Annotated in this window: 64 protein-coding genes (2 of these 64 only partly in view); 51 read left to right on the forward strand and 13 right to left on the reverse strand. The window is 49.3% G+C overall.

Annotated features, from left to right (window positions below; translation table 11 throughout):
- A protein-coding gene (locus B9D94_RS09420) for an O-acetyl-ADP-ribose deacetylase (protein WP_006211402.1) crosses the window boundary here: on the forward strand, positions 1–13 show its 3' end. The gene continues 563 nt to the left of window position 1, outside the view; the window shows 13 of its 576 coding nt (coding positions 564–576); its start codon lies off the left edge, out of view; it ends in the stop codon at positions 11–13.
- 45 nt (positions 14–58) lie between these two features.
- Here B9D94_RS09420 and B9D94_RS09425 read toward each other — a convergent pair whose 3' ends face one another.
- Positions 59–256, reverse strand: a complete 198-nt coding sequence (locus B9D94_RS09425; protein ID WP_006211401.1) for a hypothetical protein — start codon at positions 254–256, stop codon at positions 59–61.
- 90 nt (positions 257–346) lie between these two features.
- On the opposite strand from B9D94_RS09425, the gene rpiA reads away from it, so the two are divergent.
- The 4 genes from rpiA to B9D94_RS09445 all read left to right on the forward strand — a co-directional run bounded on the left by rpiA (position 347) and on the right by B9D94_RS09445 (position 2788).
- Positions 347–1063 carry a ribose-5-phosphate isomerase RpiA gene (gene rpiA, locus B9D94_RS09430; RefSeq protein ID WP_148246901.1) on the forward strand — a complete coding sequence of 239 codons (717 nt, stop codon included), beginning with the start codon at positions 347–349 and terminating at the stop codon, positions 1061–1063.
- A gap of 49 nt (positions 1064–1112) precedes the next feature.
- Positions 1113–1562 (forward strand): MarR family winged helix-turn-helix transcriptional regulator, encoded by a 450-nt coding sequence (locus B9D94_RS09435; RefSeq protein WP_063480046.1) that lies wholly within the window; start codon positions 1113–1115, stop codon positions 1560–1562.
- 28 nt (positions 1563–1590) lie between these two features.
- On the forward strand, positions 1591–2022 hold the full coding sequence (locus B9D94_RS09440) for a GNAT family N-acetyltransferase (RefSeq protein WP_006211398.1): 432 nt from the start codon (positions 1591–1593) through the stop codon (positions 2020–2022).
- 130 nt (positions 2023–2152) lie between these two features.
- Positions 2153–2788, forward strand: coding sequence for a GDSL-type esterase/lipase family protein (locus B9D94_RS09445; protein WP_063456013.1), 636 nt, complete (start codon positions 2153–2155; stop codon positions 2786–2788).
- Between the two features lie 80 nt (positions 2789–2868).
- Here B9D94_RS09445 and B9D94_RS09450 read toward each other — a convergent pair whose 3' ends face one another.
- On the reverse strand, positions 2869–3540 hold the full coding sequence (locus B9D94_RS09450) for a tetratricopeptide repeat protein (RefSeq protein ID WP_063480044.1): 672 nt from the start codon (positions 3538–3540) through the stop codon (positions 2869–2871).
- 177 nt (positions 3541–3717) lie between these two features.
- Here B9D94_RS09450 and B9D94_RS09455 point away from each other — a divergent pair, with 177 nt between their 5' ends.
- The 5 genes from B9D94_RS09455 (at position 3718) to B9D94_RS31760 (ending at position 5870) form a co-directional block, all read left to right on the forward strand.
- Positions 3718–3972 carry a helix-turn-helix domain-containing protein gene (locus tag B9D94_RS09455; protein WP_006211395.1) on the forward strand — a complete coding sequence of 85 codons (255 nt, stop codon included), beginning with the start codon at positions 3718–3720 and terminating at the stop codon, positions 3970–3972.
- A 212-nt stretch (positions 3973–4184) separates the two neighbouring features.
- Positions 4185–4292, forward strand: a complete 108-nt coding sequence (locus tag B9D94_RS09460) for a YjcZ family sporulation protein (protein ID WP_006211394.1) — start codon at positions 4185–4187, stop codon at positions 4290–4292.
- Positions 4293–4553: 261 nt separating this feature from the next.
- Positions 4554–5264, forward strand: coding sequence for a hypothetical protein (locus tag B9D94_RS09465; RefSeq protein ID WP_082834426.1), 711 nt, complete (start codon positions 4554–4556; stop codon positions 5262–5264).
- Positions 5212–5745, forward strand: a complete 534-nt coding sequence (locus B9D94_RS09470) for an accessory gene regulator B family protein (protein ID WP_006211392.1) — start codon at positions 5212–5214, stop codon at positions 5743–5745. The genes B9D94_RS09465 and B9D94_RS09470 overlap by 53 nt, the downstream gene beginning before the upstream one ends.
- Positions 5742–5870: a hypothetical protein gene (locus B9D94_RS31760; protein ID WP_006211391.1), complete on the forward strand. Its 129-nt coding sequence runs from the start codon at positions 5742–5744 to the stop codon at positions 5868–5870. The genes B9D94_RS09470 and B9D94_RS31760 overlap by 4 nt, the downstream gene beginning before the upstream one ends.
- A gap of 114 nt (positions 5871–5984) precedes the next feature.
- Here the strand turns inward: B9D94_RS31760 and B9D94_RS09475 are convergent, their stop codons facing one another.
- Positions 5985–7946, reverse strand: a complete 1962-nt coding sequence (locus tag B9D94_RS09475) for a stalk domain-containing protein (RefSeq protein WP_253806180.1) — start codon at positions 7944–7946, stop codon at positions 5985–5987.
- 536 nt (positions 7947–8482) lie between these two features.
- Between B9D94_RS09475 and rsmD the strand changes: the two genes are divergently transcribed.
- Positions 8483–9088: a 16S rRNA (guanine(966)-N(2))-methyltransferase RsmD gene (rsmD, locus tag B9D94_RS09480; protein WP_040680801.1), complete on the forward strand. Its 606-nt coding sequence runs from the start codon at positions 8483–8485 to the stop codon at positions 9086–9088.
- Positions 9078–9593: a pantetheine-phosphate adenylyltransferase gene (gene coaD / locus B9D94_RS09485; RefSeq protein ID WP_006211388.1), complete on the forward strand. Its 516-nt coding sequence runs from the start codon at positions 9078–9080 to the stop codon at positions 9591–9593. The genes rsmD and coaD overlap by 11 nt, the downstream gene beginning before the upstream one ends.
- Here the strand turns inward: coaD and B9D94_RS09490 are convergent.
- Positions 9571–10803 (reverse strand): nucleoside recognition domain-containing protein, encoded by a 1233-nt coding sequence (locus tag B9D94_RS09490; RefSeq protein ID WP_036642010.1) that lies wholly within the window; start codon positions 10801–10803, stop codon positions 9571–9573. The genes coaD and B9D94_RS09490 overlap by 23 nt on opposite strands.
- A 113-nt stretch (positions 10804–10916) precedes the next feature.
- Here B9D94_RS09490 and B9D94_RS09495 point away from each other — a divergent pair, with 113 nt between their 5' ends.
- Positions 10917–11957 carry a SepM family pheromone-processing serine protease gene (locus B9D94_RS09495; protein ID WP_148246903.1) on the forward strand — a complete coding sequence of 347 codons (1041 nt, stop codon included), beginning with the start codon at positions 10917–10919 and terminating at the stop codon, positions 11955–11957.
- Here B9D94_RS09495 and B9D94_RS09500 read toward each other — a convergent pair.
- Positions 11947–13182, reverse strand: coding sequence for a nucleotidyltransferase (locus tag B9D94_RS09500; RefSeq protein ID WP_148246904.1), 1236 nt, complete (start codon positions 13180–13182; stop codon positions 11947–11949). The genes B9D94_RS09495 and B9D94_RS09500 overlap by 11 nt on opposite strands.
- Positions 13183–13380: 198 nt before the next feature.
- Between B9D94_RS09500 and B9D94_RS09505 the strand changes: the two genes are divergently transcribed.
- The 12 genes from B9D94_RS09505 (at position 13381) to ftsY (ending at position 25912) form a co-directional block, all read left to right on the forward strand.
- The gene (locus tag B9D94_RS09505) at positions 13381–13890 is read left to right on the forward strand and encodes a YceD family protein (RefSeq protein WP_036642015.1); all 510 of its coding nucleotides are present in this window, start codon (positions 13381–13383) and stop codon (positions 13888–13890) included.
- Positions 13891–13943: 53 nt separating this feature from the next.
- Positions 13944–14117: a 50S ribosomal protein L32 gene (rpmF, locus tag B9D94_RS09510; protein ID WP_006211382.1), complete on the forward strand. Its 174-nt coding sequence runs from the start codon at positions 13944–13946 to the stop codon at positions 14115–14117.
- Positions 14118–14255: 138 nt separating this feature from the next.
- Positions 14256–14867, forward strand: a complete 612-nt coding sequence (fapR, locus tag B9D94_RS09515; protein WP_152826455.1) for a transcription factor FapR — start codon at positions 14256–14258, stop codon at positions 14865–14867.
- Positions 14868–14892: 25 nt separating this feature from the next.
- Positions 14893–15879 (forward strand): phosphate acyltransferase PlsX, encoded by a 987-nt coding sequence (gene plsX / locus B9D94_RS09520; protein ID WP_006211379.1) that lies wholly within the window; start codon positions 14893–14895, stop codon positions 15877–15879.
- A gap of 8 nt (positions 15880–15887) precedes the next feature.
- Positions 15888–16877, forward strand: coding sequence for a beta-ketoacyl-ACP synthase III (locus B9D94_RS09525; RefSeq protein ID WP_006211378.1), 990 nt, complete (start codon positions 15888–15890; stop codon positions 16875–16877).
- A gap of 49 nt (positions 16878–16926) precedes the next feature.
- Entirely contained in the window at positions 16927–17859 is a 933-nt protein-coding gene (fabD, locus tag B9D94_RS09530) for an ACP S-malonyltransferase (RefSeq protein WP_148246905.1), read from the forward strand.
- Between the two features lie 47 nt (positions 17860–17906).
- On the forward strand, positions 17907–18656 hold the full coding sequence (gene fabG / locus B9D94_RS09535; protein WP_036642018.1) for a 3-oxoacyl-[acyl-carrier-protein] reductase: 750 nt from the start codon (positions 17907–17909) through the stop codon (positions 18654–18656).
- A gap of 109 nt (positions 18657–18765) precedes the next feature.
- Positions 18766–18999, forward strand: coding sequence for an acyl carrier protein (gene acpP / locus B9D94_RS09540; RefSeq protein WP_006211375.1), 234 nt, complete (start codon positions 18766–18768; stop codon positions 18997–18999).
- Between the two features lie 162 nt (positions 19000–19161).
- Positions 19162–20400 (forward strand): beta-ketoacyl-ACP synthase II, encoded by a 1239-nt coding sequence (gene fabF, locus B9D94_RS09545; RefSeq protein WP_036642019.1) that lies wholly within the window; start codon positions 19162–19164, stop codon positions 20398–20400.
- A gap of 12 nt (positions 20401–20412) precedes the next feature.
- Positions 20413–21111, forward strand: a complete 699-nt coding sequence (gene rnc, locus B9D94_RS09550; protein ID WP_006211373.1) for a ribonuclease III — start codon at positions 20413–20415, stop codon at positions 21109–21111.
- A gap of 198 nt (positions 21112–21309) precedes the next feature.
- Positions 21310–24879, forward strand: coding sequence for a chromosome segregation protein SMC (smc, locus tag B9D94_RS09555; protein WP_036642020.1), 3570 nt, complete (start codon positions 21310–21312; stop codon positions 24877–24879).
- Positions 24880–24910: 31 nt separating this feature from the next.
- A complete protein-coding gene (ftsY, locus tag B9D94_RS09560) occupies positions 24911–25912 on the forward strand; it encodes a signal recognition particle-docking protein FtsY (RefSeq protein WP_006211371.1) in 1002 nt (333 codons plus the stop codon).
- Between the two features lie 90 nt (positions 25913–26002).
- On the opposite strand, the gene B9D94_RS09565 is transcribed toward ftsY, so the two are convergent.
- From B9D94_RS09565 to B9D94_RS09585, 5 genes are all read right to left on the reverse strand, one after another.
- Positions 26003–26206 (reverse strand): hypothetical protein, encoded by a 204-nt coding sequence (locus B9D94_RS09565; protein WP_006211370.1) that lies wholly within the window; start codon positions 26204–26206, stop codon positions 26003–26005.
- Between the two features lie 64 nt (positions 26207–26270).
- Complete coding sequence (locus tag B9D94_RS09570; protein WP_228030025.1) at positions 26271–26546, reverse strand: hypothetical protein; 276 nt, start codon at positions 26544–26546, stop codon at positions 26271–26273.
- Positions 26547–26610: 64 nt separating this feature from the next.
- Entirely contained in the window at positions 26611–27621 is a 1011-nt protein-coding gene (locus B9D94_RS09575) for a polysaccharide pyruvyl transferase family protein (RefSeq protein WP_148246906.1), read from the reverse strand.
- 27 nt (positions 27622–27648) lie between these two features.
- Positions 27649–28683, reverse strand: a complete 1035-nt coding sequence (locus B9D94_RS09580; RefSeq protein WP_148246907.1) for a glycosyltransferase family 2 protein — start codon at positions 28681–28683, stop codon at positions 27649–27651.
- Between the two features lie 137 nt (positions 28684–28820).
- On the reverse strand, positions 28821–29849 hold the full coding sequence (locus tag B9D94_RS09585; RefSeq protein ID WP_148246908.1) for a glycosyltransferase family protein: 1029 nt from the start codon (positions 29847–29849) through the stop codon (positions 28821–28823).
- 263 nt (positions 29850–30112) lie between these two features.
- Here B9D94_RS09585 and wecB point away from each other — a divergent pair, with 263 nt between their 5' ends.
- The 17 genes from wecB to B9D94_RS09665 all read left to right on the forward strand — a co-directional run bounded on the left by wecB (position 30113) and on the right by B9D94_RS09665 (position 44227).
- The gene (gene wecB / locus B9D94_RS09590; RefSeq protein WP_253806181.1) at positions 30113–31177 is read left to right on the forward strand and encodes a non-hydrolyzing UDP-N-acetylglucosamine 2-epimerase; all 1065 of its coding nucleotides are present in this window, start codon (positions 30113–30115) and stop codon (positions 31175–31177) included.
- A 77-nt stretch (positions 31178–31254) separates the two neighbouring features.
- Positions 31255–31902 carry a PAQR family membrane homeostasis protein TrhA gene (locus B9D94_RS09595; protein WP_036642034.1) on the forward strand — a complete coding sequence of 216 codons (648 nt, stop codon included), beginning with the start codon at positions 31255–31257 and terminating at the stop codon, positions 31900–31902.
- A 138-nt stretch (positions 31903–32040) separates the two neighbouring features.
- Positions 32041–32397, forward strand: coding sequence for a putative DNA-binding protein (locus tag B9D94_RS09600; protein WP_148246910.1), 357 nt, complete (start codon positions 32041–32043; stop codon positions 32395–32397).
- 21 nt (positions 32398–32418) lie between these two features.
- Entirely contained in the window at positions 32419–33801 is a 1383-nt protein-coding gene (gene ffh / locus B9D94_RS09605) for a signal recognition particle protein (RefSeq protein WP_006211362.1), read from the forward strand.
- A 48-nt stretch (positions 33802–33849) separates the two neighbouring features.
- On the forward strand, positions 33850–34122 hold the full coding sequence (rpsP, locus tag B9D94_RS09610) for a 30S ribosomal protein S16 (RefSeq protein WP_006211361.1): 273 nt from the start codon (positions 33850–33852) through the stop codon (positions 34120–34122).
- A gap of 21 nt (positions 34123–34143) precedes the next feature.
- Positions 34144–34374, forward strand: a complete 231-nt coding sequence (locus tag B9D94_RS09615) for a KH domain-containing protein (RefSeq protein ID WP_006211360.1) — start codon at positions 34144–34146, stop codon at positions 34372–34374.
- A 111-nt stretch (positions 34375–34485) separates the two neighbouring features.
- Positions 34486–35007 carry a ribosome maturation factor RimM gene (rimM, locus tag B9D94_RS09620; RefSeq protein ID WP_006211359.1) on the forward strand — a complete coding sequence of 174 codons (522 nt, stop codon included), beginning with the start codon at positions 34486–34488 and terminating at the stop codon, positions 35005–35007.
- Between the two features lie 3 nt (positions 35008–35010).
- The gene (trmD, locus tag B9D94_RS09625; RefSeq protein WP_148246911.1) at positions 35011–35826 is read left to right on the forward strand and encodes a tRNA (guanosine(37)-N1)-methyltransferase TrmD; all 816 of its coding nucleotides are present in this window, start codon (positions 35011–35013) and stop codon (positions 35824–35826) included.
- A gap of 183 nt (positions 35827–36009) precedes the next feature.
- Complete coding sequence (locus B9D94_RS09630; protein ID WP_148246912.1) at positions 36010–38058, forward strand: collagen-like repeat preface domain-containing protein; 2049 nt, start codon at positions 36010–36012, stop codon at positions 38056–38058.
- 101 nt (positions 38059–38159) lie between these two features.
- Positions 38160–38300, forward strand: a complete 141-nt coding sequence (locus tag B9D94_RS30940; protein ID WP_006211355.1) for a hypothetical protein — start codon at positions 38160–38162, stop codon at positions 38298–38300.
- A gap of 241 nt (positions 38301–38541) precedes the next feature.
- Positions 38542–38886 (forward strand): 50S ribosomal protein L19, encoded by a 345-nt coding sequence (gene rplS, locus B9D94_RS09635; RefSeq protein ID WP_036642425.1) that lies wholly within the window; start codon positions 38542–38544, stop codon positions 38884–38886.
- A gap of 102 nt (positions 38887–38988) precedes the next feature.
- A complete protein-coding gene (gene lepB, locus B9D94_RS09640; RefSeq protein ID WP_006211353.1) occupies positions 38989–39603 on the forward strand; it encodes a signal peptidase I in 615 nt (204 codons plus the stop codon).
- Between the two features lie 54 nt (positions 39604–39657).
- Positions 39658–40524: a ribosome biogenesis GTPase YlqF gene (ylqF, locus tag B9D94_RS09645; protein WP_006211352.1), complete on the forward strand. Its 867-nt coding sequence runs from the start codon at positions 39658–39660 to the stop codon at positions 40522–40524.
- 307 nt (positions 40525–40831) lie between these two features.
- The gene (locus B9D94_RS09650) at positions 40832–41449 is read left to right on the forward strand and encodes a ribonuclease HII (protein ID WP_006211351.1); all 618 of its coding nucleotides are present in this window, start codon (positions 40832–40834) and stop codon (positions 41447–41449) included.
- Positions 41450–41529: 80 nt separating this feature from the next.
- Positions 41530–43536, forward strand: coding sequence for a hypothetical protein (locus tag B9D94_RS09655; RefSeq protein WP_148246913.1), 2007 nt, complete (start codon positions 41530–41532; stop codon positions 43534–43536).
- The gene (locus B9D94_RS09660; protein WP_006211349.1) at positions 43533–43844 is read left to right on the forward strand and encodes an EscU/YscU/HrcU family type III secretion system export apparatus switch protein; all 312 of its coding nucleotides are present in this window, start codon (positions 43533–43535) and stop codon (positions 43842–43844) included. The genes B9D94_RS09655 and B9D94_RS09660 overlap by 4 nt, the downstream gene beginning before the upstream one ends.
- On the forward strand, positions 43844–44227 hold the full coding sequence (locus B9D94_RS09665) for a YraN family protein (protein WP_036642045.1): 384 nt from the start codon (positions 43844–43846) through the stop codon (positions 44225–44227). Before B9D94_RS09660 ends, B9D94_RS09665 begins: the two co-directional genes overlap by 1 nt.
- A gap of 99 nt (positions 44228–44326) precedes the next feature.
- Here the strand turns inward: B9D94_RS09665 and B9D94_RS09670 are convergent, their stop codons facing one another.
- The 3 genes from B9D94_RS09670 to B9D94_RS09680 are packed head-to-tail and all read right to left on the reverse strand — an operon-like array spanning position 44327 to position 46760.
- Positions 44327–44683 carry a VOC family protein gene (locus tag B9D94_RS09670; protein WP_148246914.1) on the reverse strand — a complete coding sequence of 119 codons (357 nt, stop codon included), beginning with the start codon at positions 44681–44683 and terminating at the stop codon, positions 44327–44329.
- A 17-nt stretch (positions 44684–44700) separates the two neighbouring features.
- Positions 44701–45135: a GNAT family N-acetyltransferase gene (locus B9D94_RS09675; RefSeq protein ID WP_036642047.1), complete on the reverse strand. Its 435-nt coding sequence runs from the start codon at positions 45133–45135 to the stop codon at positions 44701–44703.
- Positions 45136–45161: 26 nt separating this feature from the next.
- Positions 45162–46760, reverse strand: a complete 1599-nt coding sequence (locus B9D94_RS09680) for a YifB family Mg chelatase-like AAA ATPase (protein WP_148246915.1) — start codon at positions 46758–46760, stop codon at positions 45162–45164.
- A 444-nt stretch (positions 46761–47204) separates the two neighbouring features.
- On the opposite strand from B9D94_RS09680, the gene B9D94_RS09685 reads away from it, so the two are divergent.
- The 9 genes from B9D94_RS09685 to hslV form a co-directional block, all read left to right on the forward strand.
- Positions 47205–47543, forward strand: a complete 339-nt coding sequence (locus B9D94_RS09685; protein WP_148246916.1) for a hypothetical protein — start codon at positions 47205–47207, stop codon at positions 47541–47543.
- A complete protein-coding gene (locus B9D94_RS09690; protein WP_148246917.1) occupies positions 47530–47739 on the forward strand; it encodes a hypothetical protein in 210 nt (69 codons plus the stop codon). Before B9D94_RS09685 ends, B9D94_RS09690 begins: the two co-directional genes overlap by 14 nt.
- A 610-nt stretch (positions 47740–48349) precedes the next feature.
- Positions 48350–48856, forward strand: coding sequence for an SMI1/KNR4 family protein (locus B9D94_RS09695; protein WP_148246918.1), 507 nt, complete (start codon positions 48350–48352; stop codon positions 48854–48856).
- Positions 48857–50188: 1332 nt separating this feature from the next.
- Positions 50189–51349 (forward strand): ADP-forming succinate--CoA ligase subunit beta, encoded by a 1161-nt coding sequence (sucC, locus tag B9D94_RS09700; RefSeq protein ID WP_006211339.1) that lies wholly within the window; start codon positions 50189–50191, stop codon positions 51347–51349.
- Between the two features lie 96 nt (positions 51350–51445).
- Positions 51446–52375 (forward strand): succinate--CoA ligase subunit alpha, encoded by a 930-nt coding sequence (gene sucD / locus B9D94_RS09705; protein ID WP_148246919.1) that lies wholly within the window; start codon positions 51446–51448, stop codon positions 52373–52375.
- A 130-nt stretch (positions 52376–52505) separates the two neighbouring features.
- On the forward strand, positions 52506–53681 hold the full coding sequence (gene dprA / locus B9D94_RS09710; RefSeq protein ID WP_063480028.1) for a DNA-processing protein DprA: 1176 nt from the start codon (positions 52506–52508) through the stop codon (positions 53679–53681).
- Between the two features lie 36 nt (positions 53682–53717).
- A complete protein-coding gene (gene topA, locus B9D94_RS09715; RefSeq protein WP_148246920.1) occupies positions 53718–55817 on the forward strand; it encodes a type I DNA topoisomerase in 2100 nt (699 codons plus the stop codon).
- 21 nt (positions 55818–55838) lie between these two features.
- Positions 55839–57167: an FADH(2)-oxidizing methylenetetrahydrofolate--tRNA-(uracil(54)-C(5))-methyltransferase TrmFO gene (gene trmFO / locus B9D94_RS09720; protein ID WP_063480026.1), complete on the forward strand. Its 1329-nt coding sequence runs from the start codon at positions 55839–55841 to the stop codon at positions 57165–57167.
- Positions 57168–57194: 27 nt separating this feature from the next.
- Positions 57195–57671, forward strand: partial view of an ATP-dependent protease subunit HslV gene (gene hslV / locus B9D94_RS09725; RefSeq protein WP_006211334.1) — the 5' portion only. The gene runs 66 nt beyond the window's last position; only the first 477 of its 543 coding nucleotides appear in the window; the start codon lies at positions 57195–57197; its stop codon lies beyond the right edge, outside the window.

Genomic DNA, 57671 nt, shown 5'->3' on the forward strand with positions numbered 1-57671 from the left:
GGCGCAAATATAAAAAGCAGGGGCGCAAATTGCGCCCCTGCCGTTTGTTTGGATGTCCTTACATATGATAAGAGCCGTTTGGCTCAAACAATACCCATTCCAGCATGGTGATCATATCGTCAAGACGAGTTTCCTGATGGAGAAGGGAACTGCGCTGAGGACTGTTCTCTTCAAGAGACGTTAGTCGGGTCTGCAGCATTTTCTTTTGCATTGTAAGTTCATTGATCTTGGATTTGATTTGATTTTCTGTTCGCATGGTATAAATCCTTTCGTTTGGTATGAAATCCACCACTTTACCCAATATTATAGCATTTGATGCTGCTTATGACGAAGGAGCGGGGCCGATATGACAAATGAAAAGAATATGAAGAAAATCGCGGCAGAGCATGCAGCGAAGTATGTGCAGGATGGAATGAGGATAGGCCTCGGTACAGGGTCTACTGCTTATTACGTCATTTTAAAAATTGGAGAGATGGTCAGAGGAGGACTTAACATTCAGGCAGTGGCTACCTCTGAAGCATCCGAGAGGCTTGCTGTTGAACAGGGGATATCCCTGACACCCGTACAACATATGGATCGTCTGGATTTGACCATTGACGGAGCGGATGAACTGGATGATCGTCTGCGGTTAATTAAGGGCGGAGGCGGAGCGCTTCTTCGGGAGAAGATTACCGCCTATCAAAGTGACCGGCTCGTGATTGTCGCCGATGAGGTCAAGCAAGTAACTCAGCTAGGAGCTTTTCCACTGCCTGTTGAAATTGTACCGTTTGCTTATGAGTGGACGGTTCAGTCACTGGCCCGGCTTGGGTGTTCGGTGCAGATACGCCGCAACCTGTCCGAAGGGTTTTATGTCACGGATAATGGGAACTATATTGCGGATTGCAAATTCCAGCTCATTACCCACCCCGAGGAATTGAGTATGCGCCTTGGCTCCATTCCGGGCGTAGTGGAACACGGGCTGTTTATCGGTATGGCGGATCAAGCAATTATTGGCTGTCAGGATGGAACCGTTCGGATATTGCATTCCGGCAGCTCTGAGGCGAAGAATATATTTGACAGTTGATCCGGCGTTCATTAACCTTAATTACATGATATCTTTCGGAGGGTGAAGTATGTCGGATATTCAAGAACAAGAGGACTACCCATTATATTTGCTGGTGGTGCTGGCTAGAGCTTATAACGCAGTCATGACGCATTCAAATCGGAGCATCAACAGTCACGGACTGAATTCCACGGAATTTGGTGTGCTGGATGTGTTATACCACAAGGGGCCGCAGCCGCTGCAGAAAATCGGTGAGAAGGTACTGATTTCCAGCGGTAACATTACATACGTGGTGGACAAGCTCCAGAAGAAAAACCTGCTCGTCCGCCGGGCTTCTGCTGAGGATCGCCGCGTTATTTACGCTGAGTTAACCGCGGAGGGGAAAGAATTCTTTGAAGCCATCTTCCCGGTTCATCAGGAGCTGATGGTGAAGGTGCTCAGTGGTTTGTCGGAAGACGAGAGAGCGCAGGCGGCCGTTTTGCTGCGGAAGCTGGGTATCAGTGCTGAGAAGATGTTATAGTCCTAGTTAAAACAGATTGGAGATCAGTATGCTTAAAGATATAACTACGCAGGCTATGCAGCAAGAAGTGAAGGAATTGCTGGAATACTCGGTCTTTCCGGATCCAGAGGCGGTGGAACGCGCGGCCTCATCTTATCAGACCGGTGAAAGCCGGCTATTCGGATATGAAGAAGACGGGCTTCTAGTGGGAGTCATCGGTTTTGACGTTGAGCAGGACGAGCTTACGATAAGACATATCGCGGTTCTTCCCGAGAATCGGGGTAAGGGGTACGGACGGGGCATGATTCTGGAACTGCTGCTTGAGCTTCAGCCCAAACCGGATCGTGTCATTGCGGAGACGGACGAAGAGACCGTGGACTTTTACCGCAATATCGGATTTGAGGTTTACAGCCAAGGGGAGAAATATCCGGGTGTAGAGAGATTCCGTTGCATTTATGAGGTCGAGGAATCAGAAGAATAAGCTGTTATTGACATAGAAAGCATGTTCATCGTTGTGAAGTGGAATTAAAATTGCCCATTCGAGACAATATACCGTTTCCCGTTCAAGGCATGATTCATATAATGTCGTAACGAGCGGGCAGGGGGTGAACATGTTGGTGTACCATTATACCGCTGTCGGCGATTCCTTGACCTTCGGGTTTGGGGCCATGCCAGGCAGCGGTTTTGTTCCGTTATACCGCCGGATGGCGGAGGAGAAGCTTCGCCAGTTCGTAGCCCACGAAAATCTGGGAGTCAACGGATTAACCTCGGATGAGTTATACGATCGGGTGGTTCAGTCTCCGGCTTATCGTTATCATCTGCAGCAGGCCCAGATTATAACGATATCCATCGGGGGCAATGATCTGATACGTGCCGTGAAGTCCACCGGGGGGCGTCCGAGCCGGGAAGTGCTGGATGCTGCATTGTATCGCTGTCAGAATCATGTAGCAAACATCGTCGGACATATCCGGAAAATAAAGTCACCTGTTAGCAAGCCGTATTATATTCGTGCTATCGGTTTGTATAATCCTTATCCGGTCTGGACAGAAGCTACGGAATACGTAGTTCGGTTCAATCGGCATTTGTTGGGGTTAAGTGATGGCTATTTTCGTATTGCTGATGTGTACTCGCAATTCTCAGGCAGAGAGAAGGAACTGCTGTCGGTGGATGGCATTCATCCAAACAGCCGAGGGTACCGAGTCATTGCAGAACAGCTAAACCGGCTTGGGTACAAGCCTCTGGGTTGAAAAATGTTTCATCAGACAAAAAGGGCGTCCATTGGTCATTTGACCAGTGAGGACGCCTTTGTTGTACGTTCCTGTATGTTCTACAATAATTTCCGGAAAAAACTCCGTACAGCCCATTTGCGTTCCTGCCGTTTTTTATATTTAGGCAGTGATCGATAAACGTCCAGCGATTCCTGATAAGATTTCTTGGCATCCTCGGTCCTTCCGAGCGATTGATACATATAACCAAGTAAATAGTAGGCCTCGCTTGAGGAGGAGTGAATGGAGTGGAACTGCTCCAAATATTGCAGCGCTTTCTCGCGGTCAGTATCTCGGAACGTATCAGCGAGGCGCAGATAAGGCCGGCCATATTTGACCCTTGGGTTGATCTCCAGTGCATGAAGAATATCAGCCTCGCCTTGAGCGATGCTGCCGGTATGTAAGCGAGCGCTGCCCAGATCGTCCCAGAACTCGGCGGAATCCTCCGAGCTTGATTGAATGGATTCGAGAAGCTGCAATGCTTCCCCATGCTTGCGCCGCTCCAGAAGCAACCTGGCAAGCTCATGCCGGGATGAGACATCGCTTGGGCTGACTGCAATCTGTCTGCGCAGCTTGGAGATATTTCTTGCACGTTTGATCGGCTTCGTAAAGCTTGGGAATATACCGACAAAACGGCGATCCAGCACATAGACAATGAGAAGCAGAACCAGGATGGCTGTAAACGGATTGCCGAAAATGTAAAACAGAAATCCAAACAGTATTAATTTAATCAAACAGATCCCTCGATTTCTATAGAATGTATAGCACAAATTATACCATATCATGAATTTTTTTAGGATGAAATGTCTTCGGTTCTATAGACCTTGATGGCATGCGCATGTCGGAATAGGTCATAGGTATTGAAAGACGGTCGAAGATAACCGATATAGTGTAGTAAAGAGGTGATAATCATGGCGAAAAAGGGACAGATATTCCATCATTACAGTTTCGAAACGAAGAAGAAGGCAGTCGCCATGCGGCTGGAAGGAATGACTAAGAAAGAAGTAGCATCCGCCTTGCAAATATCAGATATCGGACGGCTGAAAGTATGGATGCGTAAATACCGTGAATTTGGCGAGGAAGGTTTGGTCGATCGTCGCAGACGAAATTCAACTCCAGACCATGACAATGAGCGGGATGAACAAGAGCAGCTTGCACAGGTTTAAGAAGTTAACAGTTACATGAAGGCGTGATGAACGACGGATCGTTTCATTACGCCTTTTTGATATGGGATCAAGGAGAAGGAATGGCGTTCAACAAACCCCTCTCCAGACACATCTGGGCCAAATCACTATTCTTATTTCGAACAGGCGACAGCCTAGTCCACTTATAAGCCACTGACATAACATGTGGTATGTTCAAAAAAGGAGGGATTCATGTGAGCGGAGTAGTAGAAGGTTATGGCGGTTATGGATATGGTTCTTCTGTTGGTGCTATTTTGGTGTTATTCATCTTGTTGGTGATCATTACTCGCGCATTTATCTAATCCATCTTTTGAATGAACAATTCAAATGAATCAATAGGTGAATACCAATCAGGCAGCATGAGCAGTCACAACGACAGACCGTTCCAAGGGAAGGACCGACTCCTTTGGACGGTCCTGTTTTTTTTGGAGAGAACTGTCTGTGAAAAATAAAGTTATTCATCGCGGATTCAATATTAAATTGAGGATTTGTCGAAAATTGTCTGTTTATTAGTAATGTTTGTCCTATATAATTTTAGTATATTACCGATAGGACGGTGTCACGTGGATATTGTATTATACATTGGTTTGGGGATTTTAGATGCATTGGCAATGCTGCTGCTGATCATGAAATTATTTAAACTTCCGATTTGGACGTACCGCTACAAAATAGGTGGATTTGTTCTTTTTATTGCCGTTTTCTCTTACATAATAAGGATTGTTTTGGAAGTCCCGCAAATCGATTTGCCCTTGCAGTATATTTTGTTCGCGTTGTTTTTACGGTTGGCCGTGAAAATAAAATTGCATCTGGCAGCGTTCATGTGCGGAGCGGGAATCACAGCCTATGCCGTGCTGCAAATGGTACTCTATTTTATTTTTCAATACACGGGTATTATGTCGGTCACAGTTGTACAGCAATCTATGGGCTGGCTGGTCTATTTGCTGCAAGCGACCTCCATTCTGTCCGCGTATTTAATCTCATATGGCCTATATCGTTTTAATCTCGGGTTTTCCTTCATCCCCAGCCCTCCTCATGATTTCTATTCCAAGGAGGACTACCTCTCTGACCATAACTATGTTTTGGTGATCGGCAATGTGATTTCTGTTATTACGATTTGTTTGACGTTAGTGTTATTGTATCGTGCAAATCCACTTGGATTATTGGTGTTGGCCATTATGAATTATGCGATGCTCTATTACTTCTCTAAACGGAGGGAGGATCATGATTCTCGAAAGCCTGTCGAAATGCCTGGCAACCCAAATAAAGGAGGCTGACCCGGAAGGACCCGGTTCCATTGAGGTGCTGACCTATGGGATTGGATTGAAATTGAACCTGTTCACCTGTCTGGTGTTGACAGCGCTGTTCGGAACCATACTGGATACGTTGGCAGGTTCTTTTTTCGCATTGTTTTCCTTTATGGCTCTTCGAAGGTTTTCGGGAGGAGTTCATCTGCCCATTACACTATGTTCGATCGTCACAGCAATGGCGGCATCGATTATTCCCTTGATCACCATGTCGCCATCGGCAATCCTGTGTGTGACAACGATCAGTTTTGTGCTGATGCTGATTTATGCCCCGCAATATTATGAAGCCGTTCGTCGTAGCCGGTGGGAACCATGGTACAAGTGGATTGCCGCCTGCATCGTAGGCAGCAATTTTGTTTTAGTATCCAATATTTTGGCATTGGCGTTTTGCTTGCAGGCTGTATTAATCGTGCCCCTATGGAAAGGACGAGAGGAGGTGAATTGGAATTGAAGCCATCAATAGCACGTATACTTGCCAAACTTATAACGTCGTCTGCACTAAAATCCGCCACGCAGCCCAAGAGCATTGTCGGCACGTTGCCGCTTCCTGATGAACTGAAGAACAACCAGAAATAAGCAATTATAACTATTCTCACTGGATGGAGTCGACACATGATGGTGCGGTTCATAACATAATGGATATCTGTATACAATAACGCCTCCAAGCAAACTACTTGGAGGCGTTAATCATTACATCATAATCAATATTACTTTTCCGTTCACAAAAGATACGATATCGAAATTGGAGTACCCCCAGGTTTCAATGGTTTTTCCACCACCAGTGGTAATGTCCTTGGCTGCCGGATTCCCCCATGAAAGCTGTACCTGCTCTTTGGTCATGCCGAGGGATACCTGGCCTGCTTTAATCTGTTTCCACACCGATGCGGACCATTTATATTTTTGATAGGGATCGTAATTTAATAATGAAGAACGATCTGCAAACAGCTGCATTACTTCGGATGACCGCATGGGATAGCTTTTCACTGTTTTTCCTGATGTTGATGTGAAGATAACGTTGAATTCACCTTTGTCGTCCGGCAAAATATCGCTTACCTTTAATTTGGAGAAGCGTTCCAAGCCTTCAAAATCGTTCACCCAATACGTTCGGCCGATAAATTTAACCAAGCTGCCCTGCATCGCTTTTTTGATCAATCCAGCCGTTTCGCTGGAGACAACGGTCAGGGTTGCATCTCCGAAGGAGATATCCGCTTGTTTCCACTTGGCATCCCAGCTGATTTTGGCTCCCAGCGCATCGGAGAACACAGCAGCCGGAATCAGTAACTCGCCTTTATCCGTAAGTGGGGCTGCCTTCAGACGTATAGGATTACCATTCAGGATGGCTTGGCTGCTGCCAGCTTTGAACGAAAGCACGTTCTCGCCAAACTTCGCTTCGATGCCTCCGTTTTTAGCCGAATACGTGCCGCCGAGTGCCTGAATGATGGTTTTCGCTGGAACCATGACATTCCCATTGACCTGTTTGGCATATTTCAAATTGCTGCGAAGACTGGACGATACCGTTACCGACTTAGACAGGCCGCCAGAGGTTACCGTAATCTGTGTCTTGCCAACGCCCGCAGGTTTTAGCGTGCCGTTCTTTTGCATGTTCATTAAATATGGCTTCTCGATGTCGATCCGGGCATCTTTAACAGGTACCTTGATCTTGGCCCCATTGGTGTAGGTTTCCTGGATACTCATTTCCAGTGTGTCCCCTACAAAAGGCTTGGCATCGGAAATCGAGATCGATAAGCTCTTAACGACAGGCACATCAACAGGCTTGTTCTGTCCACCCTTATGATGTATCCAGCTTCCATCCGCACGCTGTGCATAGAACCCCTCCGACAGATCCGTTGCATTCCCATCTATGGATGTCCTAACGATCCCGCTAAGTCCGGAGACCTGCTCTTTGAGCTTCCAGCGGTCTTTATACACACCCGTTGTCCAAACGGTTCCGTCCTTCAGTGTCACAATCAGAAGATCCGTTGGCTCATTCGAGACATACACGATATGAACTGCATTCTGGGCCACGGTAACCGGTATGATGCGCCCGTTATCATCGAAGTTGGACGTCTCGTACACTACGACATCACCGTTGTCATGCAGGAGGGCAACACGCCCGCTATGAACCGTCATGGATCTAACCGTGACCGGGCTTTCCACGATGCCCAGCTTTTTGAATTGACCTCTTTTGTAATTATCCTCCAACAGCAGCTCTCCGTTCGAGGACAATGCGGCAAATTCCTGATCCGCATTGGCGATCAGCATAATGCCACTGAGGCTCTTTGCTTTTTCATTGCCGAACCATACCGTCCCGTCTGACTTCAGCCAGTAGGAACCCGCGATCTGCTTCACACCGCTTGTTCCCGGAACGACCTGGGGACCCTTGCCGATGTCCCATTCCGCTAATCGGCCATCCTTCGTCATGCCGATGCCCCTATACTCATAACCACTGATGGCAGCGACTGTACCGGGTGTCCGGATAGCATGGCGCCCGTCAATCAAAGACCACATCGAGCCATCACTCATCAGATAGGTGTTCCTTCCCGCAATGTCTTTGATCTGGAGCTCGGACTCCTCCGCAAAAGCAATGCCTTGCGTTGTCCCAGCTAACCCAAGCCCTGCCAGCATGCTGAACAAGACGAGAATATACAACATTCTTTTCACTTACATGACCTCTCCTCTGTACAAACAGGAATATTTTTCAAACAGCTTAATTGATTTCGACAAAATAGCTGTTATTCCTGCATGAGCGAATGGCTTGATAGCATAAAAAGAGAATCAAAAAAAAACGCTCCCCGAATATGAGGAGCGCTTAACTTATTTATAAGCAGATGAGGTTACGCCACCTTATGTGCCACCCTGAATAAAAAAGAACAAAAGCCCCGTAATCCATGCTGCCATTACAGGGCTTTTGTTCGGGAGCCTCCGGAGAGACTCCCTCATGGGAGAGGAGAAACCGGACGAAGAGCTTATGGGGAAACGTAAGTCTTCTCCGCGGTTGTCTACGACATTCATTGATGTCGATATTTCAAGGATGCCCGGCTGCTGCCTAAATATACCTTACTTAGAAAAAAACTTGGGAGCCATGAGGTTTCATTTTTCATATATGGGATGATTGTGTTACGATAATCACTGTCCATGGCGTTGTCATGGCATTAAATTTTTGGATAATGAAACGGGTGAATGAAGCAGTGAGAGTAGTATCCGGAAGTGCTAAAGGCCGGCCGCTCAAAAGTGTGCCAGGTACAAGCACCCGTCCGACGACGGATAAAGTGAAAGAATCCATATTCAGTATGATCGGCCCTTACTTTGAGGGGGGAACCGCGCTTGACCTGTTTGCAGGTACGGGAGGCCTTGGTATTGAGGCGTTAAGCCGGGGAATTGATCGTGCTGTTTTTATTGATGTGGAGCCGAAAAGTATCAGTACGATCAAGGATAATTTGAAGGCTGCCCGGCTTGAGGAAAGAGCCGAGATATACCGCAACGATGCGGCAAGAGCACTTAAAGCACTCGAGAAGCGCAGCTTCAAATTCGATCTGGTCTTTTTGGACCCGCCATACAGATTCAAGAACGGTGATGAGCTGATGGTGGATATGGCCGAGCGAAGTTTGCTGCAAGACCTGGCTGTGGTGGTATTGGAATACGAATCGAGTTACAATTATCCTGAGAAATTTGGTGATTTTTGTTGTCTCCGGACCGTGAAGTATGGAGAGACCGCCATATCGATATACCGTTATGAAATTGCGCAAGATCAAGCGGGCAAGCTTGACGAGGAGGAATTACAGGATGACAAATGAGAATACTAGTACATATCGCGTTGCCGTATACCCGGGCAGCTTTGATCCGGTCACAATGGGTCACATGGACATCATTACACGTGCTTCGAAGCAGTTTGATCTGCTGATCGTAGGCGTGTTGAATAATTTAAGCAAAAATCCGCTGTTTACGGTGGAGGAGCGGACGGAACTGTTGAGACAGGCCACAAAACACCTGCCTAATGTCGAAATCGACAGCTTCCGCGACCTTCTGGCGAACTATATCCGCCAGAAGAATGCCCAAGTCATCGTACGTGGCATTCGCACGGTCACCGATTTTGAATATGAACTTCAGCTGGCTTCCACCAATCACAAGCTGAACCCGGATGCGGAGACCATCTTCATGATGACCCATCCGAAATATTCGTTCTTAAGCTCAAGTCTTGTTAAAGAGATTGCCCACTTTAATGGAGATACTACGGATCTGGTGAGCCGCGAGGTTGATGCAGCCCTACGCCGCAAATTCAGCGGCGATAACGCTCAATAAAGCGGGAGCACAACCCGAAAACAGCTATCAACAACAAACAAATCACGGCCTGGAACTGCAAAAATGAAGGAAAACCGCTCCAAAAATTAAAAAGCTGTTCTGTGGCTGCATGCTCTAAAGGCTCCGTTCGGAATGCCGGTACAATGCCTGCCGAAAGAGCACTGGCGGGTTTCCATAATGCGATTGTAATCAGAAAAGCGAACACGGAATGCAGGGCGCGCTTCATCATAAAGAAACGCCAGGAGAGACCGGTTTCCCGCATCAGGGACAGGCTTTGCAGCTGGGCGCTTATCCCGCTCCATGCCAGTGCGGCAGACAGAACGGCCAGCTGCAGGGTTCCTGTTGAGAATGCTGAGGTGCTGATAGACTGGGCTGCGAGATGGATTTCCAGTAATCCTGATGTGAAATATGACGGAAGCTGCGGCAGCAGATGGCTGCTCAATACTCTTATAATGACGGCGAAGAACAATATAAAGCCGCCTGTCATCATTAAGGTCTGGACCGAACGGGTAACGGAATCGCCCAGCAATTTGCCGAAGCCCCGGCCATCCCGTTGATGAGCATCCAGCGCTGCGGCGGAGGCGCGTTTCAGGATGGGGTGTTTGGCTAAGTCGTTCATGTGTGTATGGTTCAGGGGCAGTGCAGCGATCTGCCTGTTTGCTGTATGGGAATTTTTACTGAATAGACCGAATGTCCAAGCGGCAAGCAGTCCGGAAATCCAGTGAACGATCAGCAGCAGGTAGCCTGCTTCAGGTTTATGCAGCAGCCCGGTTCCGATGACAACGAGAATGGTCATCGGATTGCAGAAATGGGATATAGCGGCGAGCTTGCCGGCATCGCTGGCATGGAGCTCGCCCTGTTTGTACATACCGGAGGCAGCCTGTGCTCCTGCCGGGAACCCGGCTGTCATTCCTGTTATGAGAACCCAGCCGCCAGTACCGGGAAGTTTGAATATTTTCCTCATCAGAGGGTCTAGCAGAACGCCAACTCCATGGGCCCAGCCATAGGCAATGAGTATTTCCACCAAGACGAGAAAAGGAAGCAAAGCGGGGAATACGATGTTCCACCATAGCTTGAGTGCCTGCAGGGTGGCTTGGAAGGCAGGCTCGGGTGCGCTGACGACAGCCAGTACAAGCAGGAAAGCAGCGGCCCCCAGGAGGATGGTGTTCCACAGCCCGTTTGATGACTTGACGGCGTTGCCTTTATTCATAAGGAATCTCCTTTCTGCGTAAACATGGCTAGTACAACTTTATGCAAGGGAGACAACCGTCAGACCAAACTTGGTGGAAGGCTGGACATATAAGGCGGAGGGAAGGGAAATACATGAAGAAGTCCGTAAAACCGAATGGCTTAAAAATCGCGCTGTATTTATTGTTGGTCGGGGTTATGCTGTACGTTGTCGTTTATATGCCAACCCCTTATCTCGTATACCAGCCGGGAAGCGCTGAGGAGGTTCGCCCGATGATTAGCGTAGAGAAGGGCGATCCGGCGGAAGAGGGAACATTTATGATGACAACCGTGTCGGCAAGTTATGCGAATATTGCGCTGTTAATGCTGTCTGCGTTTAATCCCAATGCAGAGGTTGTAAAGAAGGCGGAAAAGATGGGCGAGCAGAGCAAGGATGAATATGCAGCCACACAGGTGTATTACATGAATTCCTCCCAGTCTGCCGCAATGGAAGCTGCCTACCAGGAAGCCGAGGTGGATTACAGTATTGAGCCTGCCTATGTATTTGTCATGTCGATCTCTGAGAATTCAGCCAATGCCGAGCATTTCCGGCCAGGGGACAAACTGATTAAGGTGGATGGGCAGCCGGCGGAGGATAATGAGAAAATTGCCAGCCTGTTAAGTGGAAAAAGCAAAGGTGATGTGGTGTCCGTAGAGCTTGACCGCAAAGGGAAAACCGTTAAGGAACAGGTGAAGCTGGTTAGCATCAAGGATGATAAGACAGGCGCGGAGCGTCCAGGTCTGGGCGTTATGATCGCCACGATGCAGAAGGTGGAGCCGGCTGATCCGGACCACACGATCCACTTCGCGGATACGAATATCGGGGGGCCCTCGGCCGGGCTTATTTTTACCCTGGAGATTTACAATCAGCTCACCGCTGGAGATTTAAGTAAAGGTTACCGGGTAGCTGGAACAGGCACCATTGATAAATCAGGTGCTGTAGGCCCCATCGGGGGAGTGAAGCACAAGATTGTTGCTGCGGACCGGAAGGAAGCCGATATCTTTTTTGTGCCACAAAAAAATTATGACGAAGCCAAGAAGCGGGCGGACCGAATCAACACGGATATGAAGCTTGTGCCGGTTGAGGATCTGCAGGATGCCGTGGATTACCTAGAGGAGCTGCCGCCTAAGGGGTGAGCGGCGGCAGCAGGTAGTCGCTGTAGAAGTGGCGGATATCCGGCACGGGGTGACCGTTCGCGTAAACGGCGGCAGCCATCAGGTCCCGTTCCAGTTGAGGATGCTGAAGTAGCGTGGGCTTTTGGATCACGGGAAGCGTAGCGCTCTTCTTCATCCGTTTCAGCAGCCCGCGTCCGGTCTCGTTGAATCCGAGTACCCGAATATACCCGGGACCTTTGGCGAGCTCTTCAGGGCTCATAGAGCCCTTGTCATGGTTCAGCATGATGTGCAGCAGCATGCGCTGAAGCTTGGTACGCGTATAACGTTTGGTCTTCAGCGCTCCAAGGAGTCCTTCAACCGTCGGGTTCTCCAACTGTGAGAGCATGCGCTGTACGCGATGCTCCAGACCCTCGGTGACTTCGAGGTAGTCTTCAAGCTGGGCGGGTGTGTGCGTGAGCAGGGTTTGAAACAAGGGCTGGCGAAATCGTTCCCAATGGATCGGAGCTTGTCCGGCCTGGATTTCCCGGTTCATGATCTCCAGAGTGAACTCCGGTATGTAAGGTCTGGCAGCATTCAATCCTTCCGAAAGGATGATATTCCGGATAGCGGTTGCGCTGGCAATGGAAGATGATCCTGGGAGCGGATCGTGATATTGTGCCTGTTCTCTTGGAATGGTATAAGGTGTAATACGGCTGTTTAGCCGGTTGAGTGCGATCAGATAGTGCAGCCCAAGTGAATTGTTCGGCTGTGTCAGCAGTTCCTGCAATGGGTTAACAGCGGGTCCGGATTGGCAGAACACGGCCGCAGCTGCAGCACCATAAGCGGACGGAAAGTTCATTCCTTCCCGAAGATGCTGTTCAATTTTCGACCGGAATTCGCCGGATTCGTTCGCAAGTAAACGGGAGAGCGGCAGAATCTGCTCCAGCGAGCCGCTCTCCGAACCGAAGGATAAACAGTCGACGACCCCGGTAGCCTCCAGAATGGATACCGCACCGTACGCGAACCATTCCGCTGGCTGAACGGCATAGGTGACCGGGAGCTCGATACATAGGTCAACTCCCATGGCGAGCGCCATTTCGGCACGGGCGCGCTTGCCTGCAATTGCGGGCTCGCCTCGCTGCAGGAAAGGGCCGCTCATGACTGCAACCACGGCGTCTGCGCCGGTTACTTCCTTGGATTTATGATAATGCAGGACATGACCATGATGTAAGGGGTTATATTCAACCACAATACCAACCGTTTTCATTTGCTTTTCAACTCCTTGATAAGAATATATCATAATTACATGACGTTCCTGTAACAATAAACGTGTCGCCCTAGCGGGTGATGTTCTTGGGGTAACATGAGAAATATCGGGAAACAATAATGGTTCTTCAAGGTTATCCTGTTGACAAAACTCTTGCGGAATCGGTATAATAATCTTTGTTTGTTTGGAGTGATGGATATGCTAATTCAATTTCGTAAATTGACAACCAGCGATCAACCGTTACAGTTCCATCAAACCGTGGATGTAAGCAACGCCGTTAAGGGCCGAAAAGATATTGTTGCTGTTCAACCACTAGACGTGGATTTGAAAGCAACACCTTCGATTTCCGGTACGGTTGATGTTCGTGGAAGTCTGCAGGGCGAGCTGGAGATGCATTGCTCCCGCTGCCTGAAGCCGATAAACGAACATGTGCACATCCCTTTTCATGAAGTATTCCAGCCGGTGGAAGATCCTGAAACCCTTCAGGATGAGAATGATGATACTACATACGTACAAGGTGAGAGTGTGGATCTCACTCCCTATGTAGAAGAAACATTTTTGCTCCACCTGCCGCTAGCTCCGGTTTGTAGTGCCGACTGCAAGGGACTTTGCCCGAATTGTGGCAAGGACTTGAATGAAGACACATGCAGCTGCGATACGGAAGTGATCGATCCAAGGCTGGCCGGACTCAAGGACTTCTTTAAATGATGATGGATATGGCACCCGTGTTCAGCGGGTTGAACTGATAAGGAGGTGGGAACATGGCAGTACCTCAACGTAGAACGTCCAAAACACGTCGTGACAAGCGTCGTACTCATTTTAAGCTGGCTGTGCCAGGCATGGTGAAATGCGAGCAATGTGGAGAATTGAAACTTGCTCATCGCGTATGTAAAGTATGCGGAACGTATAAGGCAAGAGAGATCATCAAACAATAGTTTTTAAATAAGTAGTACTTCATCTTTGGTGAGGTGCTATTTTTTTTGTCCGAAGTCCCCCTTTCTTTTTAACGTGACTTGATTTATACTTTACATTAGTACCAGGTTCTAATATTTACGACTAATTTACATATATGATTGAAGTATGGCGGCTTTAATAGCGGCAGAAGGAGTTGTTTCGTCATCGATCGTTTATCCAAGAAAGACCGTCACCAGCGGCTGATTCAGCTGATCGACGAGAATCCCTTTGTTACAGACCGCGAGTTGACTCGCCAGCTTAAAGTTAGCATTCAGACGATTCGCCTTGACCGCATGGAACTGGGCATACCGGAGCTTCGTGAGCGGATGAAGCAAATGGCGGAGCATTCCTATGACCAGGTTCGTTCCCTGTCGCTTGAAGAAGTGATCGGGGACGTTGTCGACTTGCAATTGGACAAGAGCGGAATATCGATATTTGAAATCCGTGAGGACCACGTATTTAGCAAAACGCGGATTGCCCGTGGACATTACGTGTTCGCACAAGCCAATTCACTTGCAATTGCCGTTATCAATGACGAAATCGCATTGACCTCTTCAGCGGATATACGGTTCCTGAGACAAGTGCGCCTCGGGGAGAAATGCATTGCCAAAGCCTACGTTAGGTCCATTGCCGGCCAGAAGGGAAAGGCCAAGGTGGAAGTGTTTACTTATGTCGCTGATGAAATGGTGTTTCAGGGGAATTTCGTAATTTACCGATCTACAGGAGAATGACATAAGTAAGGGAGGAACTTTGGCCATGAGAATTGTGGTTGATGCGATGGGCGGTGACAACGCCCCCAAGAGCAATGTTGAGGGCGCGCTGATTGCCGCACAGGAATGGAAGGATACAGAGATCATCCTCGTTGGGGATGAGGCGCAGATGGGAGCGTTCCTTAAGGACAAGCCAGCTAATCTGAAGGTTGTTCATGCAAGCGAGGTCATTGAAGCGGAGGATGAGCCGGTGAAGGCCGTCCGCCGGAAGAAAGATGCTTCGATGGTTGTGGCGGGGCGAATGATTCGCGAAGGCGAAGCGGATGCCATGATCTCGGCAGGCAACACAGGAGCCCTGATGACAACCGGGCTCCTCGTTGTGGGGAGGATGAAAGGCATAGAACGCCCTGCGCTTGCGCCTATGATTCCTACGCTTGACGGCAAAGGGATGCTTGCTCTGGATCTGGGTGCAAATATGGACTCGAAGCCGGAGCATTTGCAGCAGTATGCCTTAATGGGCAGTCTGTATCGCGAGAAGGTGCATGGTATCGCCAAACCGCGGGTCGGGCTGTTAAATGTCGGCACCGAGCCGGGCAAAGGCAATGAATTGACCAAGCATGCATATCCATTACTGGAGGAGCTGCCGATTCATTTTGTTGGCAATGTGGAGTCGCGTGATGTGATGAATGGGGTTTGCGATGTGCTTGTGTGTGATGGATTTTCAGGCAACATCCTATTGAAATCGATTGAAGGAACAGCCGGTGCCCTTTTTTCACTGTTGAAAGAACAGTTCAGCAAGTCGCTTAAGACCAAGATGGCTGCTGCCTTGATGATGCCGGAATTACGCAGCCTGAAGTCCACGCTGGATTATAAGGAGCATGGCGGAGCGCCTCTCCTCGGTCTCAGCGGCTTGGTTGTTAAGAGCCATGGTTCATCGGATGCGAATGCCATCAAGAATGGGATTCGACAGGCGCGGACGGCGCTTCAGAATCGGTTGGTAGAGAGTATTTCGAATGAAATCAGCGGGAAGTGAGTGAGGACATGAACAATTTGCGTCCGGTCGGTATTATTGGAACAGGCAAATATGTGCCCGAGAAGATACTATCGAATCGTGATTTGGAGAAAATGGTAGATACTAGCGATGAATGGATTGTCTCGATGACGGGCATCCGTGAGCGGCATATTGCCGCACCGAATGAAGCTACCTCGGATTTGGCTTATCATGCAGCGGTAAATGCGCTCAAATCCGCTGGAATGCAGGCTGAGGATCTGGAATTGATCATTGTGGCAACCATTACGCCGGATATGTTCTTTCCGTCCACAGCATGTCTGCTTCAGGATCGATTGGGAGCCAAGAAAGCGGCGGCATTTGACCTGTCGGCAGCTTGCTCGGGGTTTGTATATGGCCTTGCTACAGCCACGAATTTTGTGAAGACGGGCATGTACAACAATGCTCTTGTTATCGGTGTGGACTGCTTGTCCCGCATCACGGACTATACCGACCGGAACACATGCGTCCTGTTTGGTGACGGTGCCGGAGCTGCGATTGTCGGTGAAGTGCCGGAGGGCAGGGGATTCCAAGCGTTCGATCTGGGCGCGGAAGGCGCGGGCGGAGCCCACTTGTATATCGAGGCAGGCGGTTCCAGATTGCCGGCTTCTGCCGAAACGATCAATACGAATAAACATTATATTTATATGAATGGCCGCGAAGTGTTTAAATTTGCGGTACGGGTTATGGGTTCTGCGACGGAAGCCGTATTGTCCAAAGCAGGCATCGACAAAAAGGATATTGATTTATTTGTCCCTCATCAAGCGAACATCCGGATTATCAAGTCGGCTATGGAGCGTCTGGAGCTTCCGGAGGAGAAGGTTGTTATCAATGTTGATAAATACGCCAACACATCAGCTGCTTCCGTGCCGTTAGCTCTTGTCGAGGCGCAGGAGTCGGGCCGCTTGAAAGAAGGGGACAAGGTATTAATGGTTGGTTTTGGCGGTGGCTTAACCTGGGGATCCTCGGTACTCATCTGGTAACAGCATTTATTTAGATCCTTTTGATAGAGATAGAAGGGAGCCAACGATTTTGGGTAAAACAGCATTTATATTTCCTGGTCAGGGCGCTCAGTCCGTCGGGATGGGGAAGGATGCATATGACGCGCTTCCCTCCGTGCAGGATATGTTTCAAACAGCGGATGATAAACTTGGATTCTCGCTGAGCTCCATTATTTTTAATGGTCCTGATGCAGAACTTAAACAAACAGTAAATACGCAGCCTGCTCTGTTGGCAACAAGCCTGGCCTATCTGGAAGCCATTCGCGGTAAGGGAATCGAGCCGGATTACGTTGCAGGCCATTCCCTGGGCGAGTACAGTGCGCTTGTATGCGCAGGCGTGCTGTCGTTTGAAGAAGCGGTATCCATCGTAAGAGCCCGCGGGGAATACATGGAAGCAGCGGTTCCAGGAGGCCAGGGAGCTATGGCTGCTGTGCTTGGTGCAGACCGGGACGCTTTGACCACGCTGTGCAGTGGCATTACAGCAGAGGGGCACGTCGTGGAGTTAGCCAACATGAACTGTCCGGGTCAGATTGTCATTTCGGGCTCAGCCCAGGGCGTTGCAGCTGCTGCAGAAAGAATTAAGGAAGCGGGTGGCAAGCGTGCAATACCGCTGGAAGTCAGCGGGCCTTTCCACTCTTCCTTGATGAAGGAAGCGGCAAACCGGCTTGCAGATAAGCTGGAGCAGGCCTCCTTCCATGCACCTTCCGTGCCGGTGGTTGCCAATGTAACGGCACGCCCGGTGGACGATGCCGCTGCAATCCGCGGTTTGCTGGTGGAACAGGTATATTCCCCTGTGCTGTGGCAAGACAGTGTGGAATGGATGATCAGTCAGGGTGTGGATACCTTTGTCGAGATTGGTCCTGGCAGCGTACTTAGCGGTTTAATTAAAAAGATTGACAAATCGGTTAAAGTCATTAACGTGAATAGCCTGGACAGCGTCAACAGCTTGGAGACTGTCGTATAAAATAACTGCTGATCCATGTCGGATCACTCTAGAAAGGAGGAACAGGTATGAGTGAAGCTCTAAAAGGACAGACTGCGCTTGTTACGGGTGCTTCCCGCGGCATTGGCCGGAGCATTGCTCTCGGACTTGCTGATCTGGGCGCTAACGTAGCGGTCAACTATGCAGGGAGCGAAGCTGCCGCAGCCGAGGTTGTGGAAGCAATTCGCGCAAAGGGCGTATCGGCAATCGCGATAAAATCCAATGTTGGACGAACCGAAGAAGCCGAAGCCATGGTAAAGCAGGTAATGGAGACTTTTGGTCGAATTGATATCCTGGTGAATAACGCAGGGATTACTAGAGATAATTTAATCATGCGTATGAAGGAAGAAGAGTTCGATCAGGTGATCGAAACGAATCTTAAAGGGGTATTCAACTGTCTTAAAGCGGTGACACGCCCTATGATGAAACAGCGTTATGGACGGATTATCAATATATCTTCTGTTGTCGGGGCCCTTGGCAATCCGGGGCAGGCCAACTATGTTGCGGCCAAAGCCGGTGTCATCGGCCTGACCAAATCCGCCGCACGGGAGCTGGCTTCCCGCGGAATTACGGTAAACGCCGTGGCTCCCGGTTTTATCGATACCGATATGACCCGGGAACTTTCCGAGGACATGCGGGAAGGTCTGCTCGGCGGTATTCCGCTCGCCCGTCTCGGTCAGCCAGAGGAGATTGCCGGGGTGGTTGCCTTTCTAGCATCTTCCAGCGCATCCTATATGACTGGTCAGGTGCTGCATGTGGATGGCGGTATGTATATGTAGACGCCGCCGATGATCTGGCGCTGGCCGCTGGACATTAAATCGTTTTCAAATGCCTTCTATGGCAATTTGAAGTCATATCTCGTATAATTACCAAGAGGAGGTGAGCCGGATGTCCGATGTATTGGAACGCGTGAAACGCATCGTTATCGACCGCCTGGGTGTTGACGAAGCCGACGTAACATTAGAAGCATCTTTCAAAGACGACCTTGGAGCTGATTCTCTCGATGTAGTTGAATTGGTGATGGAGTTGGAAGATGAGTTTGATATGGAGATCTCTGATGAAGATGCGGAGAAAATTACGACCGTAGGTGAAGTTGTAAATTACATACAATCTCATACCTAAGTCATTACAGTTAAGTCCCGTTCTTTAGCAAGGCGGGACTTCTCCACATTCAATCCTAGCTTCAGTGGCAACAAGTGATAGATTATTACTGCCTTTGTTCAGCTTGAGCCGGAGGTTCGGACTTCATGGCTGGACGGGCAGTCCATATAGAGGTGAGTTTGTTTGAAACAAAGAGTCGTTGTAACAGGAATGGGAGTCATGACCTCGATCGGTCAAGATCTTGATACATTCTGGAATAGTTTAATGGAAGGCAGGTCTGGCGTATCCCGCATCGAAGCATTTGATGTCAGCGAATACACAACCCAGATCGCAGCTTCCATGAAAGAGTTTAACCCGGAAGATTATATGGATCGCAAGGAAGCGCGCAGAATGGACCGTTTCGTGCAGCTTGCTGTTGCAGCCGGTTCGAAGGCACTTGAGGACAGCGGTCTTGAAATTGGAGTGAATGCCGACGCTGAACGGGTTGGCGTATCGATTGGATCGGGTATCGGCGGTTTGGGAACCTGGGAGGATCAACATAACATCCTGCTGGAGAAGGGCCCGAAACGTGTAAGCCCATTCTTTATTCCGATGATGATCGCGAATATGGCTTCCGGCCAAATGTCGATCAATCTCGGAGCCAAGGGTCCGAACACAACGCAAGTTACGGCTTGCGCTACCGGAACGCATTCCATTGGTGATTCATACCGTCTGATCCAGCGCGGTGATGCAGATGTGATGATCTGCGGCGGAGCGGAGGCAACGATTCGTCCGACAGGGATGGCTGGTTTCTGCGCTATGCGTGCGATGTCAACCCGCAATGACGATCCGGAGAAGGCCAGCCGGCCATTCGATACCGGTCGTGACGGTTTTGTCATGGGTGAAGGTGCGGGCGTGCTCGTGATCGAATCTTTAGAGCATGCAACAAAACGCGGAGCTAAAATCTATGCCGAGGTGATCGGTTATGGTTTAAGTGCCGATGCTCATCATATTACCGAGCCGGATCCGGACGGAGCAGCACGCTGCATGAAGATGGCCATTCGCGATGCGGGCATTGAGCCGGAGGAAGTGGATTACATTAATGCTCACGGAACTTCAACACCGGTCGGAGACCGTTCGGAGACGAAGGCGGTTAAAATGGCACTGGGTGACCATGCCTACAAAGTTGCCGTAAGCTCAACCAAGTCGATGACAGGTCACTTGCTTGGAGCAGCTGGCGGCGTTGAGGCCGTTATCTGCGGGCTGAGCCTGAAGAACCAAATTATTGCACCAACAATTAATCTGGAGGATCAGGATCCGGAATGTGATCTGGATTACGTTCCTAATCACCCGCGTAAAGCCGATTTGGATATCGTCATGTCCAATTCGTTCGGATTTGGCGGGCATAATGCTACGATTATCCTGAAAAAATACGCCGAGTAAGGGGACAGTGTGTTGAGTGGAGATCTGAAGCAGTTACAGCATAAACTTCAAATCCAGTTTCGCAATGCAATGCTGCTGAAGCAGGCCTTTACCCACGCATCTTATGTTAACGAACATCGCTTCAGTCAGAGCCAGGACAATGAGCGCCTTGAATTTCTAGGAGATGCCGTTCTGGAACTGACGGTCAGCGAATTCCTATACAACCTTTTTCCGGACCGTCCGGAAGGCGAATTAACCAAGCTGCGGGCCGCGATCGTATGCGAGCCTTCGCTGGTACAATTCGCTGTAGGTCTGGACTTTGGTCGTTACGTTCTGTTAGGCAAAGGAGAGGAAATGACGGGCGGTCGAACCCGCCCTGCTCTTCTTGCCGATGTATTTGAATCATTTGTGGGGGCGCTTTATCTGGATCAGGGATTGGAAGCGGTTCGCCGGTTTTTGAGCGACCATGTTTTTCCCTCGGTGACCGTCAATGGTCGTCCGCAGATGAGCGACTATAAGACCGAGCTTCAGGAACTGACCCAGCATCACGGCATGGGCGCACTGGAATATCGTATCGTAGAAGAGCGAGGACCGGCACATGAGCGGGAGTTTGTCTCGGAGGTATACATGGGAAGCGAATGTCTTGGACGCGGAAGCGGCAGATCCAAGAAAGAAGCCGAGCAGCAAGCAGCGGCAGTAGCCTTAAAGCAGCTGAAACGTGCGGATGCCTAAAGCTTCGCTGATGTGATGACAAACAAAGAGCAAAGAGCAGTCAAGCGGAACCGGATAGGATGACTGTTTTTTGCTCTTTTCGTTGTCTGGCATTTGCCTTAGGGACAGCTGTTTATGACGTTAGTGGACCTCGTCCAAAGACGGCGGTGAAGCCGATTCTACTTGTGTTACAATAGCAGGAGAGGTGATAGGTCGAATATGTTTTTGAAACGGATCGAGTTAGCAGGATTTAAATCATTTGCCGACAAGACAGAGATGGAATTTGTCCGGGGAATTACAGCCGTTGTTGGTCCGAATGGCAGCGGCAAGAGCAACATTTCGGATGGGATCCGCTGGGTACTTGGTGAACAAAGCGCCAAATCGCTTCGCGGTGGCAAGATGGAAGACATTATTTTTGCCGGAAGCGACGCGCGTAAAGCGGTCAATTTCGGTGAGGTTTCCCTTACGCTGGACAATGAGGATCATGTACTGCCGCTGGATTTTAATGAGGTGACCGTAACAAGACGGGTACACCGCAGCGGTGACAGTGAGTATTTCATCAACAGGCAGTCTTGTCGGCTGAAGGATATAACGGAGCTGTTCATGGATACCGGGATTGGTAAAGAAGCCTATTCTATCATTGGACAAGGGCGCATTGAGGAAATTCTGAGCACACGATCAGAAGATCGCCGGGGAATTTTTGAGGAAGCATCCGGGATCGTTAAATATAAATCACGTAAAAAAGAGTCTGTGCGCAAGCTGGATGAAACGGAACAAAATTTGCTCCGTATTCACGATCTGGTTACAGAGCTTGAAGATCAGATCGGGCCGCTTAAAGAGCAGTCTGAGAAGGCGCTTCGTTATAAGGAACTCCGCGAGGAGCTGAAACACAAGGAAATTTCGCTGTATGTATATCAAATTGAGCAGATACATACCTCATGGAGTGAAGCCAATGCGAAGCTGGAGCAGCTGAAGGAAGAGCAGCTTGCCCTGTCTACTGTGGTGTCCGCCCATGATGCCAAGCTGGAGAGCGACAGATCGGCTCTTCGCCGGCTGGAAGAGGAAGTGGAAGAGCTGCAGAGCCAGCTGCTTCAATTCAGCGAGCTGTTTGAGAAGAGCGAGGGCTACGGTGAGGTACTTAAGGAGCGCCGCCGCAACCTGGAACGGACACGCGAGCAGCTGGAGGAGAGTCTGCACTCTGGCGATCATCGATTAGGTGAGCGCGTGGGCGAGCTGGCTAGAATGAAGAACAAGCTGCAGGAACTGCAGCAGGAATTAACTCATGTGCGGGATCAGCTGTCAGCGGAAGAAGCGAAGCTGGTTGGCGTAACCGGTGGAATCAGCCAGCAGCAGGAAGAGAGCTTGAAAGGGAACCTGCTGGAGCTGATGAACCAAATGGCTCAAGCGCGGAATGAAATCCGCTATGCGGACCAGCAGCAAGAAGCGCTGGATCGCCGGATGAACCGGGCACAAGAGGAGTCCGGCAAATGGGAAGCGCTGAAAGAAGATTTACTGAAGCGCAAAGAGAGCATTGATCGCAGCATCGAACGTTTCGGCAAAGAGATCGCGGATCTCCGCAGCGGTTATATCAGTGAGAGCGAGCGGTATCAATCCCTGCAGAAGCTGCAGGAGGAGACGCAGGGAGCGCTTCGGAAATGGGAGCAGAAGCGGGAAGCGCAAATTTCGCGCCGTGATACCATGAAGGAGCTTCAGGACGACTTCGACGGATTTATGCTGGGTGTTAAGGAAGTATTGAAGGCTTCTCGCAAATCCGTGCTTCAAGGTGTTCACGGCGCAGTAGCAGAGCTTATTCGCGTACCGGAAAAGCTGGAGCTTGCGATGGAGACAGCTCTCGGGGCATCTGTTCAGCATATCGTCATGGAGAACGAGTCCGTATCCAGGCAGGCGATTGCCTTCTTGAAGCAGCGTCAGTTAGGACGGGCGACATTTCTTCCTTTGGACGTCATTCGTCCGCGGAATGTATCCGCGTCGGATCGAACGCTGGCAGAAGGGGAAGCCGGATTTGTGGGCTTCGGCTCCGAGCTGGTTCAATACGATTCAAGATACAGCAACATTGTCGGAAGTCTTCTTGGCAATGTTGTCATTGCGGAGACTTTGGAGCAGGCGAACAAGATTGCAGCCAGATTCTCCTATCGCTTCCGCGTGGTCACCCTCGAAGGGGACGTGGTTAATGCCGGCGGTTCCATGACAGGCGGCAGTCAGCATAAGAAAACGAACAGTCTGCTGGGCCGTAAGCGTCAGCTGGAACAGCTGGATCAGGAAATTTCGGAAACCGAGAAGCAGCTGGAGAAGCTCCAGCAGGGCATTGAAAGCGTCCGGAATCAAATGGTTGAATCTCAGGATAAACTGGACGAGCTTCGAAGAGCCGGGGACGACAAGCGTGTCGAGGAACAGCAGGCAGCGGGAGACCGTAAGCAGCTTGATCATGAGCTGCGCCACGTCCTTGAGCAAGCAGAGCTAGCCGGTGAGGAGAAGAGCAGCCACGAGAAGGAAGCAAAAGAAATTCAGGAAAACCGTGTTCGGGCACAGAAGTTATTGTCTGAGCTTGAAGACGAGGAGAAGTCGACACATCTAGCGATCCAGGCTGCTGAATTTGCCCGTAAAGCAAACGAATCGGCGAAGGAAGAACTTCAGAGTCAACTGACGAATCTTAAGGTTCGCGAAGGTAAACTGGATCAGGAAACCTTCTCGCTGGAGGAGCAGCTCAAACGCCTTCAATCGGATGTGGACAACCATGAGAAGGAACAGAAGCAGAACCGCACGATGCTGGCCTCCGTTCAAGCAGACCTCAATCAGAACCAAAGCGAGAGCGTGAAGCAGATCGAGGATCTGAATCAGTACAAGCTGAAGAAGGAAGAAGCTACGCAGCAGCTGGAATTCAAACGGGCAGCGCGCAGCGCATTAAGCCGGAAACTGGAGCTCGAAGAGAGTGAAACGAAGGAGCAGCGGACTCAGCTGCGGGCTGTGGACGATCAGCTTCGCCAGACCGAAATTGGAGTAAACCGGCTCGATGTTGAGCTTGAGAATATATTGAAAAAATTAAGCGAGGACTATGAGCTGAGTTACGAGCTTGCCAAGCAGCGGTATCCGATTCCCGAAGACATTCCGGCAGCGCAGAATGAAGTTCGTGATCTGAAACGGTCTATAACTTCTCTTGGTGATGTGAATCTGGGGGCCATTGAAGAGTACCAGCGCGTCAATGAGAGGTATCTGTTCTTGAGCGAGCAGAAGGCGGATTTGGTCGAAGCGAAAACTACGCTGTATCAGGTGATTAAAGAAATGGACGATGAAATGTCCAAGCGCTTCAAGCTGACGTTTGATGCGATCCGGCGCGAGTTCGGTACGGTGTTTACGAAGCTGTTCGGAGGCGGACGGGCTGATCTGGTCCTGATTGATCCGGATCGATTGCTTGAGACGGGGATTGATATCGTTGCCCAGCCTCCCGGCAAGAAGCTGCAAAACCTGCAGCTGCTGTCCGGGGGAGAGCGTGCATTAACCGCTATGGCGCTGCTGTTCGCCATTTTACAGGTGAAGCCGGTTCCGTTCTGTGTGCTTGATGAAGTCGAAGCGGCGCTTGATGAAGCGAACGTGGTACGCTTTGCCCAGTATTTGCGGGAGTTCTCCGAGCAAACACAGTTTATTGTGGTCACACACCGCAAGGGAACGATGGAAGAGGCGGATGTACTGTACGGCGTCACGATGGAAGAGGGCGGCGTGTCGAAGCTGGTGTCGGTTAGACTTGAGGATGAGGAAGCGGAGATCGCCTAATTTAACATAAACCATCACATGGAGGGAACGTATGAGCTTTTTTAAGAAGTTAAAAGAGAGCATTTCCAGCAAGACAGAAAACGTAACGAAACAGTTCAGGGACGGATTGGAGAAAACCCGGAAGGGCTTTATCGAGAAAGTGTCGGACCTGGTCATTCGCCGCAAAAAGATCGATGAGGAGTTCTACGAGGAATTGGAAGAGATTCTGATTGGCGCTGATGTTGGCGTCAATACGGTCATGGACCTGATGGATGATCTTCGTGCCGAAGTGAAAAAACGGCGGATCGAGGATGCTGCCGATTTGCAGCCGGTATTGTCCGAGAAACTGATGGGTCTCCTTCGTGATGACAGCAGCAATGAACTGCGCGAGAATCCGGATGGAATTACGGTCATTCTCTTTGTTGGCGTAAACGGAGTTGGTAAGACAACTACAATTGGTAAGCTTGCGCACCGTTACAAGCAGGAGGGCAAAAAAGTTATGCTTGCAGCGGGCGATACGTTCCGCGCAGGTGCTATTGAACAGCTCGAAGTATGGGGCGAACGGGTTGGCGTGGAGGTCATTAAGCAGCAGCCGGGTTCTGATCCGGCAGCGGTCATGTTCGACGCGGTTCAAGCAGCCAAACAGCGGCAGGCAGATATTCTGATCTGTGATACCGCGGGGCGTCTTCAGAACAAAACGAATCTGATGGAAGAGCTGAATAAGATATTCCGTGTCATTCAACGCGAAATCCCAAGTGCGCCGCATGAGGTATTGATGGTACTCGATGCTACAACAGGTCAGAATGCGCTAAGTCAGGCCAAACTGTTCGGTGAGAAGAGCGGCGTGACCGGGCTTGTATTAACCAAGCTGGATGGTACGGCTAAAGGCGGAATTGTCATTGCGATTCGTCAAGAGTTGAATTTGCCAGTGAAGCTGGTAGGGCTTGGAGAGAAGATGGGGGATCTCCAGACTTTTGATTCGGAGCAATTTGTCCATGCCTTGTTTGCCGGATTGATTAAGGAAGAAGAGAATGAAGCAGAACAAGAAGATTAGACGCTTCTGAAGTTAAATCAAACACAAAAGGACCGAAAGTTGTACTTTCGGTCCTTTTTCATGTTCGATTCGAGTGATAACCGGATGTGATTAAGAAGAGACGATTCGAACGAATTCAATCGCACGAAGCGGGATGATAGCTGTATCGGTTGGCGGGCCATAGATGATGGGCGGGATTTTTAAAGAGATGGTCCCTTCTCCCACTTCGGTCAGGGTGCCAATGATCACATCTCCCGACACCGTTACTTCGGTTTCGGATCCGATAAATCCTTGCAGCCAATCCACGTAGCGCATATCGAAATTCCCTCCTTGCTGTAATGAAAGTTTGAAACGGAAGATCAGCAGCCATTGAGGGGATTTATTGAACGGAAGTAATATTCGCGAATGGAATCAGCACAAGATCTCCGGAAGCTTCACGGAGCTGTACCCCGTCCTCGGCAGTTGCAAGAACAACGCCTTCCAAGGTGACAAAGGTGGTGCTGACCCGTACTTGCTGCCCTGTGCGGACTTCGAAATAGTGAATCAGTTCCGGAATGATGGTTAAGCCCGTGAGCACCTGACTCTCCAGTGACTCTACGCGTTCGGTCAATTGTCCGGTCTGCTGGCTTAGAAACTCAACTTGCCGTGTTAACATCTTTACTCGTGCAGCAAGTCGTCTGCAGAACAGGAAGCAACACATAGTCATTCTCCTTTCTGTATTACCATCGGGTGTGCCCTTCAATATGATTCTTTAAATCCTGAAGCGAGGCCGTACTTTCGTTCTCTGCTGCCCGGATCATAGGCATAACTTGCTGCACATGACCAGGACCGTACTTAAGGAAGGTTTCGGTTTTATCGATCAGGGCCTCAAGCGGTTGACGATAGTCGGTAAAATACTGACCTAGACCAAAGGAGCTTAGGAGGCTATGCACTTTGCTCATGGTGCTGAGCGCCAGTACAGGCTTACCCCCACGCAAGGCGGCCAGCGACGGATGAAGTTTGAAGGAGATTAAATAGTCAACGGATTGAATGAAACGGTAAGTCAGCTCAATGTCCATAAGAAACGGCAGTGTTTCAACGGAAGCTGCAGGCGTGCATTCCTTGATGTTTCGCTGCAGTTGTAAACAGGTGTTGTAGTCCGAGTACGCATTCCCCGGATGATGAATGACCGGTATAAGCACGACATGGTAGTCTTTTGCCGTAAGATGTCCCAGAAGTTTTGTCATATTGTCCATAGGGAATGATTCATAGGCGAATACAACAACCCCAATGGTTGGACGTCTGGAAAATCGCTGTACCGGGATGTCGGGCTGACGATAGCCGAACACCATGTCAGGAGCCATCTCCACGTTAGGATGAAATCGCGCCCGCTTGGCTATAGCCGAGGAACGTTCATCCCTGAAGACGGCCCGGTTCGCTTTGGAAATCATGTCGCGATACGCGGCTACCTGTTCTTCGGGCCAAGTGTGTTCGGGGTAGGCATCAACGATACCTACGCCATACACCCATGTGGGCTGTCCATTTAATTGTGGCGGGAAATAATAACGGTTGAACGAGTAGGGTGTGATTAAATCGCCTCCTCCGATAATAAAAGCATCCGTTCGGCGCGGATCCAAGCGGGAGTTCCAAGGGTAGACGTGATGTTCGTGGAATACTTGCCTAAGGGTGTGAAGAAACAAGTCATCTCCGAAGTTTCCCATGCCATAGTATCCGGAAGCGGCAATATGCATTACGTTCACCTCCTTTGCGAATGCGTTCTAGATCTTGTCTGACTGCTGATTCCAGCTTTTGAACAGATTACGATTACGTTGGCTGATACTGGTGCCGTCGATGACACGATGATAGAGGACAGCCGTGACATGAGCTAGAGAGCTGTGTTTCAGGAGACGGGAGGTAACGTCCATATCTTCGAAGATACGTCCGAGGCGATCCTCACGATTCCACCAGCCGCCGATGGCGATCAGAGAAGATTTGCGATACATTCTGGGCACGATCGGGTGACTGCGGTCATTCGATGGATTGGGCAACGGAGCGGATGATTCTGAATGAAGCCTGCCGGAGACCACATCCCTTCTCCACAGCGGACCGAACTGCCTGGTTCGTTCCCAGCAGCCATACCATCCCGTGGCGATACCGCCATCCGGATTCAGGTCAAGCGCTTCGGTCAGGAGTGCTACTGCGTTCGGTGCCAGCCAGTCATCCCCATCCAGTTCCAGAATGTAACGCCCCCTTGCTTCAAAGAGCAGCCGGTTCATCATCATGGCTTTCCCGCGGTTACGCGCTTGCGAAAGAACACGTATTCTGCTGTCTTGATAAGCGCAGGCTTCCTCAAGACTCTCGTCCCCAGAGCCGTCATCCCCAATCAGCAGCTCCCAGTTTTCGTTGGTTTGTGCCAGCACAGAACGGATGCTCCAGCCCAGAGTGTCTTTCATATTATGAATGCTCATCAATATGGAAACTGCAGGTTGAGCAGGGACCACAGGAGATAAGTCCCCTTTGTCTCCAGTATGTTTCTCTTGCATCTGTGTGGATGCAAGTATCGGGAGAATATACAGCAGTTCCTTTTGAAACGAATCGTTCTGTGATGCATCCAGATGCAGAACAAGTCTTGAGTCCGTTGGCAGCAGATCATAAGGCAGAAATCGGGCAGCGGGGAGCCTGGCGTTCCAATGGGTGAGCCTTGCGAGCAGCCAGGTTTTTTTCCAATAGAGAGGAACACCATGAACACATATACAGACTACAGCGTCCGGGATATGTGCAGGCATAGGGAAGGAAATGAGTGTTCTTCTCATGGGAAAAGACCTGCTGAGGCTCCAGAGAACCCATTCTCTGTCCGCATGTGTGACTTCCTGAAGGATACGATCGCGGTACGCTGACGTATTGGTCAATCCATAGCCTAATGCTTGCGTGCGAAGTAAGTTGTACGGGATCAATTCGATGTCAAGCCTTTATCATGGAGGACTTGCCGGATGACCTGATCGGCTTTCAGTCCGCGCTCAATCCAGCGGTTCTCTCGGGCGTACGCAATCCGGGCCAGCTTATGCTCTGCAGTGTCAGGGTGATGAAGCATGGAGGCCAGCTTAACAAGGAAATCGTCATGGGTTGTCGCAGTGGTTACATGCGGCTCCATGGCGATGCATTCCGGCAAGGCCGTTGATAGCACCCGGACACCCGATGCCAAGTATTCATAGGCTTTAACGGGATTGGTTGCGAGCGTAATCGGATGGTATTGGAATGGAATCAACGCAACGTCGATATGAGTGAGGTAACGCTTGAGCTCGTGGTGCGGCTTTTCCCCGAGTATATGCACGTTAGGCAGCTTCGAATAGTCGCCTGAGCTGCCGTAAGGAGCTCCAATGGATACAAACTGGACGTTCGGAAATTGAATGGCGGCTTTAGCGAACAGTTCATGATCTACCCAATAGGCCCAAGCACCGATATAAGCAACAACAGGACCCGGAGGCAGATCAGCGGGTCTATCACTGGATGGAATATGAAAAAACGAAGCATCAGCGCCATTCGGAATCAAGGTCAGTGGTTTGTCGGGGTATGCCAGTGACAATCGGGTGCGAATGACCTCTGCCGTACATACGACATGATCCGCCTCGTCAATCATTTTGGGTTCGTATTTAGCCCAATGCGGGAATTCATCACAGCAGTCGTAGATTGTAATATCAGGGTCAAAGAGCGTGGAAATGCGCGTCCGGAGCTTGGACCAGGTCGTCCAGACGGCAACGGGATGCTCCTTTCGCAATGCAGGCAGCTTTTTGTGCAGAAATGCCTTGGTATCCGTAAACAGATACACATTCGGTTCAATCTCTTTAAACTCCTTATCCAGCGGTGCCAGGTTTTCGAAGAAAACCTGATGACCAAGCGAGCCCAATTGTGTCATTAGCTGCTGCGGTCTCTGTTTCATGTACGACCAGTTCATCGTTCTGGGATAAATGATGACAGCCAAGAGGTTTCCTCCTTTCTTTGTTCTCGCAATAATATATGCAATGCTAGCTTCATAGAATTGGACGAATGAGCCGAGTGATTGAAAAATGGTTGGTTTTTCTCAAGCGTGCGTATGACCAGAACGAATCTATCAAATTTCCATATAATGCTTAAGATATGTCATCCCAGATATACCTTTTCATATGAAAGCGAGGGGGAGTGTGAAGATTCGTGGATCAAAAAAATGTTCTTGTTATCTTCGGAACGCGTCCAGAAGCGATCAAAATGGCACCGTTGGTCAAGGAATTGGAACGTACTCCGGGATTGACCCCAATCGTTTGTGTCACCGCCCAGCATCGGGAAATGCTGGATCAGGTTCTTCAATTTTTTGAGATCGAGGCTCAGATGGATTTAAATATGATGAAGGAAGGACAGTCGCTGTACAGCCTTAGTGCCGACCTGTTAAAAGGAATGGAAAATGTATTCCAGGCGCAAAGGTACGATCTGGTCCTGGTTCACGGGGATACAACAACGGCATTCATAGGCGCCTTGGCGGCCTATTATGCGAAAGTGCCGGTTGGGCATGTGGAGGCGGGATTGCGGACCTATGACAAATACGCGCCATTTCCGGAGGAGATGAACCGGGAATGGATTGGCCGAATAGCCGATATGCATTTCGCTCCTACAGCGCTGTCAGCTTCCAATCTCAGAGCCGAGCATCGTACGGATCATGTGTATGTAACGGGGAATACGGGGATCGATGCCATGAAATGGACGCTGCAGGCTCCCTTTGAGCACCCTATACAGAGCAAGTTACGGGAAAATGCTCGCTTAATTCTCATCACAATGCATCGCCGGGAGAATTGGGGTGAACCTATGAAGGGCGTGCTTGAGGCTGTAAAGCGAACCGTCCAGAGCCACCCGGATGTCGAAGTGGTGTATCCGGTTCATCCGAACCCCGTTCTGCAGCAGGCGGTAGCGCAAGCTCTGGAGGGACATGAGCGAATTCATCTGACAGGACCGCTGGATGTTGTTGATCTTCACCATATCATGCAGCGCGCATATCTCGTCTTGACGGATTCCGGGGGTATTCAGGAGGAAGCGCCGTCGCTGGGGAAACCGGTTCTGGTATTGAGAGACAAGACAGAGCGTCCTGAAGGGGTTACAGCGGGCACCTTAAAGTGTGTTGGCACGAATTGCGATGAGGTAGTGGCAGGAATAGAGAAGCTGTTAACGGATGAGGAGACCTACCGCAACATGGCAAGAGCCAGCAATCCCTTTGGTGATGGCAATGCCTCGCGTCAAATCGTCGACGCCATTTTGCAATTTTTCCGTTCAAAAGGGCGTTGATCTGGATGCTTGCTGGATTTTGTATGCTGGCAGGGCTTATAATGAAGTATAAGATTTCAAGCGAAAGGATACCGGTTATGGCCAATACTTACACTTATCCACGCCGAGAAGAGATAGCGAATGCAATAACACATGGCATAGGAGCGGCGCTAAGTGTTGCTGCGCTGGTGCTCTTGATTGTATTTTCAAGTTTGAAGGGCACTGCATGGCATATTGTCAGCTTTACGATCTACGGCTCGACGATGCTGCTGCTGTATTTGAGTTCAACGCTGGTTCACGGCTTGAGGGACGGTAAAGCCAAGGATTTCTTTGAGTTTATGGATCATTCCTCCATTTATTTGTTTATCGCAGGAACGTATACTCCCTTCCTGCTGGTGGCTATTCGTGGAACGCTTGGATGGAGCCTCTTCGGAATCGTCTGGGGAGTTGCACTGTTCGGCGTCATCTTCAAAGCCTTCTTCGTGAAGAAGTTTCTGTTTCTCTCCACGATATTCTACATTGCGATGGGCTGGCTGATCGTTATTGCCTGGAACCCTTTAACCGCGGTTGTGGCACCGCAGGGTATGAATTTGCTCGCTCTTGGCGGCGTGCTGTACACCCTAGGCACCATCTTTTACGTATGGCGGGGCTTCCCGTACCATCATGCGATCTGGCATTTGTTTGTACTTGCGGGATCGATTCTTCACTTTTTTGCGATACTGATCTACCTTCTTCCTGTCGGGTAAACAGGGTAGGAAAAAGGCTTGCTGCACATGAAGAAGGATGACAAGGGAAATTGCTTGACATCCTTCTTTGTTTTATGTATGATAAGGTTCGTTAAGCGAACTGTAAAGTGTTTTTCCTTGACGAGGGGGTGCCCTTAAATGAGTCAGGAGAATCGGCTCGAGAAGACGAACCGGATCAATCTGCTGTTCGATTTTTATGAGCAGCTGCTGACAGAGAAGCAGCAGACCTTTTTGAAATATTATTTCCATGACGATTTTTCCTTGGGAGAAATCGCTGGTGAATTTGAGATTAGTCGTCAGGCCGTCTATGAACATATTAAGCGTGCAGAGCAGGTGCTTGAGTCTTACGAAGAGAAGCTTGGGCTGCTGAGCAAGCATGAAACGCGTGTCCGTGAGCTGGATAAGTTTCGGAAATGGGTGGAGATTAGCGACCTGGATGAACATGATAAGAATGTAATGAGCGATATGGTTGAACGATTAAAGGTATGGGATTAAGTATGAACGGAGGTGGCGGATATGGCTTTTGAAGGATTGACCAGCAGACTACAGAATGTGTTCAGCAAGCTTCGTGGTAAAGGCAAGGTGTCCGAAGAAGATGTAACAGCCGCCATGCGTGAAGTAAGACTCGCGCTTCTTGAAGCCGACGTTAACTTCAAAGTGGTTAAGGATTTTGTATCCAAAGTGAAAGAGAAGGCCATCGGCAAGGAAGTGATGGACAGCTTTACGCCCGGCATGGTGATCATCGACATCGTTAATAAAGAAATGACGGAGCTGATGGGTGGCAGCCAGGCCAAACTGGTTAAGAGCAATAAACCGCCTACGGTCATTATGATGGCCGGTCTGCAAGGTGCAGGTAAGACGACGACATCCGGTAAGCTGGCCAAGCTGCTGCAGAAGCAGAACAGCCGACCGCTGCTCGTAGCCGGTGACATTTATCGTCCGGCAGCGATCAAACAGCTTGAGGTCCTTGGAGAACAGATTAATGTGCCTGTATTCTCTCTTGGAGACAAGACAAGCCCGGTTGAGATTGCGAAGCAAGGCTTGCAGCATGCCAAGGATAACGGTCACGATTATGTTATTATCGATACTGCGGGCCGTTTGCATGTCGATGAAGAACTGATGGAAGAACTGAAGCAAATTCACAGTGTTGTAAATCCCGATGAAGTGCTGCTTGTTGTTGATGCGATGACAGGTCAGGATGCGGTGAATGTTGCGGAAAGCTTCAATCAGCAATTGACGCTTACAGGCGTTGTATTGACCAAGCTGGACGGTGATACCCGAGGCGGTGCTGCCCTTTCGGTTAAAGCTGTTACCGGATGCCCGATTAAGTTCGCGGCGCTGGGTGAGAAGATTGATGCCCTGGAGCCGTTCCATCCGGAACGGATGGCATCCCGGATTCTCGGTATGGGCGATATGCTGTCCCTTATTGAGAAAGCCCAATCGAATATTGATGCAGACAAAGCCAAGGAAATGGAACGTAAAATGCGTAATGCTGAATTTACGTTTGAGGATTTCCTGGAACAGATGGACCAAGTGAAGAAGCTCGGTCCGTTGGATCAGCTGATGGATATGATTCCCGGCATGGGCAAGATGAAGCAGACCAAGGATCTCAAAGTTGACGAGAAGCAGATGGGACGCATTGAGGCCATTGTCCACTCCATGACTACAGCGGAGAAGCAGCAGCCTGATATTATCAATCACAACCGCCGCAAACGGATTGCGGCCGGCAGCGGAACCTCGCTGGCTGAAGTGAACCGGCTGATCAAGCAGTTTGATGAAATGCGCCGCGTCATGAAACAATTCTCGGATATGATGGGTCCCAAAGGCGGTAAAAATAAAGCAATGAAACAGTTAAAAGGCTTGACTGGTGGAAAAGGCATGAAGTTCCCATTCCGTTAAGTTTGGACATAAAGCATGGACATTTTTTGAAGGAGGTGAATTTTCAAAATGGCAGTACGTATTCGTCTGAAACGCATGGGTGCTCACAAGGCTCCTTTCTACCGCGTGGTGGTTTCTGATTCCCGTTCCCCACGTGACGGCCGCTTTATCGAGGAAATCGGTTATTACAATCCGGTTGCTCAACCGGCTGAAGTTAAGATCGATGAAGAGAAAGCACTGAACTGGCTTCAAAATGGTGCGCAAGCATCTGATACTGTTCGCAACTTGCTGAGCAAAGCGGGCGTAATGAAGAAGTTTCATGAGCTGAAGCATCAGAAATAAGACTGATCGCGAGGGTTATCTATGGAAGAATTAGTTCGCGTTATTGCTAAGGCTTTAGTGGATCATCCAGAAGATGTGACTGTGAAGACCGTTGAGAAGGAGCACTTGATTGTATATGAGCTGTACGTGCATCCTGACGATGTCGGGAAGGTCATAGGCAAACAGGGGCGTATCGCCAAATCATTGCGTACAGTCGTAACATCGGCGGCAGTTAAAATGGATAAACGGGTGACCGTTGATATCATTTCTTAAAATATACGAAAGGGGGTTAGGATGCATGTCCTAGCCCTTTTTCGTACATGCTGAAGAAATCAGTCGGTCATACATGAGCGAACGTTCATTAAGTGATGCAGGAGGAAGACCATGTCTGAAAAGTTGTTTACCGTAGGCAAAATCGTGAATACGCATGGAATCCGCGGAGAAGTCAAAGTGATGCCGCATACGGATTTTGCTGACCAGCGATTTGCTGTTAAGAGCAAGCTGTTTATTGTCCCGGACAAAGGGAGCATGATTGAAGCAACGGTGGATACATCCCGTTTTCATAAAAATATGTATGTCCTTAAATTTAAAGAGCTGCATGGAATTAACGATGCTGAGAAGTATAAAGGCTCTCTGCTGAAGATCAAAGCGGACCTTCAGGAGGAGCTTCCGGACAACGAGTATTACTTCCATGAGATCATTGGCTGCAAGGTGCTGACAGATGATGAACCGGCAGAGGAGCTTGGCACGATTTCAGAAATTTTAACGCCCGGAGCTAATGATGTATGGGTTGTGAAGACCCCTCAAGGCAAGGAAGTTCTGCTGCCAGCCATCCCGGATGTCGTTCTTGACGTAGATAAGGAAGCCAAGCTTGTCCGCGTGCATCTTATGGAAGGGTTGTTATAGTCCATGCGGATTGATGTGCTGACGCTGTTCCCGGAAATGTTCGACGGTGTGTTCCATTCGAGCATTTTAGGTAAAGCGGCCGAGAAACAAATTGTGCATTTAAATGCTATCAACTTCCGCCAGTACGCCGGAAACAAGCATAGTCAGGTGGATGATACGCCATATGGCGGTGGGGGCGGGATGGTGTTGAAGCCGGATCCGATATTTGCCGCAGTGGAGGATATTCTAACTCCACGTTCTTATGATCAGATTTCGAACAACGAGGAAGAGGCTGGGCTGGCGGAGGGCTCATCGAAATCATCAGAGGGCGTTAAGCCTCCACGCGTTATTCTGATGTGCCCGCAAGGCGAGACGTTTACACAGAAGAAAGCGGAAGAACTGTCTCAGGAAGAGCATCTTGTGTTCATATGCGGTCATTACGAGGGCTATGATGAACGCATCCGCGAGTATTTGGTTACTGATGAATTATCCATCGGGGATTATGTGCTTACAGGCGGAGAGCTGCCCGCAATGGTTGTTATTGATTCCGTGGTTCGATTGCTGCCGGGTGTTCTTGGCAATGAGACATCGGCGGTGACGGATTCATTCAGTACAGGGCTGCTGGAATACCCTCACTATACCCGTCCGGCTGAATTCAGGGGATGGAAGGTGCCGGATATTCTGCTCAGCGGCCATCATGCGAATATCGAAGTGTGGCGCCGTGAACAAGCGCTCAGACGGACTTGGGAGCGTCGACCTGAATTGTTGGACAAGCTGGAATTGTCCAAACAGGATCGGATTTATATCGCAAAGCTTCAGCAAGAATCGGAACGTTTATAATGAATGCCATAGACAAAGGAAAGATCTGCGTATGCCGATCTTTCCTTTTTTTCGTATAGATTACTGCCGAAATCAATAACAATAATAAGAGAGGCTGACGAGAACATAATCCATATCCATTGAATAATGTGCCTACATAGGCGTTTGCGGATGAATGAGAATTGTTAGGGGTGAGTAGGTTAGATGCAAGAGAAGAGGAGGCGTAAGGGCAATAAAGCCGTGATTCGTGGGCTGGCTTCTGGACGAATGCGAGTGAGGAGGACCGAAGCCGCGAGGTTTGTTGCGCGGATTTCCCAATTGGCTTCGCTGACAAGTGCATTTGTGGAGTTGCCAGAGAATGATAACTTCACTCGAATCAAAATACAATTACAGAGTCTGAACGAGCTGGTGTCCGGCATGAGGTTTGCACAAAGAGAACACCGCAGTATGAAGGAAGCGGTCCAGCAAGTTGTGACGATTCCGAATGCAGATAACCTGCAGAATATTGCCTCAAGACTGAATGGGGTCGTAACCTTGCTGCAAACGTTTGGGGAACGCATTGGCGTAGGCAGTGTCATTAATCCAGTGCTTGCGGAAGTTCAGAATGGCATTCAAACCGTGATGAATGATCCGGCACAGCGTTCTGATCCGATTCCGTTAGCAAATCTGGTGATCAATTTGCCGCGATATGTTATGGATGCTGTCAAGAACCCGGGTGAACGATCCAGACAGCGCCTTGGAGATGTTCTTCAAGGTATCCATCAGCAGAGCAGTGTATTGGGTGTTTCGAAGCAGGAGCTTGACGGGATGCAAGCTCTTACAGAAGGAATGGATAGGCTCTTGGGGAACGGTGCATCTTCAGGTGACTTGAGCGTTCAACTGGCCAACTATACCAATGCCCTGTCAGGTGTTGTTTCGGGTCTGAACCTTCCGAAAGCGGTCCGGGAAGCTGCATTGCAGTCATTATTGTCTATCTTAAAGAACTCCAGTGCTGATCATGTTCAGCATCATGTAGAAGCTAAAACCGCTCAAGGACACGGTTCTCCGAGCTCAAGAGAAACTGCTGAAGCAGGAGATTCCTTGGAATCAGGTCGAATCAGGGTCGCGGGACTAACGGGCCTGACGGTGGCTGCAGGTACGACGGGAAAGAATCGGGCTACAGGTACTGCAAGAGTAATGACTCCGGGGGGCATTACTGGAATTACAGGAGTAAGAGGTTCAACCGGGGCGACAGGAAATACGGGAGCAACAGTAGCGTTTGGATCCATCGGAGCGACAGGCAGAGCGAGCCTTAAGGGATCGAGAGGGCCGACAGGTAGAATGGGAGCGGCAAGTCCAGCAGGCACAGCTAGAACAGCGGGTCCGACCGCGCCAACAGGTGTAGTTGGGGTCACGGGTGATAGAGGTCTATTGGGAGCGCCCGGATGTAATGGAGTTACGGGTACCACCGGGGGAACTGGGATGACGAGACCGAAGGGTGCTGTAAGTGGAAGGGCAGTAACCGTTCCAAGCGGAGCAGCGCGTGTGGTTGGGGTTACGGGAACTACGGGCGAAGCAGGAATCGCGGGTTCAGCTGAAGCAACCGCAACCGAAGCGGCAAGTCCAGCAGGCATGGCGGGAACAACTGTCTCCATAGGATTTACGGGTGTTACAGGAGCCGCAGGAGTGACAGGTGCAGTAACCATCACGGGGTTAACAGGCCCAATAGAGACCACAGGAGTGACTGGAGTAATCGGTTCTACGGGGCCAACGGGCGGAGTTGAGGTTACAGCGGTAATTCGCCGTACGGGAACAGCAGGAGCCGCAGGAGCGTCTGAAGTAACCGATGCTGCTGGTTCAACGGGGGCCGGGCCATGGGTTGGGGGAGTTGTACTTTATAACGCGGCGGGAAGGACTCAATCGGTTCCAGCGATGTCGCCCATCATCTTCTCGCAAAATGAACTGCAAGGCGTAACTTTTAATGGAACCACGACACTCGCGATCAACACCGCAGGTTTTTATTTCATCAACTGGCAAGTTGCACTTTCCAACCAGCAAAATTCACCAGGCATCTTCGGAATTGTGGTTAATAGCAATACGACTTCTCCGGCCAACATGGCATCTAGTGCAAATGACGATCGGGTATCCGGCTCTGCCGTTATCAACATGAAGGTTGGCGATACCGTACAGCTATATAATTTGTCTGCACAGACCCAAACCGTTACATCTACACAGACCGCCGCCAGGCTCAATATCACCAGAATGGGTTATTAAAATAAGAACAGCTGCAAGATTTTACATGTTACAGCCGAAATGTTTGTGGTTAATACATTATTGGAAACAAGACATAAGCATTGTTGAGGAGGCCCTTAATCGTGTCAGATAATAATGTAACGTATAACAATCAAATGGAAAAAGATCATACAGAAGTATCCTTTCAAACCGTCGATGATATTCTGGAATATTACGGCAAGCGCCATAAAGAGGCAAGCGATTCGAAAGAATCCGTAAATTAATCTTAGTCTAACCACTTTTGACATGTTATCTTACATGCCAAAAGTGGTTTTTTAAAGGTGAGTGTACTATAATTATGGATCATCTGGATGGGTGTAAAGATGAAATACTTGATTCTAACCGCAAAATGTGATACTATTTCTTTTGTTGTGAATACGGTGGTCCGCTGCGGATAATGAAGGAAATACATAGAATTTCCGGAAGATGCAAGAACGCCTGTGTGAGAGGAGGGAGTCATAGATGATGAATATCGTTCAAGCGATTACTGAAGAACAACTTCGCAAGGATATTCCGAGCTTTCGTCCTGGTGATACTTTGAAAGTACACGTGAAGGTTATCGAGGGAACTCGTGAGCGTATCCAGTTGTTCGAAGGTGTTGTAATTAAACGTCGCGGTGGCGGAATCAGTGAGACTTTTACCGTTCGTAAAATTTCTTACGGTGTTGGTGTGGAAAGAACTTTCCCAATCAACTCGCCTAAAATCGATAAAATCGAAGTGGCTCGCCGTGGTAAAGTGCGTCGTGCGAAGCTTTATTATCTTCGTGAACTGCGCGGTAAAGCAGCGAGAATTAAAGAAATTCGTCGTTAATTACAAGGCGGTAAAAAGGGGCTTGTGCGTATATACAAGCCCCTTTTGTATATCCAAAAATCGCTATTATGGAAAGCGATCTATAGAGAAGGACGGTGGGTTATGGAGAAAGATCAACAACATGAGGCATTGGACACAAACGTGGGGAAACCGGCCAAGAAGGCTAAAAACGAGCTGGTAGAATGGCTAAAGGCTCTTCTTATTGCTCTGGTTCTCGTCGTTCTCATTCGCTGGCTTCTCTTTAAACCGTTTATTGTGCAAGGTCCGTCTATGGAACCTAATTTTGTATCCAATCAAAAGTTGATTGTTAACGAGATTCTATATGATATCCGCAAGCCAGAGCGTGGAGAAGTCATCGTATTCCATGTTCCTGATGAGGGTAGGGATTTCATTAAACGCGTGATCGCTGTTGCTGGTGATACGGTTAAAGTTGAAGGCGATAAAGTGCTTGTCAACGGAGAGCCTGTGAATGAAACCTACATACAGGAAGCAATTGATAAGGCCCATGCTGAGGACAGATTATACAATAACACAGATTTTCCGAACTCCTTTGTTCCGGAAGGCGTTGTTCCAGAAGGCCATGTGTTTGTGATGGGGGATAACCGTTCCAACAGCACAGACAGCCGAATGATAGGATATGTTCCTTTGGGGGATATTATCGGTCGAGCAGACTTGATTTTCTGGCCGATTAAAGACGTAGGGCTCATCAACCATTAGCCACGACGCTATAGAACGATGAAAGTTTGCAGAGCAAAGTAGAGGTGACGACGTTTGACAATACAATGGTTTCCTGGACATATGACCAAAGCGCGCCGCCAAATTCAGGAGAAGCTGAAGCTGATCGATGCTGTAATTGAGCTGATCGATGCGAGGCTTCCGCTCTCAAGCCGAAATCCGATGATTGACGAGATTTTGCAGGGCAAGCCGCGGCTGATCATCATGAATAAAGCCGATTTGGCCGATCCTGAGGTTACAAGGCAATGGCAGGCTTATTTTAAAGAAAATAGCCTAACGGCCTTTCCTGTAGATGCATCAACAGGAACAGGCATCAAGGATATTCCCAACCAGATTAAATTGCTGTTGAAGGAAAAAATCGACAAACAAATCGCCAAGGGAATGAATCCGCGTGCGATGCGTGTGTTGATTGTAGGTATACCGAATGTGGGCAAGTCCACTCTGATTAACCGGCTTGCTGGCCGTAACATCGCGGAGACGGGGGATCGTCCAGGTGTAACGAAAGGGCAGCAGTGGATTAAGGTTGCCGGCGGGGAGATGGAGCTGCTGGATACACCAGGTATCTTGTGGCCGAAGTTTGAGGATCAGAATGTAGGGTACCGACTTGCGGTAACCGGCGCGATCAAGGAAGAAATATTGAACGTAGAGGATATTGCGTATTTTGCGATCAAATATTTCTCCAACTATTATTGGGAGACGATGAGTGAGCGATTTGATCTCAAGGAACGTCCGACGGATCTGGACAATCCGGATGAAATCGTTGCCGTCATGGAAGCGGTCGGAAGAAAACGCGGCTGTATCGTAAGCGGCGGCAGAGTCGATCTGGAAAAAGCCTCGAGCATATTCCTGCGTGAGCTCCGTGCAGGCAAGCTAGGCCGCTATTCCATGGAGTCCCCTTATTGATTAGCTTGGGATAATGCGATACATCTCTGCTCATGTCCGCCATGAGGATGATACAGCATAAAAGTTTTGTTTTTGGCACGTGATAAAAAAGTGAATGTAAGACAAGGTAAGAGCTGCCGGTGATGGCAGCTCTTTTTGTTGAAATGGTATGATCCTACCTGTTCTGGAATCGGCGTTTGCTGCGAAAGGGTGACGCCCTGTGTCTTGTGTGATAATCTAGAAGAGTTACTAGATTGAGAGTGTAGTTGACAGACCGTATGTACGGACTTGAAACAAGCGGTAATTTGGAACCAAAGGGGTTAAACCTATGACGGATTTATTAATGTACGAGCGTGACTATTGGAATCATTATATACATATTGCAGGCATTGACGAAGTTGGCCGGGGCTGTTTGTTCGGAGATGTGGTTGCGGCGGCGGTTATTTTACCGGAAGGGTTAGTAATCGAAGGGATTGATGATTCGAAGAAACTCAGTGCCAAGAAGCGGGAGACACTCTATGATCTCATCATGGAAGATGCGCTCGCTGTCGGTGTGGGGTTGGTGGATGCGGAAACGATCGACAGGATCAACATTAAACAAGCGGCAAGGCTTGCGATGAAGATGGCTGTTGAGCAATTGGCGGTCACCCCTCAATTTCTGCTTGTTGATGCTGAGAAGGTGGATTGCGATATCCCGCAGCGTGCGATTATCAAAGGCGATGCCAACAGCCAGTCCATTGCCGCGGCTTCCATTATTGCGAAGGTCACCCGTGACAGATTGTGTGAAAGGGAATGGGAGGCGCGATATCCGGAATACGGAATTGCAGTACATAAAGGCTACGCAACCAAATTTCACCGGGAACAGCTGCAATTGCACGGACCTACGTCCATGCACCGGAGAAGTTTTTTGAAAAACATGGAGATTGAGCAATTGTCCTTATTCTAGAATTCGATGCAGCCCGCCCTCGTCAAAAGGCGGGCTGCTGCCGATATATAAGGTAAATAGAAGGCGTGGGAGGATAAATCGTGAACATCGGATCGTTGATTCGCGGACTCCTGGGAGAGCAAAAGCCGGGAGACGCCAAGACGTTGGAATTAAAGCCGGGTCAGGTCGTTCGCGGTGTGGTTATGAACGTATCGGAAGATGGGCAGGAAGCGTTAGTGCAGATCCAGGGCGTTCAAGTGAAGGCAAAACTGGAAACGCCGCTTCGAGCCGGAGAAACCGCGCTTCTGCAGGTTCAGCCGCCGGGAGATGGAGGGACAGCCGTACTCAAGCCGCTTAGTCCAACGCCGGGCCAGCCGTTGTCCCCATCCTCCATGGCGGAGGTGCTGGACTTTGCCGGTCTCCCGGATACGAAGGAAAACCGGGAAATGATTAAGGGCATGCAGACGGCAGGAGTTCCGTTAACGAAGGAAAATATAGCTATGTTTCGTGAGGCGTTGGCCGTGAAACCACCAATGGTTCCTGCGGCAGAATGGGCGGAGTCGGCTGCTATCGCGTTTCATCGCGGACTGCCGATTACTCCCGAAAGTGTGAAGGGGCTGCATCAGGCAGTATTCGGACCTCAGCTCCATCAATTACTGCAGTCTCTTGAACAGCAGCTGGCGTCTGTTATAAGTGTCGGCGCCGGGACTGCTGGAGATGGGGGGGAAGGCACAGCGCCTGCATCTTCTCCTATAGCCGGTGCTGCGAGCGGCGCAGCAGCTGAAACCGTACCGCAGCAGGCCAGCACTCCAGCAGGAGGCGCTGGCAGCGCAGCGCAGACCGCGACAGGTCAGCAGGCACTGCTGACCAAGCTGCAAGGCCTGCTGCAGCAGCTGCGCGGCGAGCTCGCGCAGCCATGGGCTGGCGGCGGCACGGCAACGCCTGCCGCCGGACAAGCCGCCGTGCCCGCTGGGCTGGCGGCAGCCCCGGGCGAAGGGGCCGCAGGCCCTTCGCCCAAGCCGCCCACCCCTGGCGCGGAGCCATGGGTGGGGCGGCTCCTGAAGCTGCTCGGTGCAGAGCACGAGCAGCAAAGCCTGCGCGGGGCCGTCAGCGGCCCCGCGGGTGAAGCGGCGCGCACGGGTAGCGCCGCTTTGCCGGGCGGGCAGCAGGCGACCGCGCTGCCCGGCGGTGGCGCGGCAGGAGCGAGTGCGGCAGTGCCCGCACCTGCTCCTGCTCCAGCACCCGCTCCATCGACAGCGGGTGCTGCTTTATCGCCTGCTGCTGCGGCACAGCAGCAGGCGGCAGCTGGGGGAGTCGCCGCTTCCCAGCCGCCAGCCGCCAATGCTGCCGGTACCGGCTCAGGGGCCGTACCGAGCGCCCCTGTTACGGCTGGTAACGCAGCAAGCATAATTCATCAAGCTCCGGTTGCCCAAGCGGGCACAGCGAATCAGCCGGGCGTGGCACAACCCTCTGTGCCTTCTGCACAGCAGAGTATGGCCCAGGGCATGCAGCAGCAGTCAGTCATCGCCTCAACGCAGGCAGGCGACTCGTCACAAGCCCTTCAGGACACCTTGAAGGGGGTGCTCCTTCAAGTTCTGTCCAGCCAGGAAACACCGTCGGCACTGAAGGAAGCCGCTCAGCAAATCGTGCAGCATTTAACGGGGCAGCAGCTCCTGCTGAACACGGATAGAACAGCACCGTTCGCCCAGGTTACCATGTTTATCCCTCTGCATGGCGCGGACGGAGAACAGACCGCCTCCGTACATATTCAGTCGCGCAGAGGGCGCAAAGGCGAGCTCGATGCCACCAACTGCCGGCTGTTGTTTGATCTGGATATGAGATTTCTGGGACCGACCCTCATTGATGTGCAGGTCGTCGACCGGATTGTCAGCCTCAGCTTCCGGAATGACCAGAGCTTTGCCGCGGAACTGTTTGAAGGAAAAAAGCAAGAGCTGGCGACGGCTGTTGCGTCCATTGGTTATCAGTTGTTAAGCGTAAAAACAGAACCGCTGCCCGTTGATCCACAGCCGTCTTCGGATATGTCGGTGCAGGGAACGGCCGCAGAATACGCCCCTCAGACCTATAAAGGGGTGGATATGCGGATATGACCAAGCAAGAGCAAGAACAAGGATCGATGACGGCCATGAAAAAGGCCGTTGCTCTTAAATATACGCCTGGCGAGAGTGAAGCGCCGATGGTTGTTGCCAAAGGACAGGGCAAGCTGGCGGAATCTATTCTGGATAAAGCCAAAGAGCATGGGGTTCCTGTTCAGGAGGACGCCGCATTGGTGGAGATTCTCTCCAAGCTGGACCTGGACCAGCAGATCCCTGCAGAGCTTTATCAGCTCGTAGCCGAAGTGCTGACATACGTTTATCGCGCGGATGGTCAGGCGAAGCAGGAGGGAATGATGCCGTAATGCCCTCTCGATTCGGGAAGAAAGACAGCCGCAAGCAAAAAGGTGCGGCTGCTGAGGAATTGGCGGCAGCAGCCTTGGTTGAGAAAGGTTATCGCATACTGGACCGCAATTGGCGCTGCCGCTTTGGAGAACTGGATATCGTTGCCGAGATCGGGGCGACCCTCGTGATCATTGAAGTAAGAAGCCGAAGCGGGACGACAAGCTTCGGTACGCCTTCGGAATCCGTAAATGCCCGCAAAATGATACAGGTTCGGAATACGGCACAGCAGTACGTGCATCAGAAACGTCACCATGAACGGTCGGTTCGCTTCGATGTCATCTCGATAATTCTTGGCGCTGATCTGACGGCTGTCTCGATGGAGCATATCGAGAATGCATTTTAGATTGAAAGTGAATGCTACCCCGCATAACACGAATTAAAAAAAGAAGGTGGCGGAGTGATAAACTCCTTCACCTTCTTTTACTTAAACGGTGAGTTTCCATTAGTATTGGCAGACTTCCAGACAGTTGTCATCCAGATCATAGAAGGTAAAGTAGGTTGCGCCGTACTCCAGAATGGTATCGACGCGTACGCCATGGTCCTTCAGGTGTTGATGAGCCTCCTCGGCATTGGAGACAAAAAAATTAAACATAGCGTGACGGGGCTCAAAATACTTACCCTCTTCTGTAGAGAACAGGGTGAGGGATGTCTGCCCGAACAGGATGCATTGGTATTCGCCTTGCTCGCTCTCCCAACCGACTCGGCCTCCCAAAACATTTGTGTACCACTCCTTTGCAGCTTTCATATTCCGGGTGGGTACAAAGACAGTGTCAATATGCTGAAAAATAGAAGTAGTCATGGTATCACTCCTTGGTTTTATTTGCTGCTGCTCCAGATCAAGACCTGTTCTTTTTGCCCCGTGTCGCTGTCCACCGAAACATCAAGAACTTCAAAACCGTTTTTTATATAGAAGCGGAATGCCCTCTGGTTCTTCTCATACACCCGAAGCTTCAAAACATCTCTAAGGTTCATGGCGCAGTGAAGAAGTGCTTTTCCGTATCCCTGATTTTGTTGGCCTGTGTTAACAAATAATGCGGCAAGATCATTTTCAACCATGGAGACGAACCCTTGGATGCCTCCTGCGTCTTCAATCAAGTAGGTTTCTGACATCGGGAGATAGACATTCCGCATTTCCGCTTGCCGGGACTCCCAATATTCGGCTGGGACAAAATGATGGGCTTCCTTGGATGCATCAAGCCAGATTTGGATGAGATCATCCATATCAGCAGGGGCCATCGGTCTGACTTCCATGATGTATTCACTCCAATCGCTGTCATTTAGCGGGATGTTTCTTCGGTCGCGATATGCTGTCGATCCAGCTGCCGGTATTGAATCGCTTCAGCAACGTGACGGCTATGAATCTCTCGGGATGCTTCCAAGTCTGCAATGGTTCTAGCCAGCTTCAGAATCCTGTCATAGGCGCGCATGCTAAGACCAAGTGTGTCGATTGTCGCTTGCAGAAGCTCTGCCGAGTCCTTGTCCAGCAGCACATGTTTCCTCAGGAAGCTTCCAAAGAGTTCACTGTTCCAGCAAAATGGAAGTCTGTGGTAGCGCTCTAACTGAATGGCTTGCGCCGCGTAGACTTGATCCCGCATTTGCTGTGAGGATATAGGAGTGGAGCTTCCCGGCCATTCCTTAGGCCTGGGCACGTCCACCTGCAGGTCGATCCGGTCCATTAAGGGACCCGAGATCTTAGCGCGGTATTGAGCAATTCGAGTAACGCTGCAAGTGCATCGCTGATGGGGATGATCGCTGCCGTAATAACCGCACGGACAAGGGTTCATCGAACAAGCCAGCATGAAATGCGCCGGGAAGGTAAATACCGCCCGTGCCCGGCTGATGGTTACTTCGCGGTCCTCCAGGGGCTGGCGCAGCACCTCAAGCACATGCCTGGAGAACTCAGGGAGTTCATCAAGGAACAGAATGCCCTTGTGGGCCAGGCTGACCTCCCCCGGCTTCGGAATGGTTCCCCCTCCGATGAGCCCGCCGGCCGAGATGGTATGATGCGGAGACCTGAAGGGGCGTTTGGTCATCAAGCCGTCGGACGATTTTAATTTGCCGGCAGCGCTGAATATTTTCGTAGTTGTCAACGCTTCTTGGTCTGCCAGCGGCGGAAGGATGGTGGGAAGACGCTTCATGAGCATCGTTTTTCCGGTACCGGGAGGGCCGATAAGCAAGATGTTGTGCATCCCGGCAGCAGCAATCGTGAGGGCCCGCTTGATATGCTGCTGTCCGATCACATCTTGATAATCTTCAAGCTGTGTGTCCTGCGGGCTTTCATGTTGTGTTCCACCAGACTGCGATGATTTATCATAGCGGAGCTTTGACAGCGAAACGTCAGCCATTAAATTTCCCATGGCTCCATTGGGATCATTCCCATCCTGAACGAGCTCTTTCAGGTGCTGCAGCCCGTAAACCTCGATTCCCCCAATTAATGCTGCTTCAGGAGCATTCTCGAGCGGCAGGACAACCCCAGTAAAACCCTCTTTTTTGGCTTGCTCCACCATGGGCAGAACACCCGTTACGGGTCTGAGCGCACCATCCAGTGCAAGTTCGCCAACGATTAGCATTCGTCCTGCATCCGTAAAGGTCCATTGCTCGCTTGTCAGCAATATGCCAACAGCGATCGCCAGATCGAAGGAGGATCCCACCTTGCGAAGATCTGCCGGGGCGAGATTGATGGTTACCCGTTTAAGCGGGTAGGTAAATCCGCAGTTTTTGATCGCTGCCCGTACCCGCTCCACGGATTCCCGGATAGAGGAATCGGGCAGCCCGATAATGGCGGTTTGCGGCAGACCATTGGCAAGGTCCACCTCTACCTGAATGACAACGCCATCAATGCCGTGCAAGCACGCGCTATGAAGTTTTCCATACATAAAAAAGCACCTCTTTTTCAGATATCAGTGGATTGTATTCGTTATAGAACATCCGTGATTTCGAAAAGGGTGCTTCCTCCTTTCGCTGGTGATTATAGTCCGTATTGTAAAAGCTTATCCAGCTTATGTCAATTCATATGCGTTCTCTCTGTTTTACAGTTTCCTCGATATCGACAGCAAATGGGTTGCCCTCGATTTTAATCACACCCCACCACGGCGTAACTGGTTAGAAAATCAAATCATATTAGGAGAGGCTCGAGAGAAATATGAGTTGTCTGCATTTGAAAGAGTATGAACATTATTAGTAAAACCAAGACAATAAGTAAGCGCATGAACCCATTTTTTATAAAGATGGGTTCTAATCTAGCCCAATCTGGATATTAGTCCAACCTTAAAGCAAAACACTCAAGTACCCTAAACCATCTTTATGGGGAGGTGTCATGATTGAGTTGCCTTGAACATGGAATTAACCGTAAAAAGAAAACCGAAGTGGTTTGTCCTCCGAAAGAAAGAAGGAAGAAGTGCAGGCGTCGAGTCTTTAAAAAAATAGTGAGGGTCTCATGTCCTCCGCCCATTTTGACACTTTCCATGGTATCTGGAGTTTATGCTTCCGAAGCAAGTGATTTGAATGTTGCTGAGTTACAAGACGCCATAACAGAACATAATGAATCCTTTATACATTCATTAGAAGCGAAAAAAAACGAGATTGTAGATACACTTAACAAGTTTCCAGAAGATGAAGTATTACAGGAAGTAAAACAATACTTGAATGAAAAAACCTGAACTTTCTGATGGGCAAATCATCAGTGATTTCAGTGTAAATGTTTTACTGTACAATGATAGTGGAGCGACTTTATCGCTCGACAATTATATTGAAGAACTCGAAGAGCAAGCCTCCTTTAAAACAAGTCTTAATGACGAAGAGATTAAACCACTTGCTACTGGTGGAATTGTTTGGGTAAACTCAATTAAATGGTAATTTAAATACTAGAAATATCGAAATCACAACAAAATACGTTAGTTATGTAGGAAGTAAACCCGACAGTGTAAGTTTTACCAATAAATTTCTTGCCAGTGATGTACAAACCAGTAACAAAGGATACTACGCAGAGAAAGGAAGAGATTCAAAACACTTAACAAGAAATCAATCATTTACTTCAACTTTAAGATCTCAAACGAAGTATTGGATTGGATCGACTGAAGTAAAAGTCTTTGAAAAAGGAGTACCGGTCGGACTTCAAACCGGTGACACTGGTCGAATACTGTATAACAACGCGGCAATGCCTTATTTTAAATACGTAGATTCACGCTCTGGATTGTCAATTATGAACCGTCTTCTACAACATGGAAAAAGGTTCCAAATCCAACTCCGTGGGATAGCAGTAAGGATAGAGGTGCATACATTACTTATTACATTAATACTTATGGAAATCCTGGATGGGATTGGGCATCATACGAAATACATCATATAAAACCACGTGAATATGGTGGTGGAAACGAAAAATCTAATTTAATACCTGTTCCTCGATCAATTCATCAACAACTTATAACAGCTTGGTGGAACAGCTACAATAAAGGGTGATTAAAAATTGGCATCAGATGTAGTTAACAACTTAGAAGCATATAGAAAATGTTTAAATAATGATAAATATATTCAACATTACAGCAGCGGTAATCTGAATGAGACTAAATCAGCATTTAATTCCCCTGCATCACTAAGTGACATTCAAAATTTATGCCAGAAAAAAGGCTGGACACTTCCAGATCATTATGTTGAATTTTTGTTGTATTGTAACGGATGCTATTTGTTTAGAGACCAGTTCGGGACAGGTTTTGACTTGTTAAGCCATAAACAAATGGATGAATACCACTTAAATTACATGCCTAAAAACTGGATTCCTATTTGTTATTATGTTGGAGATTATTTATTCATCGACTCAGATAGAGTGGATACTGGAAAAGGATATTTGATGTGGCACAACCACGAACAATATTTTGAGGATCCACCAACTATCAGGTTTGAAATTGATTTTAATACTTGGCTTGAAAGATTAATAATTGCCCAAGGCTCACCTTTCTGGGAATGGAAAAATTAATATTGCCAAGTAAATAACCCGCGGGATTTTCCTGCGGGTTATTTACATTATTCAAGAATTTTTTCTCGTAATAGAATGTAAGCATGAAAAAGGGGAGAAAGACACGCACGGCTGCATGAGTGCGGCGTGCCCTTTCCCGCTTTTTCATTTGTCAAACCTTGCACAATCGTCGAGATATGGGCCACTTGTTTCCGGCTTTTAAAGGCTCATAAAAAGGAAAGGGATGTGGATTCATTTTTGGTTGTTCATCCCATGGGATTCTCAGTTCTTTAAGCAAAGAACCTACTAGCTATATGCCAGCAGGTTCTTTTTTGCGTCTAGTCGTATTAATCGACTCACATGCTTTATTTCCTCTAATGGTACCCAAACGGGTCCATAAACGCTCCGCATCTTTAAACAATCTGTACAAGCATCAGGGATGCCTTGTAATACTGCGCCATCGATAAGATATATCGTCACGCTTTGCTTCTTCTGTATGGCTATCTTCAGTTCTTTTTCCCACATTTGATTGATCACGCACCTATGACTAAAGTAATGATTTTAGTATATCAAAAGTGGGTAAAATTTACTATGATTTATCTGAATACAAATAAAGATCATTTGAAAAAGGGATGTGGATTTACATACTCGGTAGGATTAAAAAGGAGCCTTGAATGGCTCCATTAAAGGTTAAAGCGGCAGGCCGCACACCTGTTATTTCCGGAGCCAGTGAGTCTTTCGGTAATCGACAGGTGTCGGCCGGTCATTTTTTTAACAAGCGATCGTCCATTTTGGCCTGCCAGCTGATATCCACAAACTCATCATGCTGATGAAGAACGACCCTAATATTGTAGGAAAATAATACGACATCATGATGAGAAAATAAACCAGTACCATTCTAGTGAATAGCATAAAAAGGATAAAAAGTTTTAATTTATGCCATAGTTTAGTATATTGAATAAGGGATTTAATGGTATAATATTACAGTATATGCTAATTAAAACAGGTTGGGGAGGGGACGAAATGACAATATTATGGGGGAATATCATCATTACGCTCGTTGCGGGATTCATCGGAGTTGCCGTCGTGGTTTTAGGGATTGTCGGATTATTGCACTATGTGAAGAAAAAGTAGATTTTATTTTACATATTTTTCCAATTTATATCTGGAAGGAATCAAACCCATGCTAAATAGAGTGGATAAACGGTGAACTTTTTAAGGTAAGCGTTTTAAAAACATGTTACAATAGCTTGGGTTTAATATATAAAGGTTGACACGAGAATAACTTTCTTTCATAGATTAGTCTCATGTTAACCAGCCTTGTTCCAGTCATGTTGATAGGAGGATTCGAGAATGAATATCCATGAATATCAAGGAAAACAAGTACTGAAGCAATATGGAGTAGCTGTTCCGAACGGCAAGGTAGCGTTTACGGTGGAAGAAGCAGTGGAAGCTGCACAGTCTTTGGGCAGTCCCGTAACCGTTGTCAAAGCACAGATCCACGCAGGTGGCCGGGGTAAAGCCGGCGGCGTTAAAGTGGCGAAGAACCTGGATGAGGTTCGTGCTTATGCTGAAGAAATTCTGGGCAAGGTGTTGGTAACTCACCAAACGGGTCCAGAAGGCAAGGAAGTTAAGCGTCTCCTCATTGAAGAGGGCTGCGATATTCGCAAAGAGTATTATATCGGTGTTGTAGTTGACCGTGCTACTGGCCGTGTCGTCTTGATGGCGTCTGAAGAAGGCGGTACTGAAATCGAAGAGGTTGCAGCAGCAACTCCTGAGAAGATTTTTAAAGAAGTCGTGGATCCAGCGATCGGACTTCAAACGTTCCAAGCACGGAAATTAGCGTATTCCATTAATATCCCGAATGAACTGGTTGGTAAAGCCGTTCAGTTCATGCTGGCCCTGTATAAGGCATTTGTTGAGAAGGATTGCTCTATCGCTGAGATCAATCCGCTTGTCGTAACAGGTGACGGAAACGTCATGGCTCTTGATGCCAAACTCAATTTTGACTCCAATGCGCTGTTCCGTCATAAGGACATTCTTGAACTGCGCGACCTGGACGAAGAAGACGAGAAGGAAATCGAAGCATCCAAATACGACTTGAGTTATATAGCTCTTGATGGCAATATCGGCTGCATGGTTAACGGAGCCGGTCTTGCGATGGCTACTATGGACATCATCAAGTATTATGGCGGCGACCCTGCTAACTTCCTTGATGTTGGGGGCGGTGCAACAACGGAGAAGGTAACGGAAGCCTTCAAGATTATTTTGTCCGATCCTCAAGTAAAAGGAATCTTTGTCAACATTTTCGGTGGTATTATGCGTTGCGACGTTATCGCTACCGGTGTTGTTGAAGCAGCGAAACAGCTGGGCTTAACTCGTCCGCTTGTTGTCCGCTTGGAAGGAACGAATGTTGACCTCGGCAAGCAAATTTTGGCTGAGTCCGGTCTGAACATCGTGCCTGCTGATTCCATGGCCGACGGAGCACAGAAGATCGTCTCCCTCGTTCAGTAATAATTCATTCCTGAAGGGGCATGGCACGATGGGCTTTAGGGCTCTGCCGTGCGGTTGCTTTCATTTTCAAATAACAATAGGGGATGTGAATCAATCGTGAGTATTTTGATCGATAAAAATACAAAAGTTATCACACAAGGGATTACAGGCAAGACGGCCCTTTTCCATGCAAAAGGTGCCCTGGATTACGGTACCCAGATGGTCGGCGGAACTTCACCTGGTAAAGGTGGAACTGAAGTCGAAATCACGCTGGAGAACGGTGAAACTGTCAAATTGCCGGTTTACAACACCGTTGAGGAAGCTAAAGCCAAAACTGGCGCGACCGCAAGCGTAATCTATGTACCGCCAGCTTTTGCAGCAGATTCCATTCTGGAAGCTGTTGATGCTGAGATGGACCTGGTTATCTGTATCACGGAAGGTATTCCAGTGCTCGATATGGTGAAAGTATCCCGCTATCTGGAAGGCAAGAAGACTCGTCTGATCGGACCTAACTGTCCAGGTGTCATTACACCGGGCGAATGTAAGATCGGTATTATGCCGGGCTACATCCACACGTCGGGACATGTAGGGGTTGTATCGCGCAGTGGTACCCTGACTTATGAAGCTGTTCATCAGCTGACCGCTCGCGGCATTGGACAATCCTCAGCCGTTGGTATCGGTGGTGACCCGGTTAAAGGAACTGAGTTTATCGATGTCTTGAGACTGTTTAATGAAGATCCTAACACCAAAGCGGTAATTATGATCGGTGAGATCGGTGGTACAGCTGAAGAAGAAGCGGCTGAATGGATCAAAGCGAACATGAACAAACCTGTTGTTGGCTTCATCGGTGGAGCCACAGCGCCTCCAGGAAAACGCATGGGCCATGCTGGCGCGATTATTTCTGGCGGTAAAGGAACGGCTAAGGAGAAAATTGCCGTGCTTGAAGCTTGTGGTGTCAAGGTAGCTCCAACGCCTGCCGAAATGGGCTCAACTCTGGTTAGCGTTCTTGAGGAGCAAGGTCTTTTGGAGTCTTGCAAGACTCACTAAGGCATGATTTTTTCCAGATAACAGGTTAAGTCTGTGTTCATAATGTAAGGTAAGCAACCTTTTATTTCCTGAACAGGAAATGAAGGGTTGCTTTTTTGTTTTCGATTTTATATTTTAAGGAGGTCACATAATGAAGCTGGAAAGCGTGCTGCTGGTCGCCCTGCATGAAAGTGACGGCATTGGTTGGAAGACGATTAACCGGATTATAACTAGAGGGGAACTGCATGAAGGGATGCTATCCTACGATGCAAACGATTGGAGAGCATGCGGGGTATCTGTCGAAAGAGCGAATAAATTGACTAAGGAATTCCCACTCACCGTCGAAAGAAAACGCAGCGACATGTCGAATGTTGGCGACGGCGAATTTCGACAGAATCAAGCTGAGGTATGGAATTTGACAAACCGCTCAAAAATACGTATTATAACAGCCCTTGATGACTTTTATCCGGAATCATTGAAATCTTCACCCCAGGCCCCGTGGGTATTGTATTGCATGGGTGATTATCGTCTGCTGTCTAAACCGGGGATCGCTATGGTGGGTACAAGAATGCCGACAGCCTATGGGCGCAAGATTGCATCGATGCTATCCGAAGAGCTGACAAGGGCGGGATTAATGGTTGTTAGCGGTATGGCCAGAGGCATCGATAGCGTTGTCCACGAAACCGCATTGAGAAGCGGCGGAATGACGGTGGCGGTTCTAGGAGCGGGCATTGACGTCATCTATCCACCGGAGAACCGTTCGCTTTACGAAGAGATTGCGGCCAAGGGACTTGTCATTTCTGAATATCCGCCGGGAACGAAGGCGTTACCAGGATTTTTCCCGCAGAGAAACCGGATTATCGCCGGATTAACGCTGGGTACCGTGGTTGTTGAGGCGGATGCTCGCAGCGGGTCATTAATTACGGCAGATTATGCGCTGGAGGCAGGAAGGGATGTGTTTTCCGTTCCGGGACCTCTTACTTCATCTAAGAGCAGAGGGACGCTGGATTTGATCAAGCAAGGGGCCAAGATGGTCACGGATGCCCGGGATATAATAGAAGAATATGATTCCTGGTTGCCAAAAGAGGCTTCGGATACATACAATAAGGAGCGGCGGGCCCATCGTCAGGAGCAGCCGGATTTACAAGCCGGGTTGACAAATGATGAACGACACATATACCATATGCTCGAACAGGGGCCCGGGTCGCTGGATGAGATGATCGAGCGAACCCAGTGGGATTTTGGACATTTGCATTCAGTTCTGTTATCTTTAATCATAAAAAAGCAGATTACCCAATTACCCGGTGCTATATATAAGATCATATAATGGGAAAGTTTGAATGTTGGAGAGGAGGATGAACCTGTGGCGGATTCACTCGTCATCGTAGAGTCGCCTGCTAAGGCGAAAACGATTGGCAAATATCTCGGCAGCAAGTATATCGTGAAGGCTTCAATGGGTCATGTTCGCGATTTGCCGAAGAGCCAGATCGGGGTTGAGGTGGAAAATGACTTCAATCCGAAATACATTACGATCCGCGGAAAAGGTTCTGTCTTAAAGGAACTTAAGGATGCTAGCAAAAAGGTGAAGAAAGTATACCTCGCAGCTGACCCCGATCGCGAAGGGGAAGCCATTGCATGGCATCTTGCGCATGCATTGGAGCTGGATGATACCCAAAGCCTGCGGGTTGTATTTAATGAAATAACGAAAACGGCCGTGAAGGATGCCTTTAAGACGCCGCGCAAAATTAACATGGATTTGGTTAACGCGCAGCAGGCAAGACGCATCCTGGATCGTTTGGTTGGTTATAAGATCAGCCCTATTCTATGGAAGAAAGTGAAAAAGGGTCTCTCGGCTGGTCGTGTTCAATCCGTAGCCGTCAAAATCATCCTGGATCGCGAGAACGAAATCAGTGCATTCGTTCCGGAAGAATACTGGACCATTACGGCCAAGCTGGCCGTGAACGGATCTGCATTCGAAGCGAAATTTACACAGTTTAACGGTGCGAAGAAGGAATTGACCAACGAACAGGAAGTGAATGAAATTCTCGAAGCCATTCGGGATGCTTCCTTCCAAGTGGGTGAAGTGAAAGAGCGGGAGCGCCAGCGTCACCCGTCACCACCATTTACGACCAGTTCACTGCAGCAGGAAGCTGCACGCAAACTTGGTTTCCGGGCTGCCAAGACGATGTCGGTTGCCCAGCAGCTTTACGAGGGTGTCGAGCTGGGCAAGGAAGGCACTGTCGGTTTGATTACCTATATGCGTACAGACTCGACCCGTATTTCCGGGACAGCTCAAGAAGAAGCGAAGGAATATATCACCGAGAAGTATGGTGATCCGTTCGTACCGGAGAGCCCGAGACAATATTCGAAAAAAGCAGCCAACGCTCAGGATGCGCATGAAGCGATACGTCCCACTTCCATACTTCGGGATCCGGAATCCATGAAACCGTTTATGAGCCGGGATCAGCTTCGCTTGTATAAACTCGTTTGGGAGCGTTTTGTGGCGAGTCAAATGGCTTCAGCAGTACTGGATACGCTTTCTGTAGATATCGCTGCAAACAATACGGTCTTCCGCGCGACCGGTTCCAAGGTTCGTTTCCCTGGATTCATGAAGGTCTACGTCGAAGGTAACGACGACGGGACGACAGAGGAAGATAAGTATTTGCCGGAGCTTCACACGGGTGACGTGCTGGAGAAACAGGATATTGAGCCGAAGCAGCATTTCACACAGCCGCCGCCACGCTATACAGAGGCAAGGCTGGTCAAGACGCTTGAGGAACTCGGCATAGGGCGTCCTAGTACGTATGCGCCGACACTGGAGACGATCCAGAAGAGGGGCTACGTTGCAATCGAAGAGAAAAAATTCATGCCAACCGAGCTCGGTGAGCTTGTCATCGAACAGATGGAGCAGTTCTTCCCTGAAATCCTCAATGTGGAGTTTACCGCGAACATGGAAGAGGACCTTGACCATGTGGAGGAAGGTTCCGAGGACTGGGTAAAGGTGTTGGCTGAGTTCTACGAATCCTTCGAAAAGCGTCTTGAAGTAGCAGAGGAAGAAATGAAGGAAATCGAAATCGAAGATGAGGTTTCCGATGAAATATGCGAGAAGTGCGGCAAGCCCCTGGTTTATAAGCTTGGCCGTTTCGGCAAGTTTCTTGCGTGTTCGGGTTTTCCGGATTGCCGTAACACCAAGCCGATTGTGAAAGATATCGGTGTGGCGTGTCCGAAATGCAAGGAAGGTCACGTGGTGGAACGGCGAAGCAAGAAGGGGCGCGTCTTCTTTGGATGTGATCGTTATCCTGAATGTGATTTTGTATCCTGGGATAAACCTTCAACGAAGCCGTGTCCGAGCTGCAGCAGTTTAATGGTGGAGAAGAAGAGCAAGCAAGGGGTCAAGCTTCAGTGTACCTCTTGTGATTATTCCGAAATGGTTGAGGAACCGGATGAAGCGGCAGATTTGTAAGGCATACAGGGGGTAATGACGTTGACAGATTCACAGAGGGTTACGGTTATCGGTGCGGGACTTGCAGGCAGTGAGGCTGCCTGGCAGATCGCGAGCCGTGGCGTACCCGTTACACTATATGAGATGCGGCCGGTCGTAAAGACACCGGCGCATCATACGGACAAGTTCGCTGAGCTTGTGTGCAGCAATTCACTTCGGGCGAACGGCTTGACTAATGCGGTAGGCGTACTGAAGGAAGAAATGCGGATGCTGAACTCGCTTGTTATCGGCTCGGCAGATCGCAATTCCGTACCGGCAGGCGGCGCACTGGCCGTTGACCGTGATGGATTCTCAGGCGAAATTACGGAAACGCTGCATAACCATCCGTTGATTGAGGTCGTAAATGAAGAAATTCAGCATATACCTGAAGAAGGCATTGTTGTTATCGCAACAGGACCGCTCACTTCTCCCGCACTGTCATCGCAAATCCGAGAGCTGATGGGCGAAGACTATTTCTATTTTTACGATGCGGCTGCTCCGATTGTGGAGAAGGATTCCATCGATATGAGCAAAGTGTATCTGGCATCCCGCTATGATAAAGGTGAGGCAGCTTATCTCAATTGCCCGATGACGGAAGAAGAGTTTGATGCCTTCTATGATGCCCTTATCAATGCCGAGGTTGCCCAATTGAAAGAGTTTGAGAAGGAGATTTATTTTGAGGGCTGTATGCCGATCGAGGTTATGATGAAACGCGGCAAACAAACGGCCTTATTCGGCCCGATGAAGCCCGTGGGACTGGTAAACCCGCATACGGGCGAGCTGCCGCACGCGGTTGTGCAGCTGCGTCAGGATAATGCAGCGGGAACTCTGTATAATCTTGTTGGCTTCCAGACCCATCTGAAGTGGGGCGAGCAGAAGCGGGTCATTTCCATGATTCCGGGACTAGAGAACGCTGAAATCGTACGATATGGCGTTATGCACCGGAATACGTTTGTTAATTCGCCTAAGCTGCTCGAACAGACCTATCAGGTAAAGACCAGACCTAATCTGTATCTGGCAGGGCAAATGACAGGTGTTGAGGGCTATGTGGAATCAGCAGCATCCGGCTTGATTGCAGGAATTAATGCAGCAAGAGCAGCACAGGGGCAGGAGGGTGTCGTTTTCCCTCAGGAATCAGCTATCGGCAGCATGGCATACTACATAACCCATGCAGATCCTGATAATTTCCAACCGATGAATGCGAACTTCGGTCTTCTTCCGAATCTAGAGAAACGCATACGTAACAAAAAGGAAAAAAATGACGCTCTTGCTAACCGTGCTCTTGACGGAATTCGTGTGTTTATTAATGCTAAAGAACTAAATACGATGTAACTTATTTCTTAGGGAGGTCCTGCCATCATGGAAATGACTTTTCACGCCACAACGATTTGTGCTGTTCGGCATAATGGCACAGCTGCCATTGCCGGCGATGGTCAAGTCACATTTGGTGAAAGTGTAGTCATGAAGCAGACCGCCAAGAAAGTGCGCCGTCTTTACCGGGGACAAGTTGTCGCCGGTTTTGCCGGTTCTGTGGCGGATGCTATTACGTTGTTTGAGAAATTCGAGGGCAAGCTGGAGGAGCATCATGGCAACTTGCAGCGTGCCGCTGTCGAACTTGCGAAGGATTGGCGTCAAGACCGAGTGCTTCGCAAGCTTGAAGCTTTGATGATTGTTATGGATAAAACGGGGATGCTGCTGATCTCTGGCGGCGGAGAAATTATCGAGCCGGATGATGATGTGCTGGCCATTGGCTCAGGGGGCAATTTTGCATTGTCGGCGGGACGTGCGCTTAAGCGCCATGCGGGGCATATGGAAGCAAAAGACATAGCCAGAGAA

The organism is Paenibacillus sp. Cedars (genome assembly GCF_003184205.1).
GTDB lineage: Bacteria > Bacillota > Bacilli > Paenibacillales > Paenibacillaceae > Paenibacillus_AQ > Paenibacillus_AQ glucanolyticus.

Bases quoted from the DNA above. Each gene is read 5' to 3' on its own strand.
- B9D94_RS09680 (WP_148246915.1), bottom strand. From the start codon at position 46,760: ATGTATGGAAAACTTCATAGCGCGTGCTTGCACGGCATTGATGGCGTT.
- B9D94_RS09660 (WP_006211349.1), top strand. From the start codon at position 43,533: ATGACCAAGCAAGAGCAAGAACAAGGATCGATGACGGCCATGAAAAAG.
- B9D94_RS09565 (WP_006211370.1), bottom strand. From the start codon at position 26,206: ATGCGCTACGTGGATTGGCTGCAAGGATTTATCGGATCCGAAACCGAA.
- rimM (WP_006211359.1), top strand. From the start codon at position 34,486: ATGTCTGAAAAGTTGTTTACCGTAGGCAAAATCGTGAATACGCATGGA.
- B9D94_RS09630 (WP_148246912.1), top strand. From the start codon at position 36,010: ATGCAAGAGAAGAGGAGGCGTAAGGGCAATAAAGCCGTGATTCGTGGG.
- ffh (WP_006211362.1), top strand. From the start codon at position 32,419: ATGGCTTTTGAAGGATTGACCAGCAGACTACAGAATGTGTTCAGCAAG.
- wecB (WP_253806181.1), top strand. From the start codon at position 30,113: ATGGCACCGTTGGTCAAGGAATTGGAACGTACTCCGGGATTGACCCCA.
- B9D94_RS09600 (WP_148246910.1), top strand. From the start codon at position 32,041: ATGAGTCAGGAGAATCGGCTCGAGAAGACGAACCGGATCAATCTGCTG.
- trmD (WP_148246911.1), top strand. From the start codon at position 35,011: ATGCGGATTGATGTGCTGACGCTGTTCCCGGAAATGTTCGACGGTGTG.
- plsX (WP_006211379.1), top strand. From the start codon at position 14,893: ATGAGAATTGTGGTTGATGCGATGGGCGGTGACAACGCCCCCAAGAGC.
- rpmF (WP_006211382.1), top strand. From the start codon at position 13,944: ATGGCAGTACCTCAACGTAGAACGTCCAAAACACGTCGTGACAAGCGT.
- B9D94_RS09495 (WP_148246903.1), top strand. From the start codon at position 10,917: ATGAAGAAGTCCGTAAAACCGAATGGCTTAAAAATCGCGCTGTATTTA.
- B9D94_RS09440 (WP_006211398.1), top strand. From the start codon at position 1,591: ATGCTTAAAGATATAACTACGCAGGCTATGCAGCAAGAAGTGAAGGAA.
- B9D94_RS09690 (WP_148246917.1), top strand. From the start codon at position 47,530: ATGAAAAAACCTGAACTTTCTGATGGGCAAATCATCAGTGATTTCAGT.
- B9D94_RS09455 (WP_006211395.1), top strand. From the start codon at position 3,718: ATGGCGAAAAAGGGACAGATATTCCATCATTACAGTTTCGAAACGAAG.
- lepB (WP_006211353.1), top strand. From the start codon at position 38,989: ATGGAGAAAGATCAACAACATGAGGCATTGGACACAAACGTGGGGAAA.
- acpP (WP_006211375.1), top strand. From the start codon at position 18,766: ATGTCCGATGTATTGGAACGCGTGAAACGCATCGTTATCGACCGCCTG.
- B9D94_RS09570 (WP_228030025.1), bottom strand. From the start codon at position 26,546: ATGTTAACACGGCAAGTTGAGTTTCTAAGCCAGCAGACCGGACAATTG.
- ftsY (WP_006211371.1), top strand. From the start codon at position 24,911: ATGAGCTTTTTTAAGAAGTTAAAAGAGAGCATTTCCAGCAAGACAGAA.
- coaD (WP_006211388.1), top strand. From the start codon at position 9,078: ATGACAAATGAGAATACTAGTACATATCGCGTTGCCGTATACCCGGGC.
- smc (WP_036642020.1), top strand. From the start codon at position 21,310: ATGTTTTTGAAACGGATCGAGTTAGCAGGATTTAAATCATTTGCCGAC.
- B9D94_RS09475 (WP_253806180.1), bottom strand. From the start codon at position 7,946: ATGTTGTATATTCTCGTCTTGTTCAGCATGCTGGCAGGGCTTGGGTTA.
- B9D94_RS09445 (WP_063456013.1), top strand. From the start codon at position 2,153: ATGTTGGTGTACCATTATACCGCTGTCGGCGATTCCTTGACCTTCGGG.
- B9D94_RS09505 (WP_036642015.1), top strand. From the start codon at position 13,381: ATGCTAATTCAATTTCGTAAATTGACAACCAGCGATCAACCGTTACAG.
- dprA (WP_063480028.1), top strand. From the start codon at position 52,506: ATGAAGCTGGAAAGCGTGCTGCTGGTCGCCCTGCATGAAAGTGACGGC.
- B9D94_RS09665 (WP_036642045.1), top strand. From the start codon at position 43,844: ATGCCCTCTCGATTCGGGAAGAAAGACAGCCGCAAGCAAAAAGGTGCG.
- B9D94_RS09580 (WP_148246907.1), bottom strand. From the start codon at position 28,683: ATGAGAAGAACACTCATTTCCTTCCCTATGCCTGCACATATCCCGGAC.
- B9D94_RS09595 (WP_036642034.1), top strand. From the start codon at position 31,255: ATGGCCAATACTTACACTTATCCACGCCGAGAAGAGATAGCGAATGCA.
- B9D94_RS09525 (WP_006211378.1), top strand. From the start codon at position 15,888: ATGAACAATTTGCGTCCGGTCGGTATTATTGGAACAGGCAAATATGTG.
- rplS (WP_036642425.1), top strand. From the start codon at position 38,542: ATGAATATCGTTCAAGCGATTACTGAAGAACAACTTCGCAAGGATATT.
- B9D94_RS09490 (WP_036642010.1), bottom strand. From the start codon at position 10,803: ATGAATAAAGGCAACGCCGTCAAGTCATCAAACGGGCTGTGGAACACC.
- sucC (WP_006211339.1), top strand. From the start codon at position 50,189: ATGAATATCCATGAATATCAAGGAAAACAAGTACTGAAGCAATATGGA.
- B9D94_RS09615 (WP_006211360.1), top strand. From the start codon at position 34,144: ATGGAAGAATTAGTTCGCGTTATTGCTAAGGCTTTAGTGGATCATCCA.
- B9D94_RS09670 (WP_148246914.1), bottom strand. From the start codon at position 44,683: ATGACTACTTCTATTTTTCAGCATATTGACACTGTCTTTGTACCCACC.
- B9D94_RS09425 (WP_006211401.1), bottom strand. From the start codon at position 256: ATGCGAACAGAAAATCAAATCAAATCCAAGATCAATGAACTTACAATG.
- rpsP (WP_006211361.1), top strand. From the start codon at position 33,850: ATGGCAGTACGTATTCGTCTGAAACGCATGGGTGCTCACAAGGCTCCT.
- rpiA (WP_148246901.1), top strand. From the start codon at position 347: ATGACAAATGAAAAGAATATGAAGAAAATCGCGGCAGAGCATGCAGCG.
- B9D94_RS09650 (WP_006211351.1), top strand. From the start codon at position 40,832: ATGACGGATTTATTAATGTACGAGCGTGACTATTGGAATCATTATATA.
- fabG (WP_036642018.1), top strand. From the start codon at position 17,907: ATGAGTGAAGCTCTAAAAGGACAGACTGCGCTTGTTACGGGTGCTTCC.
- B9D94_RS09470 (WP_006211392.1), top strand. From the start codon at position 5,212: ATGATTCTCGAAAGCCTGTCGAAATGCCTGGCAACCCAAATAAAGGAG.
- B9D94_RS09500 (WP_148246904.1), bottom strand. From the start codon at position 13,182: ATGAAAACGGTTGGTATTGTGGTTGAATATAACCCCTTACATCATGGT.
- B9D94_RS09675 (WP_036642047.1), bottom strand. From the start codon at position 45,135: ATGGAAGTCAGACCGATGGCCCCTGCTGATATGGATGATCTCATCCAA.
- B9D94_RS09575 (WP_148246906.1), bottom strand. From the start codon at position 27,621: ATGCATATTGCCGCTTCCGGATACTATGGCATGGGAAACTTCGGAGAT.
- B9D94_RS09435 (WP_063480046.1), top strand. From the start codon at position 1,113: ATGTCGGATATTCAAGAACAAGAGGACTACCCATTATATTTGCTGGTG.